We start from the raw sequence: 57,671 nt of genomic DNA on the forward strand, positions 1-57,671 counted from the left end.
AATATTAATGATTTTTTATGACCTATAAAAACAACAACAATATATGTTTTCTTATTATTTTACAAATAGTTTAAATCATTTATAAAACAATAAGTTTTTAAATATAACTTTTTGATAGTGAAAATTGATTTAATATAACCTAGATATGATGTGTTTCTAAGTCCAACTATAACTTATTTATGGTACTTATGATCTAAGTATAACTTATTGATAGTCTGTTGTTGTTTTATATAGTTTTATATATATTGTTTTAATATGTTTTCGGCATAGTTGAAAGCCTTGATATATCTATGTTTCAATAGCTCAAATATAACCTTTTGATAGTCAAGTATAACTTATTGATAGTGAAAATTACTTAAATATAACCTTTCGATAGTGAACTGAACTACAGTATCTAAATCAAGTGATATCAATATTTTGCCTAGATTTTTTATAAAATATTTTAACTTATTGATACCCAATTACAAATAAGTTATATTTATAATGCGAGGTGATAATAAATGCTTAATGAGCTAAAAAGCATGATCAATAATTGGATATATCAAAGCAATAGACTGATTGAAGCATCTTATACATTAACTGTTATGGAACAGAAATTAATCAGACTGCTAGCAAGTATGATTAAAAAAGATGATGATGATTTTAAAGAGTATAAATTTAAAACCAAAGAACTAATAAAAATATTAAATACAAGCGATAGCAGATTTTATAGGGATATTGATAATATTACAGATTCCATTATGCAAAGAGTTATTAAAATAAAAGACATAAATACTGGAGAGTTTGAAAAATATCATTGGGTAGATATATGTAAATATAAAGATGGCATTTTAACATTAAAGGTAAACAAAGAATTAAAGCCATTTTATTTAAATTTAGATTGGTACACCAAATATCAATTAAAAAACATAATGCAGTTTAAAAGCACCTACTCATTTAGATTATATGAACTCCTAAAGCAATATGAAAAGATAGGAATCAGATCAATTACCATTGATGATTTTAGATGTGTATTAGATATTGATGATAAACAATACCCTAAATATGCAAATTTAAAGCAGAAAGTAATAAGTGTTGCAGTCAATGAAATAAATTCAAAGACTGATTTATATATTGAATACGAAGAAGAGAAAGCATAGATGATGATATTAACATTGTAAAAAATATTATTGGAGATATAAGCTATAGTGAAGCTTATAAAATACTTAATGCTGCTGACTATGATATTGAAAAGGTTAAGGAAAAATATAATATCATAAGTAAACTTAAAAATTTAAATAATTTAGTAGGCGCCATGATGCAGGCAATAAAAGATGATTGGACAGTAACTGAGGTTATTAATAATAAATTCAATAATTTTGAAGCAAGAACTTATGATTATAACGAATTAGAAGTAAATCTACTCGGTTGGAATAAGGAATAATGGATACATTAAATAACAAATTATGTTATAAAATAAGTTAAAAATGTTGTTACAAATTTCATAACAACATTTTTAACTTATTTTATAATGTATTTGTGATTTTAGATAGTTTTATATATAGCTAGATATCTTATTAATATAGATATCTAGTTATATATTTATCTTTTAAGCGTATAAAGAGAATAATAAATATGGAAGTTTTAATTATAGTAGAGATTAAATTGGAAATAGAAAAATAAATATTAATTATTTTCTCCATGTTCTAAAGATTCCATATACTCAATCAAATCACTAACATTTGTATAAGGATTACTTTTTACAATGTTTTCAGCAGTAATTTTTAAGTAATCACTTTCAGCATTTGGAAGTGTTTTACCTAAGCTTTCATGATATTGTTTAAGTTTTTTTAATCTAGCTATAGCCTCGTTAAGATAAGGCTTTAGTTGATCATAAACATTTTTGTTTTTATCATAGTTTGCAATATGCTTATCTAATCTTTGTTTCACATCATCATAATCCTTTAAATTAGCTGTAGTGTACTCAAAGTGCATAAGGTACCATAGCTCAAAACAAGGGTTTGATATTCCAAGTCTTATGTGATTTTTATTAGATAATATTTTAGCCTTTTGTATTTCATCTATTTTACTTTGCACTGCGTTATTATTGTTATAATTTATATCAACATCAAATACACACCAAACTCGATCTCCATCTTTTTCATTTATATCGTAATCTTTATTTTGAATTTCAATAGCTTTTTTTACTAAGTTTTCTGGATCAGTAGCTCTTCCTTTATTTTTACCTTTTGAATTTCTGTCTGCAATTCTAACATCAACTTTAGTATATTTAGAATTAAAATTTTCTAAATAAATTGTTTCAGTATCTTTACCTTCACATATAATAAGGATCGTAGGATTCTGTTTTCGCTTTTTTCTAAGCTGTTCCCTGGATTTTTCAGCAGTTCTTTTTAATCCTCCCATTTCCAATCACCCTTTAACACTGGAATTGCACCATATTTCCCTTGAAGGTAACCTTTTTCTATACTTATATTTTTTCGTAATCCTTTAAAGTCATATAAGGAATAAAGATCAGTACTTTTATCTTCCTTCTTTTCGGTAAACCAAATTTGATCACGTCTTAAAAGATCTGAATTAAGTAGGTTTGTATCATGTGTTGAAAATATTAATTGAGCGTTTTTCTTATTCACATCAGGATCTAAAAACATTTCCATGAGTTTTTTTACTAAAAGTGTATGAAGTCTGATATCAAGTTCATCGATTACAATAGTATATCCTTTTACGAGTGCATCAATCCATGGACCTAAAAGACCAAAGAATTTTTGAGTTCCATCTGATTCTTGATTAAATTCAAAAGGACAATTAATAATATTTCCATCTTTATCTTTATAATTATGAATCATCTTAATATCTATAAAATTTGAATCTTTAGCTTCACTTAATATTTTATCTTTGATTTCGGCAGGTAAGAAGCTAAGTTTTTCTGAACTTAATGCATCCTCAGTTTTCTGTATATCTATAGATACATCATCTATCCCAACATCTGCAAGTTTTATATACTTCTTAACAAGTGAATCAAATTTTTTATCCTTATGCATATTTGATCCAGTGTATGCCTCCAAACGATCATGATTAATTAAAACCTTTAAATGATTATTAAGCCATTCAAAAGGAGCTTTTGCTTTTTCATATTCCCATAAACTTTCTATAGCAATAAATAATTTATTTTTTGAGTTAAATTTATTTTTTAATTCAGATTGACGTTCTACATCAATTGTAAATGTATACTCATCTTTATTTCTAGTAAAAATTGTACTTTGTCTACCATTTGGATAGTAATATAAATATTCTTCAAAAACTTCGTCCTCGGTTACAGAAAAGCCATAAAGGTATTTTATCTCTTTATGAATGAAAATAATTTGAAATTCACTAGGTTTATTATGAAAATCTTCGTCAAGCTTGAAAGTATCAATTGGTATTTTACGACCTTGCTGCATTTCATGAGAATGACTTATAAACCATCTGAAAAACCGTAATGCTTTTAATACATTTGTCTTTCCAGAAGCATTAGCACCATATATAACAACTGATTTTAAAGCATTTTTAATTTTCTTTCCGTCTTCATATGGTAAAAGATTATCTTCAAATGAAGAGTCTTTAGATGCTACCATACTTAAAGTTACTTCATCCTTTATAGATAAGAAATTTTTTACCGTAAATTCTAATATCATTTCAATCCTCCATATAACATTTTTATAAATATATTGTGCATATACGTATATTATAACCATGTTTTTGCAAAAAAGATACAAAAATAATAAATAAAGTTCATTTTACTCGCGATTTATTTTAAAAATAATTTGACAATTCTTAATTCTTGGGTTAATATAACAGTAGAGGTAAAACAGCACTAAAAAGTTCTTTACCTTAACTATTTGCAAAATATATTAAAAAATCGATTGTAAATATCGATGTAAATTATATTGAGCAAATAAAAAAAGGTAGCGCCAACTACCTTTTAAGAGAAAACACTGATAGGCTTTCTCACACTATATTTAATAAAATCTAAGCAAATTGTAACACAAATATAGTGAAACTTCAACTTTCTATCAGAGATTTGGAGGTTTATATATGATATCAATTAGAAAATATTGTAAAAAAATTGTTCCTTCTTAGATATTTGAAATTTTCAGCTAATTAAAAACAATAAAAATTTTAAAACAAGGAAGGAGTAGACTGCTTAAGATCAGTCACACAAAGAATATGATACAATCAATAAAAAACTTAGAAATATTAACTCAATCAGTAACTATAGATATTACTGCATTATCAAGATATGAGAATGCAAAAGGTGATATCGCAAGAATAACATCAAATATTAGACTAGCAAATCCTTTAACAGAAGAAATAAAGTTTGTTTTACCTGATTGTAGTGAAGTTGGACAAGTTAAGTTTTACTTGCCTAATGGTGAACAAGCACAACAACAAGACTTTGATCCAACAAGTATAGAAAATGTTGCTCAGCTTGAATCTTTAATGAGGCAGTCATTAGATAATTTTATAGCAGCACCAACTGTTGAAGGTGTAAATTCTTCTGTTAAGACTATGGAAGAATATATGGAATTAAAGAATTCTAAACAAATAATAACAATTCCAGCAGGTCAGCAGTACTTTACATTTACTTTTAGTAAATATATAAACAAAAATCAAAACGAAGAATTTATTTTAGAAACGGCTGTTCCTTTTAATGGATTTACTATAAATCCAAGTTTACCATCATCACAAGCCAACATTATAATACTTATGCCATTCGAAATAGGTCAAGATATAACTAAAGTAATAGATGCAAACTGGACTGCACCTAATTCTCAAGTTCAACAATTAGACAGAAAAATTGAATCTGGACGAGTAATGTTATCAAAATATTGGCATGGCGATCCAGCTGTATATGTAAGATATAAGTATTAGTTTATTCTAAAAGTGATTTGCAAAATTATTATATAAAATTTTGCAAATCATATATAAAATTTAATTAGTTTTATATATTAATTATAATTTGGAGGTACTAAAAAATGAATAGATTGCGTAATTACATTAAATCGTTTGATAATATATCAAGTTCAAGTAAGCATGAGGAATATATTAACGTTAAAAGTGAAATCAAAGATAGATGTAAAAATGATAGTAGATATGAAAATGTTGATTTTATAGATTTAGAAATTGAAAGAATAGAAGAAAATATAGAAACTAAAAAGTCACCATACTTATCTATATTATATGCTTTTTTTGCGACGACTCTTTCATTACTAATTCCTAATCTTATTAATTTAAATACTTTTAACAAAGGTCAAACGGCTACTAAATCAGATCAGCTTTTTAATGTATTATTTATATTAGTAATGATAGTTTATATAGTAGTTGTTTTTATAGTGTTTATTAACAAATTAAGAAAACAAGAAGGAGAATTTCAATGTTATATTGTATATAAAAAGGTTCTAAATGAATTAAGGCAAGAGATTGAAAATAGTAATGACTAAAAAAGTCACATTAAATGTAACAAATTCCGTTACATTTAATGTGACTTTAATTAAAATGTAATATACAAACTTTCGTCATATATTAACTCCACAAATGTTTGATTATATATATTTAGGTAATTATTTTCAACTAAAATTATTTGATTTAAAGGTTATAAATTATAGCTGTTTTAGCGTTAGGATTATTAATTAAAAAATCTTTTAAATTATTATCCATGGTAGTCTACTCCTTATTAATAAGCTTTTGAATTTCATCACCCAATTGCTTTAAATAATATAAATTTGACTCATGAGCTGAAACATCAGACTCATCTTCCATGGCTTTCTTAATCTTTTTTTCTAAATTTCCTATGCTAACTACATATGATGGTTTTACTAATTCATCATCTAGTTCTAATTCTTGAAATTTTTTAACTAAATCTATAGGTTTATTATCAAAATTATATAATATTAATTTTCTTAATTCATCATTTTTATTGTTTATAGCTGATTCATATAGATTTATTAAAATAACCTTATATGGAGCTTTATATAAATCCATGCAATATATAATCTTATTTATAAATTTCTCTTCTTTTAAGCTGTTATAATAATTATAAACATTTCCAAGCATTATCATAGCAGCAAAATAGTCTGCTTTTCTTTCATTTAAATCTGGATCTATTAAGACATTATGAGAACTTTCTGTTAAGCTCTCATCGTATAATAAATGATAAACTTCATGCCAGGCTACAAAGTATTGATATACTCTTGGCTGTGCAGTATTGAGTACTGGAATTCTCTTATTTTCTTTTTTATAAATAGCCCCACCCCAAAATCTATCTTTTATTGGCAGTTGTATTAATCCTTTATCTTTTAAAATTTGAAATGCTAGTTTTTCTTCCGCTTTTACAGCATTATTTAAATTTAAATCATTGAGCAAGCGGTCTCTATAATAAATTATATCATCTTTAATTCTTAAATTTTTTTCTATTACTTGATCTAAATTTTTGCTGGTTATAAGCTCTGACATGAATTTCACCTACTTTTTAATAATATAATTCACATAAATGTAAAATATCATCTAATACATTAAACATTTCTTTGGCTTTAGGGTCATGCTCATGCTCAGTTGGAGCATTATCTGAAAAAACTGCTACATTTTGAGCGATTTTATTTTCATTGTAATTAATTATTTCTTCTAATGTGATATTAACAGTTTCTATAATTTTAGTTATATGAGTTGTAAATGTAGTCTTGTTATCAGTTTCGCCTTTAAATAGGTTATTTAAGGTTGGTCTGCTTATACCTGTTACTTTAGAAAATGATACCTTAGTATGACCTTTAGATTTCATTATTTCTAGCAATTTGGAACCTACAGCTTTTCTATTATCAAATAAATTATCTATAGTTATATTACTTGCAAAATTTTTCATGCAAACACCTCCTTAACCTTATTATATGTTAAAATGTAAAAAAAATATACAGATTGTAAAATTTTTTTTTACATTATGCTAAAAGTGGATAGATATTAGCATGTTGTAAGATTGATTAGTGTTGCAAAAAGAAAAACTTAAATTCATATTTTCAAACAAAAAAACAACAGTTGTTTTAATGTATTTAATGTATTTAATGTATTTAATGTATTTAGGCACCATTTGAGCCCAGTAAACAAGCCATTTTTTTGATGTTAAAACTACTTTTTAAGGATTTAAAACTACCTTTTAAGGACGTAAAACTACTTTTTAAGGACGTAAAACTACTTTTTAAGGATTTAAAACTACTTTTTAAGGAAAAATTTACGATAGAAATTCATTAAAAACTACCTTTTAAGGGCGTAAAACTACTTTTTAAGGAAAAAGATTTATCTATAATAAAGATTAGTAGATTCAATCATATATTTTCTATTCCTTAGGAATTTATATTCCAGTAAAATCTGTGGAGATCTTAAAAAAGGCTGATTGGATAGTTTGGGTATTTTAAAATGAATAAAAATAAAATATATGTATACAATATAATTACATTGTATTTACAAAAAACATATATTATCATATAATGTATATATAGAACTAAAAGGAGTGATATTATGGCTCAAACAACAGTTAATGTTCGTATGGATGAAGAATTAAAAAAACAAGCAGAAGCTCTTTTTGCCGATTTTGGCATGAATATGACAACTGCATTCACTATTTTTGCCAAAGCAGTTGTAAGGGAGCGTAAAATACCTTTTGAAATCACTGCAAGTGATCCATTTTATAGTGAAAGTAATATGGCAAATTTGAAAAAATCCATAACTCAGCTTAATGAAGGAAAGGGTTTAGTAGAAGACATTCTTGAGGTAGATAATAAATAAAGTATGGTCTGATGAAGCTTTGGATGATTATATTTATTGGCAGTCACAGGATAGAAAGACATTAAAGAGAATTAGTCAACTAATTAAAGATATTGAACGTAATGCGTCTAAAGCTGGTGGATATAAAATTAGATTTGTAACCATCAGCTTTTTTTTTATGAAACTTTAAACCAAAGTTTCAGTTGAAGAATATCTAAAATTTTTATATTAAAACTACTTTTTAAGGATTTAAAACTACCTGTTTGAAGATTAGTAGTTTTAATGATATTATTTATTTAATAAGACTTAGGCAAAAGCAAAAAAATAATAGACCAATATGATTATCTATTATTTCCTTTCATGTGCCTAAACTGGAGGCTCATATGAATTCTGATATTAGTATAGTTGATGAAGAGAAAGCGGAAGATATTAGTGAGGTACTTTTTAAGAGTAATACGCTTATTAAAAGTAATATTAACATCACTAGCGTGGAATATAAGATTTTTAATAAGATTTTATATAAATGCCAAATTGAGAAAGAAAATGACAGCCAGTTAAGAGCTGTTTTAACAATTGATGAGCTAAGCAGCATTGTTAAGAATAAAAAAGAAAATACAGTGAAAGCACTAACTGAAAGCTTAGAAAAGTTTATAAAAATTCCTATCAGATTTGAAAAACAAAAAAGTTATGTGATTACAACACTTATTAACAAAGTTGTGGTAGATAAAGATACTCTTAAATTTAATTGTTACTTGGATAAAGATCTTTATGAGGTTTTAATGGGGTATAAGGAGCTTGGATATTCACCAATTAATTTAAAGATGATAAGACAGGCAAATGGTTATTATACTCAAAGGTTTTATGAGTTATTTAGAGTCTGGAGCGGGCATAATAAGGAAGTTACGCATACAATAGATCAGCTTAAAGAGTGGCTTATGATTGAGGAAGGCACATCTTATGACAGGTATTTTAACTTCAAAACTAAAGTTGTAGAGCCGGCATTAAAGGAAATAAACCAAAAGTTAAATATGAAAGTGTCTTATAAAGAAAATAAAGCAGGAAGATCAGTAAAAAGCTTAACTTTTATTGTTGAAGATTTAGAGCCTAGAATATATGATTTCAGTAAAGACAAGGCTATAAATAAGCAAATTTCAATTGACGAGTTGGCTTTAGAATTAGATGATAGCTCTTATGAAGAATCTTTGTTAAAAGATAAAAAGGAAACTTTAGATGCTACTGAATACTTAAAAAAATCAGGATTTACCATAGCAGATTCAACAATACATAGACTTAAGTTAAAATATGGTGAGGTTCTGGTTTATGATGGGGTATCTATAATGTGTAACAAATCAAAACAAGGAAAGATAACAGCACCAGTTAAGTATTTGACAGGAATACTTGAAAATTTAAATAATAAATCTTTAAATGACGAAGCAGATGATTCTAAAAAGCTACGGTTTAATAATTTTGAACCAAGGCAGTATGATTATGATGATCTGGAGAGAAAGCTGCTTGGATGGGATAAGTAAAGATTAAATCCATAAGGAAATCTATTAAATTAGGTTTCCTTTTTTGGTGTTTAAGATTAAATACTATCATTCATAAAGTTTTTTGAAATTTAAGCATATTTCCCAAGCAGAATATAATAAGGGAACTAACAGAACAGATAAGTTAAACCTTTTAGATTCAATAAATTCAATCGTTAATGAAATAAAAAATAAATTTAATTAAATTTAGGTTTACAAAATTCATAGAAATATTCTTTTAGTAAGTGTAAAGCAAATGAGTTAGCTAACCTCAAACAGCTTAATAAAATTTAATTAATTAAGGAGACGATATTATGTCAAATACAAAAACTGTATATACTTTTATACCAAAATCAGAATTTGAAGCAAGATTTGGAACTGTAGCTGAAATTGATGCGGTTGTAAATTCTCATAACGCTACTAAAATAAACGCAGTTGTGTCCCTATTTGCTGCTCTTGTAAAAAAGAGTGTTCCTGGAGCTTTAGCTGTTAGTACTATACAAGGTGCTGTAGCAGCCGTATATGATGATTTACAGGCAACTATAGCAAAGTATAATTCTAAGTACCCTGATTGGTGCGTAGTAATAGAAACAACTCTAGGCTGTTCAGGTTGGGGTACTGGTAGTCCAAATTCTTCTGGTGGATATCTTACTTATGATAGAATAGTTTCTTCTAGTGGTTATGTTGAAGTTGGAGAATATTAAAATTATTTTAAAAGTTTATTTTCAACATAATTAATATATATAAAAAACAAGATTATAGTATTTATGACTATTCTCTTGTTTTTTTATATTTTTATTGTATTTAACTTGAATATTACTTAAGCCAACTTTCCTATTATAAGCCTATAAACCATTGAAATTACTAGGTTTTATTCTTTTCTGATCACTATAAGATAAATTAAGGATTAGAAGAGTTTCGCAGAAAAGTTTGGCTAATGTACGTAACAATCTCAATAATAAAAAAGGATTTTCATATACTATGTTTAATTAATATATTTATAATAATAATCAGTAATATTAAGAGAAAGGACCATTGTATGTTTGAATATATTGATTTCTTATTAAAATATTTATTTGGAGTATTATTCCTTATATTTGCTATAATGGGTATTAGCTGTTACTTTAATATATTTACAAACATTATTAATTTTAAAGTTAATAATGTGAAAAAAAAATATGTTATCCTTAATGAAAAAGAATATTTACGAATTGAGGGTATATATAACATAATGGTAAGCATATTAAGTTTAATTGATTTTTTAACAATTAGTTTTAAAGAAAATTGGATTTTTCCTGTTTTATTAACAACTACAGTTATGATAAATATTTTAATTTACTTCTCAAAAAAATTTGAAAAAGAACTTTTGGAAAATAAGGGGTAATCTATTGTGTACCTCTTTAGCCAATTTATCTTCATTTCTTATATAAAGACCATTCTAGTATGCAAAACAATGTATATAAATTTTATTTTCATATTGCTAATTGGAATTATAGACCTTTGATTGTCTGTTGAAATATAATAGCAATTTATCATTAAAATTTATATAAAATCATATTTCTATATTCAAGCCCACAAACCATTTCCTAACTTTTAAAGAAATTAAGTATAAATTTTAAAAAAGCTTTATCATGAATATTCTCTTATCTGATCAACCTTTATTCTATGTGTTTTGAGTAAATCCTACAGATAAAATGCATGTACAAAATAGGAAAAGATTTTCTTGTCACATTTTATAAAGAATACGGTATATGATGATTATGACGGATTAATACAATTGTGAGATGCAATATCATTGCCCAATGGTGCTTGCATAATGGATTGAACGAATTTGAAACAATACTGCATCTATTTCTGGTGAGAATGTGGTAAGTATTAAATTATTCAAAAGAATGGACTATATGTTAAATTTCTATTTATTTAGAAAAAGTAATGGCTATTTCCCCCTTACCAACTATTGCTATAAGATCAGCATTATTAATAAAACCTAAATTTATAGATTCATTTTCAGTATCGAATCTGTTATAAAATTTTTGATTACCAGTTGAGTCAACTATACTTAAACTTGTAATGCCACCATTTGCTTTAACAAGTTTAGCTGTAGCACGAAATGGGTTTGCTTCAGAAATGTCATAAATACCTTGTTTATAAACATCTGATTTAACAAGAGCTTTTGGGGTTTCTGTAAATGCAATTATTGATATTAAAAAAATTGCTAAAAATTTATTGATTTTCATACTAACACCTCACTTCAGTCTATTTTTTGTGTTTTTGATTAAAATATACATTCCATATAATATCCAGGTTAGCATTATTTTTTACAAAATTCTAAAGGATCAATACCCAAATAAGTTCAGTTTTACACTGTCAAGAACTGAGTGTTACATTTTTTTGTGTTGAACCATTCTAAAAGGCAAAAATTTTAGTTTCGTATCGTCACTATGAGTACTTTGAATTTATTAAAAGTCGTATGGGAGAGATTCATGTGTATGAGTTTATGAGAAAAAGGAACTAGGAAAAATATTTTTGAGGGTTACATACTTAATTGTTTCACTAGATAGTTGTCAGCATAGTATGTTTATATATATTAATTTAGAGCGTGGTTGTTATGGCTGAGATACAAAGAGAAGTTTCTTCTAAAGCTGACGCATTAATAGGATTATTAACTAATGTACCAAAAGAAATATTGGATGAGCTTGGATATAAATATCAAAGTCAAGATAATAATCTAGAACTTACTATCTTATATAGGGGTACTCCAGAACAAACAAAAGCATTCATTGAAGGATTAGGTGGAAAATTTCAAGATCTAGGATTTAATTTTGCTGTAGTTAATATACCTAGAGAAAAGTTAGAGCAATTATCATTAAGTAATGCAATTCAGTATATAGAACTGCCAAAGAGTCTGTATGAACAAGATCAGGAAAGTAATAGAGTCTCTTGTATTGCCCAATTAGCTCCTAACTTTGATGTTTCAGGTGAAGGAGTATTAGTTGGGTTTGTAGATTCAGGAATAGATTATACACATCCAGCATTTATGAATACTGCTGGTACGACAAGGATAGAATATATCTATGATTTAAGTACTGGTGGAAATATTTATAATAAGCAAATGATAGAGGAAGCAATAAAGTCTTCTAATCCATATTCGATAGTTCCGTCTATTGATAATACGGGACATGGAACACATGTTGCAGGAATTGCATGTGCTGGTGGTAACATAAACCCTATGTATAGAGGTGCAGCGCCTAATGCATCAATAGCGATGGTTAAAGCAGCAAGAGGAACTGCAGTTTTAAGTTCACAGATTATGCAGGGAATTAAGTTTCTACTAGATAGAAGCAAAGAACTAAATATGCCTTTAGTTATTAATATTAGCTTAAGTACAAATGATGGAGCTCACGATGGGAGTAGTCTATTAGAGCAATATATTAGAACGGTTCAAAGCCTAGAGAGAGTAGCTATTGTTATTGCAGCTGGTAATGAAGGAGATGCTGGACACCATGTTGGAGGCGAACTAACAAAAACTCAAAGGAAAATTTTTAATATTGCAAGTGAAGAGAAGTCAATTGTTATGAATTTATATAAGCCGATTTTACCTGATATATCAATTAATGTAATAAACCCAATGAGTCAAAGTAGTGGAAATATTACTATACGGGAAGGATACATTCAAGGAACTATAGGAAGTAATAGATATGATATATATGTATCAGGTCCAAAACCTTTTGAACTAAATAGTGAAATAAAAATAATACTTTCTGCTAGAACTGGATTTCTTGCTGAAGGTGTATGGGCATTGGAAATAAATGTTTTGAATGAATATTTAGGCGAATATTCAATATGGCTCCCAGTACTTGAAGGGCTTAATCCAGCGACAAAATTTTTAGAACCAAACCAATATAATACTTTAGGGATACCAGCAACAGTAGACAATATTATTGCAGTTGGGAGCTATAATTATAGAACTAACAATCTATCGTCGTTTAGCGGACGGGGAGCACAAAATAAAGGAGATTTAGTAAAACCTGATTTAGTCGCACCGGGAGAAGAGATAGTTGGACCAGTACCAAATGGAGGATATGATAGTAAAACAGGTACGTCAATGGCAGCACCGCAAGTTGCAGGAATATGTGCATTAATGATGCAGTGGGGGATAATCAAGGGAAATGATTTATACCTATTTGGGCTAAGATTGAAATATTATTTATTAAAAGGTGCTCAGAGAAGACGTACAGATGTAACGTATCCCAATCCATTATGGGGCTATGGAGAAGTATGTGCACTTAATAGTTTCAATTTACTTCAAGCTGACTTAAATTCTATTTTATCTAGGCGATATGTAAAACATAAAGAAGTGATAGTAACAAATAATACTCTTAGAAAATATAATATTATGAAAAAAAATAAAAAGAGGAAATCTATGAACAATAGAAGTAATGGAAATGGTAAATCAAACACTGGCGGATTAAAAGTTCAGTGCTTTTGGGGCAATGACTATATTCCAATTAATGGAGTTAAGATAACTGTTAGAGGAACAACAGGTTCTGAAAATGCTAATAATATTGAATTACTTACAAATGTAGCTGGATTAACTCAAGTAATAGAATTACAAGCACCACCTATAGAATATTCTTTAAATCCAAATAGTAATCAAACACCGTATAGCTCATACGATATAACTGTTGAAAAAGCTGGATTTAATCCAGTAGTAATAAGGGGATGTCAGGTATTTCCTACACGAGTTGCTTACCAAATAGTTAATTTAGAAAGCAATTTAGGAAGAGGAAGTATGAGACAGGAAGTTATAAATATACAACCACCTGTATTAAATGGAAATTATCCACCGAAAATACCAGAAGATCCTGAGAAGCCACTACCACCACCAACATCAGGAGTTGTATTACCCGAGCCTGTAGTTCCAGAATATGTTATTGTCCATCAAGGAGTTCCAGATGATCCATCAGCACCAAACTATAAAGTACAGTTTAAAGATTATATTAAAAATGTTGCTTCATGTGAAATATATTCAACTTGGGCAGAGTCAGCATTAAGAGCAAATATTTTTTGTATAATATCTTTTACATTAAATAGAATTTTTACTGAGTGGTATAGAGGGAAGGGTAAGAACTTTGATATTACAAGCTCTACAGCTTATGACCAGGCATTTAATTATGGCAGAAATATCTATGATAATATAAGTCAGATTGTAGATGAGGTTTTCTCCACCTATGTGAAAAGAACTGGAAAGAAGCAGCCTCTTTTCACCCAATACTGTGATGGAAAGAGTGTTACTTGTCCGCAATGGTTAAGCCAATGGGGAAGTCAAGAATTAGCACAACAAGGTAAAGCACCATTTGAAATATTAAAATATTATTATGGAAATGATATTGAATTAGTTACAGCTGAAAAGGTTGCTGGACGCCCAATGTCATATCCAGGATATAATTTAGTCATTGGAGAATCTGGTCCAGAAGTAAAGGCAATACAAGGTCAATTAAATAGAATAGCTAGAGATTACCCACTAATTCCCAAAGTTGCAGAAGATGGGCTCTATGGACCGAAAACTGCAAAAGCAGTAAAAACATTTCAACAAATATTTGGATTGCCACAAACAGGAATAGTTGATTATGCAACGTGGTATAAGATATCGGATGTTTATGTTGGAGTAACAAGACTTTCAGAACTTACTACTACTGAATCAAGTCGAATAGTGAGACAAAATATGTTTATACCTCCAATTATACCTGGCTTGGATAATAAAAGAGGAATTCCAAAATTTTATTATTAAATAAATTAAGATAAAAAAATATTTTTTTACGCAATTCTAAAATTGAACAAATTGTAGATAGTATAAGTTAATCATGTAAAAAATTTGAAAGGATAATCTTAATGTAATGTGTGGAGTGATTACAATCGCTACATTAAGTAGTTATTTAAAGGGAGAAACAACTACTTCTCCAGTGCCGAGCACTATCCCAATATCTCCCTCATGAAGAGTGCCTAGTTTTACAATTTCATCCGTTTCATCTAAGTGTATAAATTGCATAAGCTTACCGATACTATCAGCTGTTATTAAGGCTGCAGTGGCATTTTGAGTTATAATTTCGCAGGAACCTCATATCAATTGAACAAAGAAAGTGAATAGATACCTTGTTTATAAGTGGTTGAAATAGGGAATATTTGTTGTTCTGGAACTTCAGCAATTGGAGATGGTTGTATTTCTGCAATTATAGTAAAGGTGAATATATATTAAAAATTTCTTTATTTTCATAATATATACTCCCGTTTATTATTATTTTGTTTTTTTATTGAATATATATTCCATGTATAGCTAAATTATTCAAACTATAATTAGTTATATTGTTTTTGAAGTATTGCTTTATGCAGAGTAAATTCGTGGTATTTTTTATACGTAATACTATACTACAGCACTGTGCAGATAAATAAGAAGTTCAAAATACGATAGCGAAGCTAAATACGGCAAGGGTACACGCCCTGGATACTATAAAGGTTATAAACTACACTGTATTGCAGCAGTTAGTGATATTATAATTCCTTTATATTTTCATTTAACAACAGCCAATGTTTATGACAATCAAGTCTCAGATTTACTATATGAAGCTAAAATTTATAATCCATTTTTAGTGCTTGCAGATGCAGTATATAATTCAGTAGAATGGTTTGAAATTGCTTCTAGCTTAGAATTTAATTTATTAACTGATATAAATATACGTAAGGCTAAAAGTATTGAGTTGTTTACTGATAAACGATATGAAAATGCTTTGTTTATTCAATCTCATATCGGATCCAAATTATATAAAAATAGATTAAAAATAGAGCAATTATTCTCTGTATCAAAGGGATTATATAACTTAGAAAACCCAAGACTTTATGGGTAAGCCTGATACGGACGTCATATAAAGTGGGTATTATTAGCATACTTAATAGATGAATTTAATAAAAAGCAGCAAGGGATAAAAACTAGAAAATATCCTTGAAATCTATAATTTCTTAGATAATTATTTGTAAAAATTAGTTATTCAACAACCTAGAATACTATATCATAAATGTATAAGATAGTTATACATTATTTACCCCTTATTAAATAAATAATAACCACTATTTAGAATGATCTATTATCCACTAGTATATCATTCTTTTTATTTATAGAAATTCATAGATTTAAGAGATAACTAATGCCAATAAGGAAGTAATAGGCAAGCTTATTATTGCTGCAGTATTTATATAAAAGTGTGTTGATATTGCATAGTCCCAGCTGCAGGTTATTTTATTAAAGCTAGCCTATTACCTTGATTTTAACTCGCTTACGCTCAAGCAAATGAAAAGAAGTACAAGCTGTAACAAGACATTTAAGCATTTTTTATAAGCTCTATTCATCTAGTATAAATTACCTGAAAGTATCGTCTTATAGCTTGTACTTCTTAATGTTTTTATGGCCTGCGGCAGCAATGAATAAATTTATTAAGGAGCACTGCGTGCTCCTTTGTGGCTGAGCCACTCCATAGTTTTTGCTTATTTTTCTACGTAAGTAATTATTAATATATTCATATACATCTGATTAATCATATATGCTTATTCCTATAGATACATTAGTTACTACTATATACGTATTTTTTAAAGGATAAGTTATTTTATTCAGTAATTCTCTGGGCGCTTAATCCATCACCCAAAAAGGGACAGGTCATACAGCATATATCTCTAAGCATATAGGAGTTTTCCGGCAAGCTCCAACCTCCTATATACTAAGAGCTATTATGCATTAGACTAGTCCCTTGTTTGGGTACCTGATGGGCGCAGAAGGCAAGTACACTTCGCTAAATAAGTCGTTGTCCCGATAATGTCCAAGCTAAAATAATTAAAGATTATGATATTATTTTTGTTATTAGATTTTACTTAAGAAAATGTAAAAATGATATTGTATTCTTTATATTTCAGCTAGAACACTTCGGGAAACGTTATTTAGCTAAATGTACAGGCTATCTTGACATACATTAAATTATTTTGTGCCACAAGGGCAAAATCAGGCTTATAGAGAAGATTTAAGGTGAATTAAAGAAAGAACATTAGAGAGAGTAGGTCAGGCAAGCTGACAAGGAAATTGGGGACTTGGACCTGCCCTCACAAGTATAGGGGAAAATTTTCCTGAAGTGCGAGGGCAGGCCCATCTTATACAGGCCTGCATGCGAGTCCCATTATGGGCTCGCTTTTGTCTTTCCGCTCGTTGTGTCCTATAGCAAAAAATATATTTGAAATTTAAAGAATGTAGATATTTTTAGCTAAAAGACACAACTTCGCTTCAATCCAATCGCAAACTCCATAAAGGAACAAGCCGCAGGCTAGTACAAGACCGCCCCAATTGTGAATAGAATTGTAACTATTATAGAGAAAGGGTGAGATAGTTTTAGTAGAAACTTGGATGATGTATATTTTGACAGTAATGGAGCACAAGCTAGTTTATGTGAATTGCTTTGCAAGCAAGGATTAAGAGAGCATAAATCGTACCAATAAGGTAAAGGTATAGGTGTTTTTGGAACACAAGTCTATCATAATAAGTGTTATATATAAAGACACGCTGCGCTTTTGCTCTTTACATATAACACTTATTATGAGGTATAGTCTTTGTCAAAAACATGCCAATGGCTTGTCCAGTTATGCAGGTTCTCAAGGTTGTCCACTTTGGACAATAAAAAGGGGCAGGGACTAGAATTAATCCCATTCATTTTGCAGACATTTTTGCCAATGTGAGCATTTTTCATGATAATATAAATCAGTTTTTTGTGCTTCATCTTTGGATAAAAAAGAAAGCCATTGTTTGTAGTGAGTAAGTGAATTGAAGCTTTCTTTAGTAGTAAGCCATTTGGTAAATGTAAAATATCTCATGTTAAGACCTCCAAATCTTTATATTATAATTATTCCCTAAAATGGGAACATATATTCTGTATTGCTTGCACCAAAATGTATTATTTTTGATACCAATTATTGTATATAATCTGGTTATATGGGCACAATATAGCAAAGTGTAATAATTATCAAAGGTTCTTCCAAACATACAATAAACGTGTACTTATGGGGGCACCAAAGGAGGGGAAAAACATGCCAAATGAATATAGGCCTAAGAAAGTAAAACCGCCAACTAAGCAAGCTCATTTTGAATGTGAAGTGCTATTATATACGGACTTTGAAAAATATTGTTATGGAAATGGAAAAAGCGTTGCCGAGTCCCTAAGGGCATATATGAAAATGTGTTTAGGTAGATAAAATTTCAACATAAGGTATTCCAAAATGGATACCTTTTTTTGTACCAAAAATTGTATAAGATTTTTTAAAATGGGTACAATATAAATAAGGGGTGAGGTACTCGAAAGGTGGTAGTCAGAAATGGATAAAAGAAAATATTTAACTAAAACACTAATCGCAGAGTATCAATCCTTAAGCAACTTAGAAGATTGTAACTTTTCAGAGGTTGCTTACAGGCTTAAAACTGGTGAAAAACTTATAGAATTTAATGGAGCACGTTTAAGTATTTATGGTTTAACTATAGCGTTTAATAAGCATATAGGCAGAAAAGGCATTTACAGCATTACTGATAAAGAGTATAAAACGTGGAAATCTATAAGATCAAGAGAAAAGGAAGGATATTTTATTGACAGGGAAGAGATTCGGGAAGAGCAACTTTTAAAGGACTATGAGAGCGTATTAAAATGTGTAGGTTCAGATGAATTGCCGTTTTAAGTACATAAGGGGTGAGAAATCCCCTATGAATAAATTTAAAAATTTGGAAAGACTTAACCGCATCTTTAAAAAACGGAAAATCTTTTAGGGCTATCAAATCCCACCCACCACTCATAAACATGGACAAGCAAAGCTTGTCTCTTCGAGCACCATACGACCACATAGATTTTTCATATTGACTACGCATATTTATTTAAAATTATAGTCAAGACCAAAAGCATAGCGTGTCTTTACTATAATTTTGAATAAATATACCCTGGTGGTTGAAAAAACTTGTTAAAGGCGTTCTCCAGCATCACACAGGGGGCGGTCTTGGATAGGCTTTTTGATACTTTTTCTTATCTAACAGTAAGTAACAGCGAGGATAAATCGTATCCCTAAAAATAATTTCCAGATAATATTATTCATTATTTTTAGAGATTGGATTTACCGAGGGGATTTAATTCCTATACTATAAAGGTTTATAGCTATGCCTGTACAAGATGGACTTGCACTTACACTTCAATATATCTCTGTTACATTTGTGAGTGCATGTCCAAGCCCACCAAAAGCCTTGTCAGCTTGTCTGACCTACATACTAAAGTTTTAGTATTTTCCTAGGGTGGGACTAGTTACCTTGTCCTAAATTGATAGGGAATACTATTTTTATCCCTATTAGTTTAGGAAATGCAACCTGTCCCACCCGCCACCACACTTGGAGTCAACCACGCATAGACCAACGGGATAAGTTGTTGTTTGTCTAGCTCTATACATAGAGGAAAGAACAATTTATGAATAAGGTTACATTATGAGTACAAACTAGACTATTCCATGAATAAGAGAAAAGAAAAAAGCCTGGCCTTTAAAAAATGTGTATATAGGTGTAATGCTATTAAAAATATATATAGTAATATAGAAATCTACTTATCTAGTTATTACGTACGTAATATATTAAGAAATTGAGTGGCCATGCCACAAAGACCACGAAGTGGGCTTTATATATTTATTCCTTGCTGCCGCAGGCCATCTCATCAATGAAAAGTACAAGCCATAAATCTATATAATAAGTTTTCATATGCTAAGTGAACAAAGCTTATCTAAACATAAGAAATATTAACTATGGCTTTTACTTTTCTTACTTTTGTGTGAGCGTAGCGAGTTAATTTAAGGTAATAGGCAAGCTTTAAAGAAATAATCTTAAGGTAGATTAATGCTTTATCAACATACTTTTTTATCAATTATGGAATAAAAATAAGCTTGTTTATTACTACCTTTGACTTGAAGGTGAAGCCTTTAAGGCACTAGCTTTATTTGGAGAATCCACTAAGGAAAGTAACAATGTTAGAGCTTGGAGCATAGCGGAAAGGTTTAACGGGTTGTTTCTTTCCGCACCTGGAATTAAAGATAAAATTATGAGTGAAGATGGTAGAGGGAAATATTCACCTCTTATTTAAATATTTTTAATAAATTATACTATGTTTTGCTACACAAAAATAAAGGGTACATGTTTAAAATTTATAGTTATAAATAATTCCAAAAAGAATATTAAGCTGAAAAAAATGCCTTGAGAAAACTTAAACATTATACACTTGTTTAAAAAAATAGTTTATAATAATACTGTACTATATTCTGTACAGAAAAAAGGAGATGATTAAATGATAGCAGTTAATTATACGAATATCCGCGAAAATTTAAAAGCATATTGCGACAAGGTAAATGATGAGGATGAGACTGTAATTATAACTAGAAAAGATAATAAAAATGTTGTTTTAATATCTCAAAATGAATATAATAATATGCTTGAAAATATAAAGATTTTAAAAGATCCTAAGTATTTGATTAAGCTCTATAAATCATTAAGTGAACTGGAAAATAGTGATTTAAAAGAGATTGATTCATAGATATAAATTGTTATAAAGTATGTAATATAATTAGTTATAAATTATATTACGTTTTTAGTGTATTATTTAGTAACAAAAAATGTACTAATCTATGTTATATATTTGTAAATAAATTTGTAACATAATTAGTAAAAAATTTGGTTAAAAAAATAGTAACCCAAATAGTAAAGTGGCATTAACTATTTGAGTTACTAAAGTAGTTATAGAATATGTTACAAAATTGGATTAATTTAATTGTAACAGAATCTGTAACTAAATCAAAGAAAATGATATACAGAGGAGTGACAAAAATGGGCATTGTAATTAGTATTTTAAATAATAAGGGTGGAGTAGGAAAATCAACATCAACATATAACTTAGGATATGAATTAAGTAAAATGGGTAAAAAAACACTAATAATAGATCTGGATCCACAGAGTAGTTTGAGTGTATATGTTGGACTTGACCCACTAGAACATTATGCAAGTATAGAAAATGTATTTAGGGGAGAGATGAAATTAGAGGAGGTAATAGTTCCAACTGGAAATGAAAATTTATTTATGGTTCCTAGCTGCATAGAATTTTCTACTATAGAAATGTATTTAATGGGAGTAATGGGAAGGGAAACAGTATTTGATAAAGCTCTAGAAAATGCTAAGAAAAATTTTGATTATATTCTTATAGATAATAGTCCATCACTTGGAAATACTACAATAAATTCTTTATTTGCCTCAGATTATGCAATAGCTCCAACGGATGCATCGTATCTTTCTTTTAGAGCTCTTGGAATATTAAATGAAACTGTTAAACAAGTTCAAGAATTTAATAAGAAATTAAAAGATGTAAAAGTACTTATAACTATGTATGACGGCAGAGCTAATCACAGCAGAGAAGTTGCTGAGATGCTAAAAGAAAAATATTATGTTTTCACAGATTACATTAAAACCAGCACTAAATTTAAAGATGCAGTAATGAGGTTTGAAAGTATAACTCAATATGCTGGTGAAAAGTTTGATGGTTCTATAGCTTATAACAATGTAGCAAAGGAGATAATATCATGGTAAGAAAAAAGAAAGATGTAATAAAACCGGTTGTGGCTAAACCGTTAAATGATACTGAAAAGAGAAATTTGGTGACAAGTTTTGTTACGAATAATATAAATGAATCTGTATCAGATAATATTACTAATAATAGTTCAGAAAATATAACTAATGCTGATACTGATAACGTAGCAGAAAATGTTAATATAAATGATATAAATATTGTAAATAATAAAGATACTAAAAATGTTATTGATAATAATACAATTAGTGTAACTGATAATGTTATTAATAGCGATACAGATAAATTAACTGTTAATGATACAAATAAAGTTAATAAAAATAGTACTAAAAATGTAACAAAGAAAGTTACAATAGTTAAAACAATTTCCATTGGAAAAAAGGATATAATAGCTAAGTTTACCAGTGATAAGAGAGTAAGACCTAATTACAATTTATCACAAGATACAGTAGAAAAAATAGAAAAAATATCAGAAATTTTAGGATATAAAAAAGCTGAATTTGTTGATATATATTTAAATGGAACATTGGAGAAAGTATTAAAAGATTTAGAGAAAAAATTATAAAAAATAATATATAAAATGATTTAAATGTCAATTTTATATACTCTCTTATATGTAAAATATAGTAGTATCATTAAGAATATTTAATGATACTACTATTAACTAAATTGTTATTTAATATATTGAATTAACTCGGAAACTAAGTCTTGAACCTTAGTTCCTGGATTCATTTTAGTTGGACTAATTATATTAGAACTTTTGTAATCTGCTATCAATGCATTGCTCCTTTTTATAGCAATATTTACATATGGAGATATCACATCAAAAATATCATAAATATTTTTTTCGTACTTACCTTTATTTAAATTCTTCTTTTTAAAATGAGTATTTAATTTATCAGTATAATCATCTCTATCAATAGCTGCTGTTAGATCTTGAAAATGAAGTAATATCCATAACTCAAAACATTCATTTGACCATGCAGTATTTAATCCATTTTCTTTAGCAAAAATTATAGCTTCATTAAAATCTTTATTATCATCTTTATCAAATACTACCCAAACATCACTATAGGAAGGATTTAAACTACGTTTTTTCATAGCTTCATTAACTAAAACTGTAGTGGAACGCCCAAGACCTTTAACATCTAAATCAACTTTTTCAACGATAATATTATTTCTAAACCGCTCTTTAATAATTCGGCTTATATTTTCAAAATAATTAACTTCAGTTTCTGTGCCTTCAGTCACAATTAAATAATTGCCTGGTTGAACTTCTTTGGTTCCTTCATTTCTTTTATGCTTACGGCCAGCTCTATTTAATTTCGGCATCTTGATTCCTCCACATATCATAACCCCTTAAGATAGGGACAGAACCGTATTTCCCAAGAAGGTAATCTTTGTTGTAAGAAGCATCTTTTCTAACCTTTTTATCATCATCTGACTTATATTCAGCTAAGGAATATAAATGAGATACTGCATCAGAATCCTTTTCGACAAACCAGATTTGATCACGTCTAAAAATATCTTTAGTTAATGTATAGTTGTCATGGGTCACATATATAAGTTGAGCTCCATTTCTATTTATATTTTCATCATGAAACATGGTTAAAATGTATCTTAAAAGTAGTGGATGAAGTTTGGCATCAAGTTCATCAATAAATAGTCGACCTCCCAATGTAAGTGCAATTTGTAAGTACGTAAATAGTGTAAACATTTTTTGAGTTCCACTTGATTCTTCAGAAAGTGGCATCTGGTAGTAATTTATTTTATCTTTCATTAGATGTTTTGTATAAATTTTAAATTCATCATTTTCATTTTTTAACTTTTCCACGATAATACCATCTATATTTATGTCTATAGAAGTTAAAAAATTAACTAGCTCTTTCTGATAATCTTTATTTTCTATATTGGGTGAATGTATTTTGGTTAACCCACTTTCAAAATTAATATTTCCATAGTCTATAATAAATACTCTAAAAAACCAATCAAAAACATCCTTTGTATAAGGAATTTTAGCATTTGAAATTATTGATAGAAATAAAGTTTTATCTTCTATAATAGAAATAAAGTTTTCAGCACCTTTTAATAATTTAGAATTACAATCTATGCCTTGCTCAGATCTTTCAAATAAAGTAATATATTTATCTTTGCTATTTTCCTTTTTAACATAAAGCCATTCTTCAAGAATTTTTTTGTTATCTAATGAAAATCCATATTGATATTCGTGATTATTATATTTAAAAAATACTTCAAATTCAGCAGGTTCTTTTAATGCTTCACTATCAAATGCAAAGCGTTTAATTGGTATATCTTCAGTAGTTGATGCCTGTTTAAAAGAATCTCGAATCCAATTTCTCATAAATGTATAAGCTTCAATAACAGAACTTTTACCACTTGCATTTGCTCCATAAATTGCAGCGGTTTTAATATATTTTTCATCACCGGAATTTATTAAATTATATGGGTGCTCTGTAATTGAAGTTGCAGTCATATCTAAACTTGTATCATCTCTAAATGATTTGAAATTTTTAAAATTAAATTGTATAAGCATTTTTCTCACATCCTTAAAATTATAATACTACATTTACGTGCAAATGTGAATAAATATGAGATTTTTTCTCACTAATTATGATAACCATATTTTTACTATATATTCATATTAGATTCAATTTAATTATGATAGAGGAAACATTTGATAATTCAAAGTCCTAATCGTGAATTAAAATAATGATTAATGATTTAGATTAGGAATTTAAAACAAAGTAATTTGAATTGATGAAAATATACTTTAATAAATATTTACTTGATAAAATAATTGTTATATACAAAAACAGATGATATAATTTATGTATTAAAAGTGTATATGAGGTGGGTAGTATGGAGATTAATGAGAAAATAGATAAATTAATAAAAAAAGAAGAAAGGGATAGTATCTATTATATATTGTACATTGGAGTATCGGCATATAAAAGACTCTTAGAAGATAATCCAGAATTAGAAAAATCTAAGTCATTTTCAGAAATTAGAACTAGAATCTTAAGCTTTGTTATAAAAAGACAATTTGAAGAAGATGTTTTATCTATGGAGTTTCCTTTTAAAGTTGAGATAAAGGACGTTAATAAATTTAAGAGTAAAGCCTTATTTTTAAATAATAAATTGATACGGCTTAAGATAAATAAAACAACCAAAAGAAATACACTTCATAACAGCAATAAGGTTTCAGATTATATGTTAAAAGAGGCAGAAGTTAATTCCAAAGATAAGAAACAGATTGAAATGTTGTTTTTTGACAATAATGAAGCTGAAGTTGGAGAGAAAAAACATACTTTTATGATTTTAGGATATGGAGTCAGGGGAAAAGAAATAGATCATCTAGATTTTATGATTCCTAGCTGTAATATGAAAAAGGTAGAAGAAGCATTTAATGCATTAGATGAATATAATCAAACAATATTAATGGATGTTAACAAGGAACAAACTGAAAAAAGAATTATGTTACTTAAAGATGAGGCAAAAGCGTTAGTAAAGTAGAATTAGGAAGGTGAAATTATAGTTATGAAGGTGATAGAGTTTGGTTCTATGAAAAATAATAAAATAGTTCCAGCAAAACTAAAAGAGGCTAGAGTTGCGAGGGGGCTATCTTTAGCACAACTTTCAAAACTAATAGGCATATCAAGTCAAGCAATATCTCAATTTGAAAAAGGAGAAACAAAACCAAGTCCAGCAACATTAGTTAAATTAATAGAAACTTTAGATTTCCCAATAAATTTTTTCTGCTCAAGTTATAATGGAGCCTTAGAAAATGAGGTAATATATTTTAGGAGCAATAAAAACATAACTAATAAATTAAGGGATGCGTGTAAGTCCAGAATTTCATGGATTGAAAAAGTATATTTACTAATAGAATCATATTTTCAATTACCTAAATTAGAAATACCTAAGTTAGAAGACTTGGATGTAGATAGTATTGATCATATCCAAATAGAAGAGATTACTTTAAAATTAAGAGACTATTGGGGACTAGATCAATCACCAATAGAAAATTTAATAGATATACTACAATCAAAAGGTTTTGTTATTACTAAATTAAAAATAGGAACAAAAAAAATAGATGCATTTTCTGTTTGGAAAAATGGTGTACCATATATTTTTATAGGTGATGATAAGGAGTCAGCTGTAAGATTAAGATTTGATCTTGCACATGAATTGGCACATTTACTTATTCATAAATATATAGATAAAGAAGAATTAGAGGAAGATAAAGAGTTATATAACAAAATTGAGGAGCAGGCAAATTATTTTGCAGCAGCATTTCTATTGCCAATAGAAGCATTTAACAAAGAAGTTATATCATCCTCAATAGATAGCTTTATTCTGCTAAAAAAAAGATGGAAGGTCTCAATATCAGCAATGATAAAAAGATGTCAAAATGCAAATATTTTAACTGATAATCAAATAAGATATTTAAATTCACAGATGATAAAATATGGCTATTATAGAAAAGAACCATTAGATGAAGAAATAAAAAAGGAAACACCTTATTTATTTAAGCAAGCGTTTGAAATATTAGTAGAGAATAATATTTATACAAAGGAAGCTATATTAGAAAAGTTAGAATTAAATAAAAATGAAGCTATAGAACTTTATTCTCTAGATAAGTCATTTTTTGAAAAGAGTAATAATATATTGAAGTTGATAAAGTGAAACTTTTCAGGTGGAGTTTTATACTCCACCTGAATTTAGTTGAACTAATCCAGGAGCGTGCAGCCGTTATCTTCGACTTAAGCATATAAGGAAGAGGTGTTTCAACTACGAAGGAGTGTTACGGATGCTAGCTATCGGATAAAATAGGCCATTAAGTAATAGTAACGCTTTTATTTAATATAAATGCATGCTGAATAAAAAAAGGGGCTGTTGCAAAACTAACATAGTTAGTAAAATGGTTCCTATGTCAAGGACATTTTGAAAAAGGCTAGGCAGCTATGAGCTGGTTTCTGTATTGTACAGGAGCCAGCTTTTTAAGTCCCCACTGATATCTATAATTATTATAATACTCCATATAGTTATCAATTGAAGCTTCTAATTCTTCAAATGTTGAACAACTTTTTAAGTCAATTTCATCTTTCATATGACCAAAAAATGATTCCTGCGGGGCATTATCCCAACAATTTCCGCGCCTAGACATAGACTGACCAATTTTATATTTTTTAAGAAGTTTTTGAAATCTAGGACTAGTATAATGAACTCCTTGATCCGAATGAATAAAGGCATCTTTATTTAGTAAATTTTTGTGATTTTTCATCAACTTTTTAATAGTTTCGGTAGCTATATCTAATGTAAGGCTATTGGAAAGCTGATATGAAAGAATTTCATTTGTTGAAGCATCTTTAATAGTTGACAAATAAGCCCTATTGGATGCTCCATATGTTAAATAAGTTATATCTGTTAATAAAACTTTTCCGACCAAATCTTGCTTGAATTCTCTATTTAAAATATTAGGTACAACAGTATGCTCATGAGTAGCTTTCATCATTCTACGATAAGGGTTAGCTTTTCTAATTGGGCACTCAATATTATATTTTCTCATGATTCGTTGTATACATTTTCGATTTATTATAAGATTAAATTCATTCTCTAACACCATTTTTATAGAACGAGAACCTTTCTTGTAGCCCCTATGATTAAATGCTTTAAGAATGATATCCTTCAATTCTAAATCCTTTTCTTCTCTACGATTACGTTTGCCTGTTGATTTTAAATAATTATAATAGCCTGATCTAGATACTAAAGCTACTTCGCATAAATGTGAAACCATATTTTTATAGTTATATGTCAAAATTATATGTTGTATTATTACAAAGATTGATGATGCACTTAGTTTACTATTTTTCACCTGCCTTTCTTGCAGCTCGATTTTTTTTAATAGTTCTGCCTCAGCTTTCCAATAAGCAATTTCTGCATCCTTTTTGGCTATTATTTCTTCAACGGTTAGTTCACGTTTAAGTGGACGACCACTGTTTAATTTTCTAGAATCTCTTAGACCAAGCTCTCCTGATTCATTATAAGCATTACGCCATCTTTTACTTGCACACCAAATTCTATTATTTCCAATAACATCTATATCAAATTCAGCATCTTGAAAAATATGAATAGGTAGTTTTCCCTTGCTACGCTCAGCGATAAACAATATTTTAAATTCATCTGTATATGTAATTCCACGTTTACTTACAGATTTAACATATCTATTTTTTGATAAACTTTTAATTTCTTCATCTGAAAATAATTTTTTACTCATTCTTTTCACAACCTTACTATATTTCTTCTTATCTTTTATTGTACAAAAAAAGAACCTATTGAAATAGTCTTTTTTTAGTGTCTATTTCATAGGTTCCATTTTATAGTTTTGTAGCGGCTCATTTTTTTAGATATAAAAAATGTGAATTCCGAAGAACTCACATTCATTGTATAATTTACTTATGCTAAAAACCAAATTACACAATAAAGATTATACTGAGATTAATGATAATTTTCAACTTATATTACCATTAAATCTAGAAAATTTAATACCATCAGATGATTCAGTCCGCTTGCTAAGCCATGTATTGGAGGGATTAGATTACACGAAGTTGTATAAGGCGTACTCTTCCGTTGGAAGAAAACCGGCAGTGGAACCTAAAATTATGTTCAAAATAATATCATATGCTTATTCTCAAAATATTTATTCAAGCAGGAAAATCGAAAAAGCATGCAAAAGAGATATAAATTTTAAGTGGTTACTTCAATGTTATAAGGCACCGGATCATGCTACAATCAGTAGATTTCGTAAAGACTATATTTCAAATGAGGTAATTGAAGATTTATTTTATCAACAAGTTAATTATTTAGCAAATCAAAATGAAATACTATTTGAAAATGCATTTATTGATGGTACTAAAATCGAAGCGAATGCTAATCGTTATACATTTGTTTGGAAAAAAACTATTTTAAAAAATGAAGAAAAAATGTTTGATAAAATTCTTGTTCTTTTAGAAAATATTAACCTTGGAGAATTAAAAAAATTTACTGTTCAGAAAGAAACATTAATAGATGATATTGATAAAATTCTTCAATGGCTTGAATATGAAAAAAAGAAAAGAAACATAGAGTTTGTTCATGGAATTGGTAAAAGAAAAACCAAAATTCAAAAGTGGACAGAGCAACTATCTGAATATAAAGAGAGAGAAGAAAAATATAATTTGAGTAAAAAAATATTTTCAAAAAGAAATAGTTATTCTAAAACTGATCCAGACGCAACTTTCATGCATATGAAAGATGATCATATGAGAAATAGTCAATTAAAACCTGCATATAATGTGCAAATCGCAGTTGAAAGTGAATACGTAACCGGCGTCGGAATATTTGATGATAGAAATGATATAGCAACATTAATACCTATGCTTAATAATATGAAAGAAAAAATCGGTCGTAAATATCTTAATATAATTGCAGACTCAGGTTATGAAAGCGAAGAAAACTATTTATTCTTAGAATCAAATAAGCAAACTCCTTATATAAAACCACAAACTTATGAGAAGTGGAAAAAAAGAAGTTTTAAAAATGATATAAGTAAGCGCGAAAATATGAAATATGATGCTGAATCGGATTTTTATATTTGTCATAACAATAGAAAATTAATACCTACCTCTATTATTTATAGAAAATCCGCAAGTGGATACAAATCAGAAGTAACTGTGTATGAATGCGAAAACTGTGATAATTGCGATTACAAAGTAAAATGCACAAAAGCAAAAGGAAATAGAAAAATGCAGGTTTCAAAAACTTTTGTGGAAAAGCGTGAAATATCCTATAAAAATATTACAACTGAATTTGGAACTAAATTAAGAATGAATAGATCTATTCAGGTCGAAGGAGCATTTGGAGTTCTAAAAAGTGATTATGAATTCAATAGATTTTTAACACGTGGAAAAAATAGCGTTCAAACTGAATTTATTTTGCTTTGTTTTGGTTATAATATTAACAAATTACATTCAAAAATACAAAATGAAAAAACTCAGAATCATCTTCATGAATTGAAACCTACTGCCTAGTTATGGAATAAATTAACTAGGCTTATTTTAGTGTGCTTAAAAATCAGAATTCTTTAAATAATTAATATTGTATTTCAAATATTTGGAGATTTGCTGGCTTAAACCGAAAAGGAGCATCGCTCCTGATTAAAATTTAATCATTTTGCGACACTCCCTTTTTTAGTGATATTTGATTCTATGTCCGACAAAATAGACAAAAGAAACTTAGTAACGAATTTTGTTACTAATAATACAAATAAAATAGTAACATATAATGTTACAAATATTATTTCATAAAATATAACTAATATTAATACTAAATATGTAACATAAAATAAAACAATAAAAGTAACTAAATATGTATACAAAAATTGTAACAAAAAGAGTTACTAAAAATGCAAAAATAATAAAACTAATTATGCTTAATAATATAGTGATATTAGCTAAATTTGCTAGCAATAACAAGAAAATATTAAATTAAAATTTATCATATATATACAATAAAAAAAGTATCATAAATTTAGAATATAAAAAGATTTATTTATTCACATATATTTAAATTTTAAATTAATTAATATATTAATTTACTTAGAAAAAGTAAATATAAAATAATAAAATAGAACCCTTATAAATGTCAGTTTTATTTATGAATAATATATATTATAGATTATCTTAATTGAATGATTATAGTTAATTATTCTTGTTGGATAATTCTTTTTTTATTTAAAAAAGTTTTACTTTATAACTTACCATATATTTTTACAAATGATAATCTTATCATCATTACTGATAAAAACAATTAAAAATCAAAGGGAATAGAAGAAAATATAACTTATAGCTATATAATCATTTATTTTATCGGCATTTATGATTATATAGATATTTGTTTTTAACGGTTAAACTGATAATATGTAAATATGTCATGACATAGAATTTGATTTTGATAAGTAAAACATTAACTGAATCTTTTAATAGAGCTCAGGGGGAGGTTATAAATGGATACTAATTTGTTAGAAGAAATTACAATATTTCAAGATAATGAAGAAAACTTTATAAATATTTTTGCTTATTTTAATTCAAAAATCAGGTATTTAGCCTATAAACTGAGATATCCTGAAGCAGAAACAGATTTAATTATTTACTTATATGAACTTTTAAAATCATTAAATCCAAATAAGTTTGAAAAAGAACAGGATATAGTAGCCTATATTAATAGGTGCCTCAAAAATAGATCTATATTATTGTATTATAAGGACTTTAAAGATAAAGAATTAATGAGCTTTACATCGGAAACAGAAATATTAGATGTAATTGACATTAATGATAGAAGTGATGAATACTCAGATATTAGATTTAATGATTTGATTTCAGTATTGAAGCCTAAACAAAGAGAGATAACATTTTATAAATTTTACATGCAATTTTCAGATGTAGAGATTGCTAAAATGCTGAAAATATCAAGACAAGCTGTAAATAAAACTCAAAGATTAGCTTTAAGAAATCTAAAAACGCAATTATCAATTTAGATAAGGAGGAAACTGCTTTGGATGAGTTAATAAAAAATGCTGCTACTCAAGGAATATGGGCTGTGCTTAGTTGTGTGCTGATAGTATACATATTAAAAGCACAGGAAACTAGAGATTCAAAACAGGAAGAAAGAGAAGAGAATTATCAGGAGATAATAAGAGAACTTACGGATAAATTAAACCTTTTGGATTCAATAAATTTAACTATCAATGAAATAAAAAATAAAATTAATTAAATTTAAGGTTTACAAATTTAATTAAAAACCTATTTAAGTATATGTAAAGCAAATGAGTTAGCTAACCTCAAAGGCTTAATAAAATTATTATTAATATTTAGGAGGAAAAAATTATGGGTTATTTAGGAATTAACATGTCAGGATCAAGTATACCAGTATATTCTACAAATATTGAGGATAACACAAGGATAGGAAGCTTGGGTTATAAGGAAAGATTTGCAGTTACAAGCAGTGGACCAATTGCAATAGTTATAAAGTTTGTAAATTCTTCAGGAAATTGGGTTGATGGTAGACTGGATGTAGATGCTGATATTAGCGATTGGTGTGAATATTTATTTGTACCAGGTGCTATAGCAGCAAGAGTATTTCGTACAGATAGAACAATAGATATGTACAATTCTGGTGGAAGCTATGTAGGATCATTCCCAGCAGGTACGCTAGTAGAACCTTATGATTATAGTAGATCACAAAATGGAACCAGGCATCCAGATTTTCTTAGAATAAGAGGATTATATGATTCAGGACAAAATCCGATTAATGCAGATACCTATGGAATGTTCATAGATTGCAAAATAAGATATAATTCTGGCAATACTCCTGTTTATGGAGATTGGAATTAATAAGATATTGTATTAATCTAGAATAGAGGAATGTAGTAGATTTGTTATTATGCAAATCTTGCTACAGTCCTTCTTTATTGTTCTGTTATTTCTTTCATATAATTTATTCCAACGATAGTATTATTCTTGGAATTTGGGGTGAAACCAGAATTATGCGATTCGTCATAATCGTATGCTAGACCTAATACAAAATTACCTTGATTAGAGGAATAAACTATATAAGTTTTTCCAGTAGAATTATCATATTTATTTCTTATTTCTTTTATATCATTAGGCAATACACTTTTAGCAAGTTTTATTGCATCTTCATAAGTTACTTTTGTTGGATTTACTTCAGATGCATAGGTATAGTCAAATAATATATCTTTGTATTTTTTATTATCTACACTAGGTATTCCAGCTTCACTGCCAACAAAGCTATTTTCAGTTTCATAGTAAGTAAGAGAAGAATCAGCTTTATTATAATTCAGTTTAGATTTATCCACTTCTTTATATCTTTTATCTATTTCAGTATTATCTCTTTCTTCGTTTTCTTCAAAAATTGCCTGATCTCTTGGAGAGTTCCCACGAGTTTCATAATTATCATTGTCAGTAGCATCTTTACTTGTTTTCGGAGATTCGTCTCCAGTTGTCGTTTGATTTTCTGTAGCACTTCCATTTTGAACTGTTGATTTGCAACCAGTAGCTGTAAAAGATAATAGTAGTAATGCTGTCAGTATTATGTAATTAAATTTTTTCAATATATGTCCTCCTTTTATAGATTCAAAAAACAATATTAATGCTATTAAAAATATGAATAGTAAAGCATATATTATAAGATTAAATCTTTCTTATGTTGAATTTGTTTGTAAAAATATGTATAATGAAATATTATCATATAATAATAATTAAAACAAGGATAGAAAGAGGTATTTATGGAGGTAGATTTCAAGATTTCAAAGGATGATCTGCTAGATTTTCATATCAAACATATTCATGAAACGAAAGTTTACAAACAACAAATGCGTTTTTACAATATATATGTTTTTGTATTATTGTTTGGAATGATACTTTTACTTAGAAGTGCTTTATATACCATAACCGGAATAATTATTTATGGTATATTTTTAATCTTTAGAAAAAGAATATTTAACTGGAGATTAAGGAAAAAGATTTTTAAAATATATGATTCTGATAAATATACAAATATGTTTCAGGAAACGCATTTACGCTTTATAGATGATGGAATAAAAATTAGTACAAAGTTTTCTGAAACAATTTATAAGTGGAGTGCTATTAAAGGTCTGTATTTAGTGGAACAGTATATTTTTATAACAACATTAAATAGGGAAAACTTATTGATTCCTATATTTTCTTTTAATCCTCTAGAAAATAAAGAATTATTTGTGAGTACTATTACTAGAAATACAAATTTAAGATTAAAAAATAAATATCCTGATGATGTTTAGTATGTTAAATTTGAAGGGAAGTAAACAAAAATCACCTCGAAATTCTGAGGTGATTTTTGTTTGTATTTAATGGAAACTAGAATGTGGTATATAGAATAGAATTATGCAAATGCTGCTATAGATGCAATTCCTTTTATAAGAGCAGCTCCTAAGGCTGTCTCAGCACCTACAATTATAATAGCAGCAGCAAGCGCAATGAATATTAAAACTCCTATAGCGTGGGTTTCCTTAACAAAGTCTATTATGCCATTTACAGCAAGCTCAAATTCCTCAAGTAATTTATCTTTATCTATTCTAAATTCAATAGATAAAGTTTCTGAAAGAGAAAAGATATCATACTCAGGTACTTTAAATGAATTTTCGAGTTCAATTTTTAAGCTAGCGCCGTTAGTGGATACTTTAATTGATAATTCCATATCATTTGCTTTTGCTAAAATTGATGATAATTCAATGTTATCTTTATTTAGAGATGCTTTAAGATTATCAAGTGGAGTTTGTATATCAGTACCTTCAAATTCACCGCCTTTAAATTTTATGACTGAGGAATCACCATCTGAAGCAGCTTTTATTGCTGCACTTATGCTAATTTTAACAAGTGCGTTATTAAGTAATTCTATTTCTGCTTCAGGCGATGAAAATTCAACACCAAACCTTTTGGCAAAGCTATTATTATTAAGAATATCTAAAATATTAATTGGAGAGATGCTACTAATACCGTTATCTCTGCCAGACGCAATATTATTATCAATTTCAATATCAGCAGCTCCATGTAAAGTAACTGTTGAGATTTGATCGAATGCCCAATCCTTTGGAAGTGGGTATCCAAGATTTCCACTAAAGCCAGTAGACATATCACACACAAAGCTGCTGCAAGAATATCCTGCATTTCGAGTACGTATGCATACATTTCTAGGTGCATAAATACCTACTTTAAACTTAGAACCTAAATTGGCAAATAGCTCATTTATTGCACTAAAATATGGTAATATGCTAGAAGTTACATCGTAATCTAATGCATCAAAGTCAACAGCAAAGTATATTATTGTATTTTCAGGAAAGCCAAATTGGGTTGCAGCCAACATCGCTGAATTTGCATCTAATAATCCTTGATCATATGAAAAATACTCTAATTTATATCCTCCAACTTCAAATATTGGAATAACATTTAAGCCATTATCAAATATAACTTTTAGTTCATCTGAAGTCATTCTAAACTTTCCAGTAAGATATCTTCCAACTATTTTATAACCATTAGATTTAATAGTAGCTGCAATAGAAGGTGTAACTGTTGTAGAACAATCGCATGCAGTTCCTTTTCTAGTATTATCTCCAGTGCTTACAAGCAATGATGCAAAGGTTTGACTGCCAGCAATCCCATCAGCTTTTAAACCGCAAAAACTTTGGAAATTTGTAACGGCACTTTTGGCACCATTTCCATAATATCCATCAAATCCATTAGGGTTAAATCCATTGCAGTATAAAGCATATTGAAGTAGTAATATAAATTTCTTTTGTGTACTTCCTACACTTAATACTGGACACTTTGATGCTGTATTGCTGCCCCAAATGCCATCAGGACTAGTTTGCCCTTCCTCAATTTGTAATCCATAAATTAATGCCTTGTTAGTTGAACGAGAATATAAACCATCACAAGGTATTAAACCAATTACCCTATTATAGTCTCTATTAAGGCTTTGTTGGATGATACGAATATTTGGATCACCTTTTAAATTATCATTGTTTATCAATACAAATGCAACCATGTTTAATAGTGCTTTGAATATCATAGGAGTTACTATACCATCTGGATTTGATAAACCTGCATCAGCTTGAAATTTCATTACAGCGGCTTTGGTGTTTTCACCAAATGTTCCTGTCAAACCAGTAGGATTATAGCCTTTGCAAAATAGTGCTCCCTGTAAAATATAAATCTCATGCTGAATCTTAGGATCAGTAGCATCAGAATTTATTGATAGAGTTGGACATTTCTCCATTGTAGCAGGTCCGAAATTTCCATTTGGCTCTGGAATACCTATTTCAATTTGTAGTGCTGTAATCAATGCTTTTATAGTAGTCCATCCTGTTATTCCGTCTTCAGGGATATGAGTATAAGGATAAATACCTACATAAGTGTGATTTAACCAATTCTGTGTTTTGTTGACCATTTCATCCATTTTAAATTCTCCTTTATCTATTAAATTTAAATAAGATTTTAAACTAGCTAGTTAATCAATCTATAAATACTAAAAGTGAAAATAAGTGTAATTTGTAAACCTTAGTATTTAATTTAATATTTAGATTTATAAATTTAATGGATAGATGGTATATAATAATGTGGCAAAGTAGGCAGTGTCATGGTAATAAAGAATAAAGATGTAATAAAAAAATTGTAGCAAAACCATTAAATGATAATCAGAAAAGAAAATTAGTAACAATTTTTATTACTAATAGTGTAAATTAAATTATAACATATAACGAAACAAATATTAGTACTAAGTATATAACACAAAATATTATAAATAATGGTACAAATAATGTAACAAAAAAGTTTTCAAAATTGCCACTATAATAAAATCAATTACTTTTGCTAAAAAGAGATAATAGCTAAGTTTACCACCGATAAGAGAGTAAGACCTAATTACAATTTATCACAAGATACAGTAGAAAAAATAGAAAGAATATCAGAAATTTTAGGATATAAAAAAGCTGAATTTGTTGATATATATTTAAATGGAACATTGGATAAAGTATTGAAGGATTTAGAAAAGAAATTATAAAATAAAGTTATTATATTAGATATAAGTTAATGTATAAAGATAAAGTAGTTGTAGAATATATAATCCAATGGTGTCATTATAATAATGGTAAGTTATAGGATAGATAATAATATATGAAAAAATTGTATAATAATCTAAAATATTGTATTATATAATATAGAATAAAATGAAACAATATAATAAAAAAAACAAGCCCCAAATACGATCAGCCTAGGAAACTCATTCGTATTTGGGTATCATTGATGTATTTTTTCTTATTTGATTATACAATATATGTATAAAGATAATCAATGTTAATAGAAAAAATTTTAGTATAAAAAGCTTGTAAGTATTTTATAAAAAGTATTTGCAAGCTTTATTTTTAAGGGGGAGTATATGAAACAAGAAAAATAAAAAAACTATTATTTTAAGCTGATTTATGATTGTAATAAACTATAAAGAAGAGATATACCCAGAAGTGGTATACAAAGGGGAGATGAAAATTTTGTTTTCGGTTATTATAGTAGAAGATGATTTTATGCAAAGAGATATTTTAAAGAAAATGATTTTATCGATGTATGAATTTATAGAAATTTATGAAGCTGACAGCGAAAATACAGCTTTAGATATAATTTTTAAACATGATATTAATATGTTTTTAATAGACATAAGTTTAAAGGAATCTTCAGGATTGGATCTTGCAATGAAGATTAGAAACATAGATAAATATCAATTTAGTCAAATCATTTTTTTAACAACTCATATGGAATATATAACGCAAGCATTTAAGCAAACACATTGTTATGACTATATAATAAAACCATATAATCAAGAAGATGTACAAGATATGTTAAATAAACTTATACACTATGAAAGAAGCCGATTAAACAATAGTAATGATAATTTTAATGAATATAATAAGGACAATGATAAAAAGGTTTCTATAAATTTAAAAAATGGGATATATGCGGTGATAAAAACGGATGACATAGTATTTTTTGAGATTAAGGGGAGAGTTTGTGAAATAAATACTGTTAATGGAATATATGAGGCTAACAATACAAGTTTAAAAAAGATTATGAAATTAGTTGATTGTGAGTATATAGTACAAAGTCATAGAGCCTTTGCTATAAACAAAAATTATATTCGTAAGGTAGAAAAGATAAGTACTAAGCTAAGTATTATATATTTTAACAATTGCTTAAAAACAGCTCTTTTGGGGTATAAATTTAAAGATAATATAATGTCTGAAATTAAAGCTGGGGAAATGATATTATGTTAAATGATTTTATGCTAAGTATTATGGATACATTCAGTGTAATTTACCTGTGGATAATTTTAACTAAAAAAGAAAAGCATATATTTAGTTTATTAGCAAGTGTAATCATTATTTCGATTTTGGTTACGGTAACTGATCATTTAGGACTAAATTTCATATTTACATATATAATAGACATTATTGTAATTAAGGTTATATATAAGAAAAATTTTAAAAATATCATATTTGAATTGTTATTATCAGTACTTATAATTATACTTATACAATTAATATTATTTGTAGTTATTAATAAATTTGTTTATGATTCTACTATCCAAGATTTCGCGATAGAATCTATAATACTTGTGTGTTTAGTTATTTTCTCAAGATTTAATTTAGTTAATAAAAATTTCATTGCTGAAAAAATAACTAACGATATTTTATTTTATTTTGTATTAACATCAATTATATATGTCATGATCATTAAATTTATTTGGGAATATGATAGAAAAATAATAATGGATAATTTAATTATTATATCAGTTGTATTGAGTATATTAATTATATCTCAAGTTTTCACATACTTATATGTTGCTAAAGTAGTAAAAGAAAAAGAAACATTAAAAGTTTCTAATGAGTACAATTCTATCATTAATGAGATAGTTCAAGAAATAAAACAAAGACAACATGATTTTATTAATTATAAAAATACAATAAGAGGAATAGTACAAGTTGTAGAAGAAAAAGATATAAAATCAGTGATTACTAATTATATGAAAGATGAAGAGACGTATGATAATAAAATAAATGAACTAATATATATAGATAATGCAATTATTAGATCTATAATATATAGAGATATATGTAAAGCAGAAAAATATAATATAAATTTTAAATATCAGATAGAAAATAATGTTTTAGATAATATATTAGGTTACCATGAAATATCTAATTTATTAAATAATATGCTCAATAATGCCTTTGATGAAGTATTAAAAGAAGAATGTGATAAGAAAAATATTGAAGTAAGAATTTATAATTTGGAGGGAACACCTCATTTAATTGTTAAAAACCAAATAGTCAATCCAAATAACATTAACTTAAATGAGATGTTTACAAGAGGTTATACTACTAAAAATATAAAAGGTACTAGAGGATATGGCTTGTACAATGTACAAAAAATAGTTAACAGCCATAAAGGATGTATAAATTTTTATGTGGAGCATGAAACGATTATTTTTGATATTTATTTTAATAATTCTTCAGGAAAATCTGGTTCGCCTATAAGAGTATGACAACTCGATCTTGATAGTAAAACAAACAAACTAAGTAGTACGGTTGAAAAAAGTTTTATTATTTTTTGCATTGAAAATCACTCCTTTCGTATTAATAATAATAACTTGAATTATTTGTAAGAATATACTTATAAGTATACAGTTACGTGTTTGTAAAGGTGATAGGTAAAAAAGTATAATCCAAAAAGTAAGCGATATTAAAGATAATATTTTTAATGTCGCTTTATTTTTTACTGGTCTTTTTTCATTAGGGCAAGGAGCAAAAATAAAAGTAATTGCAAGAGATAGTATAAAGAAAACTATATAAAAATTAGTATTTAGTTCTGGAAATAATCTAGTAAATAATAATATTATCATGAAATATAGTATGCTGCAGGTTAGACACCCATAGTAAGTCTTGCAGTGAATTCCTCCTAACAAAGGCCTTGTTGAATTTAAAATTATAAAAGAGAACAGAAATAATGGAATTTCTTTTATAAACAAAAAAACTAAAAATATGATAATAAATTTACTTAAATCACTTAAAATTGCTTCTAAGGTATATTGAATTTTAAGTACATCTTTTTTGCTTAGACAAGAATTATTCTCTTGAAAATATAGTGATATATTAGTCGATAAATATTTAATCATCTTTAACCTCTTTATGCAATTAGTAGTCAATATTAAATATGTGTATATATATATTTATATATACAATATTTAATGGAAAATCAATACTAATCGCATTAAAAGCATAGATATTGTTATTAAAAGATTATATTTAATAAAGTGGAAATAAGTTATAAGTAAGTGAAAAATAAAAAAAGCATTTTCTTATCTTTAAAGAAAATACTTTTTATAAAGCTCTAGTAAATATATATTTATTTCATAGCTAATTCCACTAAAAGGTGAAGAGACTCTTTTTTTTATATATAAAAATTGCCATTAATACTGGGAGTATTAATGAGAAAATGATTGTCCATTGAAAACCAATACTAATAATTGAATAAAGTATATTAATTGTAACAACTGTAAAATAAGAATATATTCCTATAGATTTTTTAAGCAAAATGAGAATAATTGTTATAGCAAGTAATACTTGCAATATTAAAGTTATAGTAATTTGAGTATTAGATGCGATGTTTTGTTTGCTTGTCTGCATTTCATTTAGAATTTCACTTTTTGATGAGAATAACAATAATGATCCTAAAACACTAAATATAGCACCGATCAACTGAATAGCCGATATTGTAACTATTCCTGCTCCTAATTTTTTTAATTGAGTACTTTCCATAATAACCTCCTTGTATATGTAACTAATTGTAAATATTTAGTTTCTTAAAAACTCATGTTATCATAATATCTAAATGAAATGAACATTTTTAGCATTAAATGTTCATTTTGGTTCACAAAAAGAGTATTTTGATAAAGTATGTTAAAGAGGTTCCTTTTATGACTAAATTTTTACATTTAATGTTATAAGTATTTACTTTATTATGGTTATCATGTAAAAATGTAATTGCAAGTGATTAAATAGTTTCTTGCGATTATATTGATAACATATCAATATATCAGTTTTTCAAAAGGAGGTGATTAATTATGTTTTTAGTTGCAGGAGCACTAGGCGTGCAAACAGCTGCAGCTACTACAATTGTTAATGTTATTCTTAATGCAGGTACATTAGTTACTGTTTTAGGTATTATAGCTTCAATTGCAAGTGGTGGTGCAGGTACATTAATGACTATTGGATGGGCAACATTCAAAGCAACAGTTCAAAAATTAGCTAAGCAAAGTATGGCAAGAGCTATAGCTTACTAATCAAAATTTATGATTTTAATTAAATGGATAGCTTGCTACAGACAGGCTATCTATTTAATTAAATGAATAAAAAATCTTGTATTTATTGGAGAAAATAAAAATGAAAAATAGCTTTTTTTATTTAATAGATATGCTAAAAATTTTATTAAAGTTAAAAATTAGAACTCAATATAATTCAATTTTTAAAATTTTAAAAATTAAATCACCTACAAATGTATATTGGATCTTACTTATATTAAAAACTATTTTTAGCTCAATTATAATTTTTGCTATATATTCTCATTATTACGACTCAAACTATAACTCTTGGTGGTTTATTATAATATCACTTATTATAATATGCTTAAATTTAGAATATACGTTTGATAGTTATAAAAAAATAACTAAACCATCAAATATAGAGCTATATATAATAAGTGCACTATCTGAATCAGAAATATCTACTTTGTTTAATTTACTAGAATATTGCTGGTTTAAGCTTAGCATACTTGATAAGTTAATGCCAATAAAAATACTATTTATAGTTATATTTGGAATTAAATCTGTTCTTTGGTTAGTGTTTTTGGAAAGTATTTTTATTTTAACTACATTAGTTATTAATAATTTAATTAAGAGTTCGTATGATAAGTCAATCAGCTATTCAATTGTAGTAAAATTTATAAATTATATTTTTACTAACATATTTATTTTCTTCTTATTATATATTTTTTCCAGTTTCTTAGCAATAGGATTAAAAATTTTCCGAAGTAATATGGCAAATTCATCTAGCCTTAATCAAGATACATTGGCTTCTATAGAAATGCAGTTAAATGATTTATGGATTACTCCGGTAATTGAAAAATTAGATATTGCTATTAACTTATTTAATCAAATAAAATCAAATATTAATATACTATTAACAGGAAACGGATATATTATTCTAATGATGCTTTCAATAGTTAATCTCATTATACTATTTATAATAATAAAATTTAAATATATAAAATATTATTACAAACACAATAATATTATTCCCAATATATATTTAAAATATATAAATATTCATAAAAAAATAAACTTATTTTTTAATAGTAATAATAAATTAGTATTAAAAGATTTGAACATATTGATTAAAGGAGATAACGAATTAAAAACTAATTTTTTTACAGTTACATTATTCTCATATGAACTTATTATTGAAGTAGCTATTCTTATTTCAATAAATAGTTTTATAGAAAATATATATTTATATTCAATGCTTATAATATTTTTTAATAATATTTTAATATTAAATCAAGCTAATAACATAATAAATTCACTAACTAGAATCTTTAAGTATAAATATGACCTACCTAATATAGATATATATAAAATGTCTCAAACTTCTCTAAAAGATTTATATGAATCAAAAGTTAAATTGGGAAGATTATTTATGTTGATTCCAACATTTATTTTTGTAATTTTTAATAGCTACATGTTAGTATGTAAACTTAATATTAGCACTTATTATATTGTATCCCAAATACTACTATTAATACTATCTATTGCAAATTATTATTTGGCTCCAATATTCTCATTATATATGAGTCCGTATATAATAAGCTTTTCAAATAATGAATTTGAGGAAAGCGATAGTTTAAAAGATGAAGATAAATTATATTCTAAATTTTATAATATTCCTAAAATGATACTAATTATGCCTGTATCATACCTATTTTTTATAAATAGTGTAGTTAATATTTTTAAATATGATACTTGGATTTATATTAATATAGCTTATTGTTTTTTGACTTTAGCTTTAGTTTTAATATTTAACAGATATTTTAGAAATATAGTCCATAAAGGAGTTGAAAAATTTGAGTTTTAGTAATAAGTTGAAAGATATAATTTCCCCAAACAAAATTTTCACCTCATTAATATCAATAAAAAAGCAAATTTTAATTTCATTTTCATTTTATTTTATAGGTATTATTGTTGGAATGTTTCTTTCTAGGAATCAGGAATATACTACTAACCCACAAAACCTGAAGTTTGCATATATTTTCTTTAATAACTACAGGTTATCGATCTTAATTATAATTATAGGATTGATAACAGTTGGAATAGGGAGCTCAATAATGTTATTTACCAACGGAGTTATTCTAGGAGATATATTAATAGGGGTTTTTAATAAATATAGTGTTTGGCCAATTTTAACAGGAGTGGCTCCACATTTTATCTTTGAGATCTCAGCATTATGCATTGCTACATCTATTTCTTATGAAAGTATCCGATTTATTCGTCTTTTACTTGATAAGAATTATACTAATAAAGTGCACATAGGTAGGATTTTAAGTAATTTTGTCACAATGACAGTTTTATTCTTTGTTGCTGCTTTAATTGAAACTAATATAGCACATATTTAATGGTGAAAGGATGGAATTATATGAAGCCTATGCTAGAGATAACTAATTTAAGTTTTTCATATAGTGAAGAAACTGAAGTATTGAAAAACTTAGATTTCACTTTGAATGAAAAAGAAATTTTATGTATTAAAGGACCAAATGGTGCTGGAAAGACTACATTCCTTAAAATATTATGTGGCTTAATTCGGATTAATAGTTGTAACTTAAAATATATGGGGCAAAAAAATAAGCTTAGAAATATAAAAGATGATATCGCATATGTTCCTAGTGATCCATATTTATATACAAAGCTTACTGGAATGGAGAATTTGGAACTTATTTGCGATATATGGAAGGAAGATAAAAAAAAATTTATGCTAACATCCATGGAATTAGCAAATTTTTTTAATTTAGAAGAAGATCTAAATACATATGTAGAAGATTATTCTCTTGGGATGAAACACAAGTTATACCTAATAGGTATGTTATCTAGAAATACTAAAATTATTATTATGGATGAACCTTTAACAGCATTAGATATTCAAAGTCAAAATATTGCCATAAAAATGTTCCACGAGTATGTTCAATTAAATAAATCAATAATTTTTGTAAGTCATATAAATGATTTAATAACTAGATTAGCAACAAAAGAACTTAATCTAGTTAACGGAAGATTTTATGATTAAACTAATTTATTAGAAAGGTAGTAGAATATATGAATAAAAAAAAATTATTAATATACGCAATTCTTTTTTTGATATACATAATTCTATTTTTAACATATAACAATAGTATTTTTAGAATTATATTAGTTGTATCCTTAGGTTTTTTATCTAGTATAATATCTAAATTACAAATTAAATAGAATGATGTAATTAAAGGCTCTAATAAGTTTGAGCAATAACTAATGTTAAAGTGGGAGAGGTTTTAAAATGCCAAAGTTAGAGATTGAAAAGGATAAATTTGAGAGCCAAATAAAAGAAGGCACAAGATTAAAAAAGATACTAAGTAAAAAAGTAAAGATAATAATATGTATAGTTATTGTAGTAGCTGTCGCTTTTTTATTGACTAAATTACAAACGTCTGGAGTAAAAACAGATACTAAGTATACAGTTCTCTCAAAAGGAAATATAGTTAATAGTATTAATGTTTCTGGTGTAGTAAAAAGTGGTACATCATCTAATGTATATAGTACGTTAGATAATAAAATAAAAGAAGTTAGGGTGAAAGTTGGGGATAAAGTTAAAGCAGGAGATATTTTAGCAGTATTAGACTCAGGAGATTTAGAGAAGGATATTGAACAAGCGGAAGCAACTACAGCAGCCAATGAAGCTAATAATAAAATGGAACTTAATGCTGCAAAAAAAGAATATGAGAATACACTATATTTATATAATAATAATTTGAATTCAGAGATAAAAAATGCGGAAGAAGCTGTAAATTCAGCAAAACTTAGTTTGGAAGATAAAGAAAATATTTATGAATATAATAAAATGTTATTAGAATCTGGAGAAATCTCTAAGCAGGAATTAAAGCAAAAAAAGATAGATTTTGAAAATGCAAAGTCAGAATATGATAAGGCTGCAGTTGCACTTGAGAATGCGAAGGTTAAAGCTTTGCAAGAATTAGATACAGCAAAAAACAACTATGAAAAAGCCCAAAACGCTGCTAATAACAATAGCGAAAGGATTGCTCTTGAAAAACAACAAAGCAATCTTGAAAAGTGTCAAATTAAAGCACCTATTGATGGAACGGTTACATCAGTAAGCGCAGTTGCAGGAGATCCTGGATCTGGAAACTTATTCAGAGTTGAGGATTTGGATAATATTGAAATAAATGCATCCATAAAGGAGATTGACAGAGCAAGTATTAAAGTTGGGCAAAAAGCAGAGATAAGAACAGATTCAACAGGGGATGCTGTTATTTACGGAGAAGTTGTAAGTATTAGTCCAACAGCTAATACGTCAGAAATACCTATAAATACAGAAAAGTCTCAATTGACAAATACAAGTACAAATACAAGCACAGAGGAAGGTTTTGAAGCAAAAATTAAGATTAGTGAGCCAAATGAGAGTATTTATGTTGGAATGAGTACAAGAGCTAATATTATTTTAAGTGAAAAATCAGATATATATACTATTTCATATGACAGTATAGTTGAAAATGATGATGGTAAGAGTTTATATATAGCAGAGAAAAGTGATAATAATGATTATATAGTTAAGGACGTGCCAATAAGTACAGGACTTGAATCTGATTCAAGTGTAGAAATTTCAGGCGAAGGAATTTCAGATGGAACCATAATAATTGATGATCCTTCAACTTGCAAGGTTGGGGATAAAATTCAAATAAGTGGGTGATGAGTCTTTTGAATAAAAATATAATAGAGATGAAAAATATTGTCAAAAGCTTTTATATAGGAACTCCAAATCAATTAGATATTTTAAAAAACATTGATATAACAATAAAAGAAGGCGAATTTATATCTATAGTTGGAGCATCAGGATCTGGTAAAAGTACTTTGATGAACATCATTGGTGCACTTGATAGGCAGACATCAGGAAACTATATCTTAGATAATTTCAATATGAATGAAGTATCTGATGATGGATTATCACAAATACGCAATAAGAAGATAGGATTTGTATTTCAAACTTTTAATTTAATACCAAGAAGTACAGCATTAAAAAATGTAGAATTACCAATGCTTTATGCAGGAGTAGATAGAAAAGAACGCTTAGAGAGAGCCGAAAGTCTTTTGAACCTTGTTGGAATGGAAGATAGGATAACCCATGTTCCAAATGAGTTATCAGGCGGGCAAAAACAAAGAGTTGCAATTGCCCGTGCTCTTGCAAATGATCCAAGTATAATCTTAGCAGATGAACCTACAGGAGCTCTTGATTCTTCAACTGGAAGAGTGGTTATGGACCTATTTCACAAAGTACATGAATTGGAAGGTAAGACTATAATACTTATAACTCATAATCAGGAGCTTGCTGAAGAAACAGAACGAATTATTACAATGAAGGATGGGAAAATAGTATCAGAACAATTTAATAGAATGTATACTAAAAAATTCTCAAATGGTGAAAAGGCATGTTTATAAAAGAAAATATACTACTTGCAATATCATCAATAAAGGCAAATAAAATGCGCTCGATGTTGACTATGCTTGGAATTATAATCGGGATATCTTCTGTTATAGGGATTGTTTCAATCGGAAGTGCAATCACCGCTTCAGTATCAAATACATTAGGTAAAATGGGAGCTAGCAATATTGGAGTTAGTGTAATGCAAAAAAGTGATAATAGTTCTGGTGACGGAGTTAGTTTATCTAGTAAAGAGCCTGAAGATAGTGACCTTCTTTCTTTGGAACAAATAAATTCATTTAGAGAAGTATTTAAAGGTCAAATTAGCACTATAAGTATATCAGAAGAAATAAATCAAGGAAGAGTAAAGGATGGACATTTATATGCAAATGTAAGTATTACTGGAGTAAATGATGGATATAGAGATACTAATAACGTAAAGATGGTTAATGGAAAATTTATTTCCGATAGAGATGTTAAAGGAACGAAAAAAAGTGCTGTAGTTTCTGATAAACTTGTTAAGAATATTTTTAAAAAAAATATTAATCCAGTTGGTAAAGAAATTAAAGTTTATATAGATGATGAGGTCGAAACATATACTATTGTGGGAGTATATAAATATGAGAGTTCTTCATTGATTGGAGGAAGTGTAGTATCAGAAAAAGATATATCAACCAATTTATACATTCCTATAACAACATCTAAAATAATGAAAAAGAATAAAAATTATTCGAATTTTACTATCATGCCTAAGTCTAATGTTGATTCAGAAAAATTAGTGAAAGATATAGAAAAACATGGAGAAAAGTTGTATAAGAATAATAAACATTGGACACTTTATGTTTTAGATAACAAAAAAAGTATGGAGTCTATAGCCGCTGTATTTAAGAGTATATCAATTGGAATTGCTGTAATTGCATCTATAGCATTACTTGTTGGAGGTATAGGGGTAATGAACATAATGCTTGTATCTGTCACTGAAAGAACAAGAGAAATAGGAACAAGGAAAGCTCTCGGTGCAAGAAGTGGTCATATAAAAACACAATTTATAATTGAGTCAGTCATAATATGTACAATTGGAGGAACAATAGGAATGATACTTGGGGTTGGTATGGGGGTTATTGCTTGTTTAGTATTAAAATCACCAATATCAATATCTATACCATCAATCATAATAAGTTTCACATTCTCAACGGTAATAGGAGTATTCTTTGGATATTATCCGGCTAAAAAAGCAGCACAGCTTGACCCTATAGAAGCGTTAAGATATGAGTAATAAAATAAATAACATTAAGTAGTAAAGATAACACTGACTTATAATGATTTTAAGAGTGTTATCTTTAAATATATCCATTAAACGTTAGCATAGCTAATAATAAATTAATTAATATATAATAAGTGTAGTGTAAATAATCGCATTATATTATAAATTAAGGAGTAAGAAAATGAAAAAGGTATTTACGAATTTTTTTATTATGACGTTAATATTAACAAACTTGTCTTTTGCAGACATAAATAGTGTACAAGCAGCTACTACTAATAAAACAATCAAAGTTTCATTAGAAAATATTAAAGATATTATTATAGAGAATAGTTCAGAGATTAAAATTCAACATAATAACATACAAATAAAAAAAGAATATTATAATAACGCTAAAGATATTAAAGATAAAAATGAGAGTGCAAAAGACGAGGCAGAGAATAAATTAAAGAATCTAATGGGGGATTCTAATGCCACTAAGGAACAGATAAAGTATGCCGAAGATGCTTTAGAGGCTGCCAAAAAAGAAGTCAAAAATGATAATGATGCATTAGTGCAGGCTAGGAAAGCATATAAAGATGCAAAAACAGTTTATGACCAAAAGGTTGAAACCGAGGTCGATGAAGCGCAAAAAGCTTATATAGATTATTTATCTAATATATCAAATACAACACTAGAGGAAAATGCAGTAAAGTCATCAGAAGAAAAAGAAAAATTAGCTAAATTTAAATATGAAAGTGGCTTTTTATCAAACAAGGATTATATTTCAGTAACTCAAGATAATTCAGATTCAATTAATAAATTAAAAGAATTGAGAGATACAGAGGAGCTTTCTAAAATAAAATTATGTAATATGCTAGGAATTAGCTCAAAAGAAAACATCACATTCAGTACTGATATAAATTCAGATTTTCAAGCCATTTCACAAATTAATTATGAAGATGATTTAAAAAAAATGCTTAGCAATAACATTCAGATAGGGAATCAAAATGATGAAATTGATGATTTAAAGGATAAAGAAGATGATTATGAAGATAATGATCAGGACGATATTTATGATTACGAAGTAAAAAATGCTAATATTGAATTAAAAAAGTTAATTGGCGATTCAGAAATAAAGTTTAAGGAACAATACAGTACACTTATAAATTCTTATAATGCTATTAAAAATAGTTACAGTAAAATACTTCAAGAGCAAAAAGAATATAACATTATTGAAGCAAAATATGACTACGGCTTTGTGTCTAAGACTGAATTAGAAAATTCAAAATCTTCATTTGATAAAGATAATGCTAGCTTTACAAATGAAAAAAATAAGCTCTATATAGAGTATCTACATTATATTCAAATGAGAGAAGGTTACTAATCTAAAAATAGTTATTAAAATATATAAGAATGAATAATTTGTTAAGTTAAACAACATAAAATTAAAATTTATAAGATAAGGAGTATATTAAAATAATTTAAATATTGATTTTATATACTTCTTATTTTTTAATAAAGTAAAACATTGCATAAAATAATTGTTTCATGCAATGTTTTGTTATTTTACATAATATGGGGATTGTGCTTATAATTTAATGAAAAAAGTTAATCAAAATTGAAAGAAAAAATAAGAGCAATAGGAAAAAACTACTGCTCTTATTAATATTAAGCTACATCATATTTAGTAACAGTTTTCGCAACTAGCTGAGCAGATCCTTTGCCAACTAATGCACCAGATGAAACTACAAATATATTTTTTGAGATTATAGTATCCATTAAGGCATCAACTTCATCTTTAGTTATACTAGGTTTAACTCCATTAATCGATAGAGAAGTTTTTTCTCCGTACTCAGTTCTAAATACCATACTTAAAGTATATTCCATGAAAGTATACCCCCTTTATTTAAATTTTTCTGGTGTCTAGCTACTGTAACGCTCCCATCATCTATTTATGAGTGAGATAACAGTGACTAGACCCTAGATAAGTTCAACTAAGATTCAGACACCTGAATCAAGTTTCACTTGAAAGTAGCTGCTATGCATTTACTAGTGTAGATGCTGAATTTAAAAAATAAGATCTTGTTGGCTTATCTAGTACTGTTTTAATAGCTTCAGCTACATCGAAAGCTGCTTGGGGCTCAACATCATTTCTTACATTTGAAAAACTCTTTTTTGAATAAGTTGGCTGACCGCTTGTATCAGTACCACTTTGAATTTCAATAGATAGAGATTTTGAACTTGCAACCTTTGTAATTGCCATGGTATTCACTCCTTTTCATATAATTTATCCGATAGCTATGATTTGTAAATATGAAACTCCTCTTCCTAATGTCAGATGAGTATTCACAGAGTAAGCGACCATCATCAAATCATAGATTCGAGACGTCTGCTTAACCGATTCACACTAAATCAATTTTTTAATTAGGTTAACTCATAAATGAGTTAACTAAGTTCAAGAAACTAAATCATAGATGCCCACAAGGGGAAAGCTCGAGAACCCAAATGTAAAATTTGGACTCTCACTTTTAGATTTTCACTTATCTGCTTAAGACATAGCAACAGTAGTAACTGTTTTAGCTACAATAGCAGCAGACGCTTTTGAAACTAAATCTCCTGAAGATGTAGAGAATATATTTTCAGTTAAGATTGTGTTCATTAAGCTATTTACTTCAGGAGGAGTTAAGCTGCTTTTAACATCAGTTATAGAAAAAGTTGTTTTCTTCCCACCAGAAGTATTAAATACCATATTTAATGTGTATTCCATGAAAGTGTACCTCCTTTACTATAATTTTAGGTTTAGAGTTTTACTAAACATTAGAAACTGTTTCAACTTCATTAAGGTAAGTGTCTCTTGTGTTTACGTCTAAAACTGATTTAATAGCTTCAGCAACGTTATAAACACCTTGATCAGTTGCAGTTAATTTAACTCCTGAAAAACTCTTCTTTCCATAGATAGGATCGCCAGCTTTATCTGTATCAGTTTGAACCTCAATAGCTAGAGTTTTGCTTTTAAGTGTTGTAGTTACAGCCATGGATATTCCCTCCTTTACTATTTGGATATACATATGTATGCAATCAAAAATATTTTTTTCGAATCATTTGAAATTATATAGAATGGGTGCAATAATGTTACAATATAGATATTCCAGTTTAAGAAAGAGAGCAAAGCAAATGAATAAAGATTTACCAGAGATAATTAAAAGTTACGAGGATTATTTGAATATTATTCAGGAAAAAGCGTCCAGTACTGTATACTGTTATATAGTTGATATAATGTTACTTATAAATTATTTAAAAACCAAAGATAAGTATCAGAATTTAGAGATTGATAAGAGCTTTATAGAATTAATAGATCTGCAGGATTTGTATGGATTTTTAAGTTATGTAAAAAATGAAAGGAATAATAGTTCTTTTGCAAGGGCTAGAAAGATAGCGTCAATTAAATCTTTTTTTAAATATTGTGAAACCAAGCTTAAAATAATAAATAATAATCCATGCAGGGAGCTTGAGGTTCCCAAAAAGCCCAATAAACAAATTAACTATTTAAACTTAGATGAATCTAAAAAATTACTTAAAGACATAGTAGGAAGAAATAAAAAAAGGGATTTAGCAATTTTAACATTATTTTTAAACTGCGGTCTTAGACTTTCAGAACTTTGTAATATAAGATTTAAAGACATTAAGGATGATACACTTGTTGTAAGGGGGAAGGGGAATAAGGATAGGACTATTTATTTAAATGAAATGTGCCTACGAGCAATTAAAGATTATATGGAAGAAAGAAAACATATCAAACATAGTTATTTATTTGTATCTGAAAGAAAAAATCAGTTATGTAAGAGACAAGTTCAATACATAGTACAAAAGAATATTTCAAGCACAGGCCTTGATGTAAGTAAATATACAACACATAAATTAAGACATACGGCAGCCACACTGCTTTACAAACATAGTAATGTTGATATTAGAACTATTCAAACTATTTTAGGACATAAAAATATATCAACTACCACAATTTACACTCATGTAGATAATGAGCAGGTGAGAAGTGCAATAAGATCTAATCCATTAAATGAAATTTAACCTAGAAAGGGCAGATATAATGATTGAAAAGATATTAAATGTAGCCATAACAAAGTGCTATGGTAATGCAGACGAAAATTCAACTAGAGGTAAGTTTAATATACCAAAGAAGATTATTAAGGATATGGGTATTACGGAAGATGATAGAACGGTTATTCTTAGATATGATGAGGAAAAAAAGGAATTACTTATAAAGAAGGCATAGAAAAGGGGACGTTTATCCCAAAAGCGCTTAAAGAAATAAAGAGTCATGATGATTTGTAATTATTATGGCTCTTTATTTTTTTTTATTTGATTACATCAAATAAAACTTGATTCAGGTGGAGTTTAATCTCAATCTGAATCTTAGTGGAACTTGTCTAGGAGCGCGCAACCGTTAGCTCCCAATGAGTGTTACGGATCCTAGCTATCGGATAAAATCATATGTATACAATAATTACATTGTAATGTGTGCGTTACAATGTAATTTTAATTTAAAATAGTTATTGTATATCTAAAATCAAAACTGTATAATTAATTTGTAATCAATGTATACATTACATTACTATGTAACTTATGTATACAGAAAAATAGGAGGGTAACATATGGGTGATAATATAATAAAACCAGCAACTTTTAGGTTAAATGAGGATGATATCAATAGATTTAAGGAATTTGCTAGTCAAAATAACTTAAATCAGCAAGAAGCCTTTACGAGTTTACTTAATACATTAGAATTAAGTAATGCAAAGAATAACCTTGGAGATAGAGCAAAGAGCATTGAGGTATTCCAAACAACAGTTAATAGCTTAGTTAAATTTTATATAAACAGCCTTGAAGAAAACACAACAACTGAAGAAAGAATAAGGGAAGAATTGAGCCAACAGATAAATACAAAGGATAATGCTATAAGTGCTTTATATGAGCAGGTTCAAGATCTAAAAAATGAAAGAGGTTCATTAAAAAATCAAATTACTGAATTAGAAGATAAAAATAAATTATTATTTGATAAAAATAATAATTTAGAAGCAGAGATTGTTGATAAATCAAAGGCAATAGAAATAGCTAATAGAAATAATAATAATCTTCAAGATCAGGTTGCAGAATATAAAGAGTATAAGAATATAAATATAGAACTTGAAAAAAGTTTGGAGAGCATTAAGAAAGATAATAATCTGCTTGTATCAGATAAAACATCACTTGGAAATGTAGTCACAAAGCTACAAGGGGAAATTGATAATAAGGATAATATGATTAATTTCTATAAAGATCAAGTAGAGAAATTAGAGCAAGCTGAAAGAGATAGTAAGACTGAAATTAAGAATTTACAAGATAAATATGCAGGTGAAATTGATAAGCTTAAAGCAGATCATAAGGTTGAGATGGAAAATTCATTAAAAGCATTGGAAGAACATTTAATGGATAAGAATAATTTGGAATTTCAAAAGAAGGACTTGGAGATGCAGAAGTTGCAGAATGAGATTGATGGTTTGAATAGACAGCTTACAGGAAAAAATTAAATATTGTAATATGTGAAGAGTTGTTTTTATTACAGCTCTTTTGTTATAGGATAAGTTTTGGGAAAATTACTTAAAGTCAAGAAATAACACATATATAAATTATTATTATTAACAGAGTAGTGTGAAATGTATTGCTTTTTTTAAGAATATATATAAAATGCATAATGTTGACACTAAAAAATAAGAAGTGTATTATATATGTTAAGGAAAAGGTGGTGATTTTTTTGGGTTTCCAAAGACTATATTCTAGTAATGACGAAAATAATACTGTGATAATTAATAAAGATTTCTTTAAAGCACTCTTTATTAATCAATGTTTGAAGAATAACAGGACATTATCATCTGTTTCATTAAGGTTAGCAGCGTTGTTATTACAAGAGCTTGATGATGTTGAAGCAAAGGAACTTCCCCCTAGAAAACGGCTAGCAGAGTATTTACAAACTTCAAGGACATCTGTAATAAATGCATTGGTTCAGTTAGAGGAAAATAATGTGATTATACGTCAAGTTAGTATAATTCAAGCAATTGTAGGACCATCGGATGAAGAAAAAGATAGATATTATAAAATTGGACAGGAGAACTTAAAACAACGAAAGTTTAGTGATAAATTTTTAATAAATAGATTTTATAATCAAGAATACAAGCCTATCGACCAACAAGAATTTACAAAAGAAATTATTAATTATTCAAATGAAAACTTAAATAATTATATAACAACTGAATGTCTTGTTAATAAGATTCAGGATTTAGAAAAAAGAATTAAAAAATTAGAAGAAAAATCTATTTAAAAAAAAGAGATAATAAACATAAATATCTATAAATTCAAAATTACAAGGAGAAATTTGTATGGGATATGAAAAAGAAGAATGCACTTGGTGTAATGGTACGGGTAAGGAATATTGTGGATACTGTTTTGGAACTGGGAAAGTAAATTGTGCATGTGGTGGATTTGATGATGATTGTATATTCTGCAATGGAACTGGAAATATAAAATGTAATATGTGTTTGGGAGATGGAGAAGTAGATTGTAGTATGTGTTTTGGATTTGGAAGAAGATAATTATTTATACTAAAAAGAAAGATGTGATACATATGACGTGTTCAGAATTGGCATTTAAGCTAATAGATGAGTATTCTAAATATACGCAAAAAGGGTTATAAAAAAAAATATGGTATACCATTAGAGATAATAGCAAGACTTACTAAACAGTTTAACTATAATCATCGTATTTTAAGCCTAAGAAAATTTTCTATTCGTGATGAGGAGGTTTTATATTTAGCACCATATGTACCTTTAATAACAAATTAATATAATAATTAGAACATCTAAATTAATTAAGTATTTTATTTATATTGAAGACAAGCTTATGAAATTAGAAGAAAAATATAAGGAGTGATAAAAATGGACTTATTTGAAAAACAAGATAAAATTGTAGAAATGTATATTACACGAGAATATACTATACCTAAATTAGCAAATGAAACTGGTATGAGAGAAGAAGACGTTGCTACAATATTGCATTTGAACAACTTTTATTATGGGATAAAGCGAAATTCAGATAATATGCTAAATAATAAACTTTATAATTTCTGTATATCTGAAAGAAAGTTAGAATCAATTAGAACATTATAATTTTAAACACTAAAGTACATAATGAAACTAGCAATAGTTAATGATATAATCATATTAAAACTAAATTGCACAAAAAAAACTAGTAGTACCACAAGGCCAGTTGTGGATTCTACTAGTTTTTTATATTTTGTTTAAGCATTGATCCAAGCTTATCTAAAATAAAGTTCTTTTTTCTAACTATTTTTGAGTAAGAAATCTTTTTCTTAGATGCATAATCTGTAAGTGAAAAATTATTGTAGTATACAAAGAATATAAGTTCAAATTCATCAGGCTCAAGATCTGAAACTATTCTTTGAATATTCAATATTCGTTCATGCTCCAAATAATCAAGCTCTAAATTTTCATTACTTTGTAGAAACTCTGTAAAGTCATTAGGACAATTCCCATCAATAGATGCATTGATGCTTAGTGTATTTTGATGTTTTTTATTTTCTCTTGCTGTATATTTCATTACGTTTTTTATTGCACTATAAACATAGCTTGAAAATGAATGTTTTGAAGTATCATATTTATCTACAGCATTAATTAAAGCAATATAGCCTATTTGTACAAGATCATATTCATCATAATTTTTTATATTAAAATTTTTAGCAGTTTTAAATATGAAAGGTTTAAATTGGAGCAGCAGCTTGGTTAAGCTTTCAGAGTTGCCCGTTTTAGCTAGTTTGACTTGATCTTCTATTTGGTCATAATTCATTAAAATACCCCCTTAAATCAATTGACAGTGTTAATTATCAGCAGTCAATTTCTAATTGCTAATATATATGCAAAAGTTATAAAAATTTACAAAGGGGATTAACTTTAAATATATAAAGTGAAACTTTTCAGATGGAGTTTTGACTCTGGCTGAATTTAGTTGAACTAATACCACCAAGGGTACCCAGTCCAGGAGCGCACATCCATTAAAACTATTATATCACAATAGAAAATGATTAACATTAGATGAATCAAGAAAAAATATATAGATAAAAATGTAAAATATTTGTATAATTTGAAAGAATATTGTATGATATAAATAACAAAATCCAAACAATTCCATATAAAAAACAACCCCTATAATGTACTAGGCCTAGGAAACTTAAATACACTATAGGGAATCACTTACTTAATTATATTTTATTTATTATAGAATAATTATACAATATGTGACATATTAAGTCAATAAGTGAGTGGGTTAGTGATTGTAAATAAATATGTATGTTTATTTATACATTTATTTATAGTTTTTTTGTTTTTTTATAATTGTATAGAAAACAAAGGGGGAAAATAACGTGCTTAGCGCTATTAGAAAATTGACGGAAGACATAGAGTATAATATTGATCCTAAGTTTAAAGATGAAGCTGTAAAAAATATATCTATTCTCCATGAAGGTGATGATGGATTTATTGCTATAGCTGCAAAAAAAGATAAGGAGTATGTTCAATATCATTATAAAGTTGATGATTTAACTTATAACATAGGAAAGGCTATAAGCCTTGATGCAAATATATATATGACACCAAATTCTTTTTTTATGCCAAGAAGAAAGATTGAAAATATAAGAAAGTTAAACGCTTTATACATAGATATAGACTATTATAATATCGAAAATTTAAAGACATATGACCATGAAAGGATACTTGCGATACTCGAAAATGATTATTTTGGACAAGATGTTCCAGAGCCAAGTTTTGTTATATATACAGGTCGAGGACTCGCCGTATATTGGCTTATTGAACCAGTTCCAATAAAAGTACTTCCACTTTGGAATTCAATACAGAAATTTTTTGTAGACAAGCTTAAAGATATGGGAGCAGATTCCAAGAGTATTGACGGTGCCAGGATAATGAGACTTGCTGGAAGCATTAATGATAAAACTGGGCTAAGATCAAAGCTTTACATGTATGATGAAAACTTAGTTTATACATTAAGAGATATACAAAATGATTATCTGCCACAGCTTACACCGTACATTAATAATCCAGCACATAAAGGTAGGGGCAGGAAAGCAAAAGTAGTAAACTTTTATACATTGTATTCCCTGCATTATGCAAGACTTAATGATATATTGAAGCTTCAGGAGATAAGAGACGGATACTGCAGGAATAATGATGGAGTTCTTACTGAGGAAGGTCAAAGAGAGTTTATGTGCTTTCTGTATAGGTATTGGTATTGCTGCTACTGTAATGATCCAGTGCAAGCTTTAGAGAACGCATTAGAATTTAATCAAGGCTTTAGGAAACCATTAGTTAATAATGAAGTTGAGAAAATAACAATGCAAGCAGAAAAGGCCTATGAGAAGTGGCTCTTAGACAGCCCAAATGGCGTGTATAAACGTGGTGGATACAATTATAAAAATGAAACATTAATAGAGAAATTAAACATTACAGATGATGAAATGAAGCTAATGACAACAATTATAAATCCAAGTGAAAAATTGCGTAGAAAGCTTTTAAAAGAAAGAGAAGCAAGAAGAAATGAAGATGGATTAACTAAAAGAGAACAGCAAAAGCGAGATACAATTAAAGCTGTGCAGGAATTAAAAGAGCGAGGATTAAGCCAAAGTAGCGTTTCAAAAGAACTTGGAAAAGGAATCGCAACAGTAAAAAGATATTGGAATATATGATTTACTGGTATCACCAAATACGTACTTATAGATATTGACTTAAGTTTACTGGTATCATGAAATACGCCCTTATATTAATGGGGCGTAGCCTGCTTGCTTTTTTATTACAGAGTAGTTTAGCTAAATTTTAAATATTTAAGGAGAAGTTATAGTGAAT

General features: G+C 27.6%; 58 protein-coding genes and 1 pseudogene (1 of these 59 running past the window's edge). 41 read left to right on the plus strand and 18 right to left on the minus strand.

The annotated features are described in order from the left end of the window. Window positions 1-500 precede the first annotated feature (500 nt). On the plus strand, window positions 501-1,139 hold the full coding sequence (locus KEC93_RS26050; protein WP_241394874.1) for a replication initiation protein: 639 nt from the start codon (window positions 501-503) through the stop codon (window positions 1,137-1,139). A 158-nt stretch (window positions 1,140-1,297) separates the two neighbouring features. Beyond that, window positions 1,298-1,423 carry a hypothetical protein gene (locus tag KEC93_RS26810; RefSeq protein WP_274597765.1) on the plus strand — a complete coding sequence of 42 codons (126 nt, stop codon included), beginning with the start codon at window positions 1,298-1,300 and terminating at the stop codon, window positions 1,421-1,423. A 242-nt stretch (window positions 1,424-1,665) separates the two neighbouring features. Here KEC93_RS26810 and KEC93_RS26055 read toward each other — a convergent pair whose 3' ends face one another. After that, window positions 1,666-2,403 carry an RloB family protein gene (locus KEC93_RS26055; RefSeq protein ID WP_077869037.1) on the minus strand — a complete coding sequence of 246 codons (738 nt, stop codon included), beginning with the start codon at window positions 2,401-2,403 and terminating at the stop codon, window positions 1,666-1,668. Further along, complete coding sequence (locus KEC93_RS26060) at window positions 2,391-3,671, minus strand: AAA family ATPase (RefSeq protein ID WP_077869038.1); 1,281 nt, start codon at window positions 3,669-3,671, stop codon at window positions 2,391-2,393. The genes KEC93_RS26055 and KEC93_RS26060 overlap by 13 nt, the downstream gene beginning before the upstream one ends. 532 nt (window positions 3,672-4,203) lie before the next feature. Here KEC93_RS26060 and KEC93_RS26065 point away from each other — a divergent pair. Further along, a complete protein-coding gene (locus KEC93_RS26065) occupies window positions 4,204-4,908 on the plus strand; it encodes a hypothetical protein (protein WP_077869039.1) in 705 nt (234 codons plus the stop codon). A gap of 104 nt (window positions 4,909-5,012) precedes the next feature. Further along, a complete protein-coding gene (locus KEC93_RS26070) occupies window positions 5,013-5,477 on the plus strand; it encodes a hypothetical protein (RefSeq protein WP_077869040.1) in 465 nt (154 codons plus the stop codon). A gap of 223 nt (window positions 5,478-5,700) precedes the next feature. Here the strand turns inward: KEC93_RS26070 and KEC93_RS26075 are convergent, their stop codons facing one another. After that, window positions 5,701-6,489, minus strand: a complete 789-nt coding sequence (locus tag KEC93_RS26075; RefSeq protein ID WP_077869041.1) for an ImmA/IrrE family metallo-endopeptidase — start codon at window positions 6,487-6,489, stop codon at window positions 5,701-5,703. 16 nt (window positions 6,490-6,505) lie between these two features. After that, entirely contained in the window at window positions 6,506-6,892 is a 387-nt protein-coding gene (locus KEC93_RS26080; RefSeq protein WP_207715214.1) for a helix-turn-helix domain-containing protein, read from the minus strand. 650 nt (window positions 6,893-7,542) lie between these two features. Between KEC93_RS26080 and KEC93_RS26085 the strand changes: the two genes are divergently transcribed. From KEC93_RS26085 to KEC93_RS26105, 5 genes and pseudogenes are all read left to right on the plus strand, one after another. Beyond that, a complete protein-coding gene (locus KEC93_RS26085) occupies window positions 7,543-7,809 on the plus strand; it encodes a type II toxin-antitoxin system RelB/DinJ family antitoxin (protein WP_077869042.1) in 267 nt (88 codons plus the stop codon). Continuing rightward, window positions 7,802-7,927: pseudogene (locus KEC93_RS26635) on the plus strand (type II toxin-antitoxin system YoeB family toxin); the annotation flags it as partial. The gene KEC93_RS26085 and the pseudogene KEC93_RS26635, both read left to right, overlap by 8 nt. Window positions 7,928-8,171: 244 nt before the next feature. Beyond that, a complete protein-coding gene (locus tag KEC93_RS26095) occupies window positions 8,172-9,317 on the plus strand; it encodes a replication initiation protein (protein ID WP_077869044.1) in 1,146 nt (381 codons plus the stop codon). 311 nt (window positions 9,318-9,628) lie between these two features. Beyond that, window positions 9,629-10,018 carry a hypothetical protein gene (locus KEC93_RS26100; protein ID WP_077869045.1) on the plus strand — a complete coding sequence of 130 codons (390 nt, stop codon included), beginning with the start codon at window positions 9,629-9,631 and terminating at the stop codon, window positions 10,016-10,018. A gap of 461 nt (window positions 10,019-10,479) precedes the next feature. Continuing rightward, entirely contained in the window at window positions 10,480-10,698 is a 219-nt protein-coding gene (locus KEC93_RS26105; protein WP_139357403.1) for a hypothetical protein, read from the plus strand. A gap of 532 nt (window positions 10,699-11,230) precedes the next feature. On the opposite strand, the gene KEC93_RS26110 is transcribed toward KEC93_RS26105, so the two are convergent. Next, window positions 11,231-11,551, minus strand: a complete 321-nt coding sequence (locus KEC93_RS26110; protein WP_002582491.1) for a hypothetical protein — start codon at window positions 11,549-11,551, stop codon at window positions 11,231-11,233. A 371-nt stretch (window positions 11,552-11,922) separates the two neighbouring features. Between KEC93_RS26110 and KEC93_RS26115 the strand changes: the two genes are divergently transcribed. Then, on the plus strand, window positions 11,923-15,105 hold the full coding sequence (locus KEC93_RS26115) for a S8 family serine peptidase (RefSeq protein ID WP_077869047.1): 3,183 nt from the start codon (window positions 11,923-11,925) through the stop codon (window positions 15,103-15,105). Between the two features lie 655 nt (window positions 15,106-15,760). After that, window positions 15,761-16,216 (plus strand): transposase, encoded by a 456-nt coding sequence (locus KEC93_RS26120; protein ID WP_276517175.1) that lies wholly within the window; start codon window positions 15,761-15,763, stop codon window positions 16,214-16,216. Window positions 16,217-18,044: 1,828 nt separating this feature from the next. Here KEC93_RS26120 and KEC93_RS26125 read toward each other — a convergent pair. Beyond that, window positions 18,045-18,218 (minus strand): hypothetical protein, encoded by a 174-nt coding sequence (locus KEC93_RS26125; protein ID WP_172462720.1) that lies wholly within the window; start codon window positions 18,216-18,218, stop codon window positions 18,045-18,047. 213 nt (window positions 18,219-18,431) lie between these two features. Between KEC93_RS26125 and KEC93_RS26130 the strand changes: the two genes are divergently transcribed. The 5 genes from KEC93_RS26130 to KEC93_RS26640 all read left to right on the plus strand — a co-directional run bounded on the left by KEC93_RS26130 (window position 18,432) and on the right by KEC93_RS26640 (window position 22,556). Then, the gene (locus tag KEC93_RS26130; RefSeq protein WP_172462721.1) at window positions 18,432-18,596 is read left to right on the plus strand and encodes a hypothetical protein; all 165 of its coding nucleotides are present in this window, start codon (window positions 18,432-18,434) and stop codon (window positions 18,594-18,596) included. Between the two features lie 120 nt (window positions 18,597-18,716). Then, window positions 18,717-19,070, plus strand: coding sequence for a hypothetical protein (locus KEC93_RS26135; RefSeq protein ID WP_077869048.1), 354 nt, complete (start codon window positions 18,717-18,719; stop codon window positions 19,068-19,070). 1,634 nt (window positions 19,071-20,704) lie between these two features. After that, window positions 20,705-20,950, plus strand: coding sequence for a type II toxin-antitoxin system Phd/YefM family antitoxin (locus tag KEC93_RS26140; RefSeq protein ID WP_077869049.1), 246 nt, complete (start codon window positions 20,705-20,707; stop codon window positions 20,948-20,950). A gap of 290 nt (window positions 20,951-21,240) precedes the next feature. Then, window positions 21,241-21,993: a ParA family protein gene (locus KEC93_RS26145; protein ID WP_077869050.1), complete on the plus strand. Its 753-nt coding sequence runs from the start codon at window positions 21,241-21,243 to the stop codon at window positions 21,991-21,993. Continuing rightward, complete coding sequence (locus KEC93_RS26640) at window positions 21,987-22,556, plus strand: hypothetical protein (RefSeq protein ID WP_238892976.1); 570 nt, start codon at window positions 21,987-21,989, stop codon at window positions 22,554-22,556. The genes KEC93_RS26145 and KEC93_RS26640 overlap by 7 nt, the downstream gene beginning before the upstream one ends. Window positions 22,557-22,663: 107 nt before the next feature. On the opposite strand, the gene KEC93_RS26155 is transcribed toward KEC93_RS26640, so the two are convergent. Both KEC93_RS26155 and KEC93_RS26160 read right to left on the minus strand, forming a co-directional pair. Next, a complete protein-coding gene (locus KEC93_RS26155; RefSeq protein ID WP_077869051.1) occupies window positions 22,664-23,323 on the minus strand; it encodes an RloB family protein in 660 nt (219 codons plus the stop codon). Next, entirely contained in the window at window positions 23,307-24,545 is a 1,239-nt protein-coding gene (locus KEC93_RS26160) for an AAA family ATPase (protein WP_077869052.1), read from the minus strand. The genes KEC93_RS26155 and KEC93_RS26160 overlap by 17 nt, the downstream gene beginning before the upstream one ends. A gap of 326 nt (window positions 24,546-24,871) precedes the next feature. Here KEC93_RS26160 and KEC93_RS26165 point away from each other — a divergent pair, with 326 nt between their 5' ends. Then, window positions 24,872-25,525 (plus strand): hypothetical protein, encoded by a 654-nt coding sequence (locus tag KEC93_RS26165; protein ID WP_077869053.1) that lies wholly within the window; start codon window positions 24,872-24,874, stop codon window positions 25,523-25,525. A 24-nt stretch (window positions 25,526-25,549) separates the two neighbouring features. Further along, window positions 25,550-26,698, plus strand: a complete 1,149-nt coding sequence (locus KEC93_RS26170; protein WP_077869054.1) for a helix-turn-helix domain-containing protein — start codon at window positions 25,550-25,552, stop codon at window positions 26,696-26,698. A 268-nt stretch (window positions 26,699-26,966) separates the two neighbouring features. Here KEC93_RS26170 and KEC93_RS26175 read toward each other — a convergent pair whose 3' ends face one another. Beyond that, the gene (locus tag KEC93_RS26175; protein ID WP_077870076.1) at window positions 26,967-28,289 is read right to left on the minus strand and encodes an IS3 family transposase; all 1,323 of its coding nucleotides are present in this window, start codon (window positions 28,287-28,289) and stop codon (window positions 26,967-26,969) included. 181 nt (window positions 28,290-28,470) lie between these two features. Between KEC93_RS26175 and KEC93_RS26180 the strand changes: the two genes are divergently transcribed. From KEC93_RS26180 to KEC93_RS26195, 4 genes are all read left to right on the plus strand, one after another. Continuing rightward, the gene (locus KEC93_RS26180; RefSeq protein ID WP_031276413.1) at window positions 28,471-30,081 is read left to right on the plus strand and encodes an IS1182 family transposase; all 1,611 of its coding nucleotides are present in this window, start codon (window positions 28,471-28,473) and stop codon (window positions 30,079-30,081) included. Between the two features lie 974 nt (window positions 30,082-31,055). Further along, entirely contained in the window at window positions 31,056-31,586 is a 531-nt protein-coding gene (locus KEC93_RS26185; RefSeq protein ID WP_077869177.1) for a sigma-70 family RNA polymerase sigma factor, read from the plus strand. A gap of 17 nt (window positions 31,587-31,603) precedes the next feature. Further along, complete coding sequence (locus KEC93_RS26190) at window positions 31,604-31,822, plus strand: BhlA/UviB family holin-like peptide (protein ID WP_077869176.1); 219 nt, start codon at window positions 31,604-31,606, stop codon at window positions 31,820-31,822. Between the two features lie 113 nt (window positions 31,823-31,935). After that, window positions 31,936-32,442 (plus strand): hypothetical protein, encoded by a 507-nt coding sequence (locus tag KEC93_RS26195; protein WP_077869175.1) that lies wholly within the window; start codon window positions 31,936-31,938, stop codon window positions 32,440-32,442. A 74-nt stretch (window positions 32,443-32,516) separates the two neighbouring features. On the opposite strand, the gene KEC93_RS26200 is transcribed toward KEC93_RS26195, so the two are convergent. Further along, window positions 32,517-33,182, minus strand: a complete 666-nt coding sequence (locus tag KEC93_RS26200) for a hypothetical protein (protein WP_077869174.1) — start codon at window positions 33,180-33,182, stop codon at window positions 32,517-32,519. 174 nt (window positions 33,183-33,356) lie between these two features. Between KEC93_RS26200 and KEC93_RS26205 the strand changes: the two genes are divergently transcribed. Continuing rightward, window positions 33,357-33,890 (plus strand): YcxB family protein, encoded by a 534-nt coding sequence (locus KEC93_RS26205; RefSeq protein ID WP_077869173.1) that lies wholly within the window; start codon window positions 33,357-33,359, stop codon window positions 33,888-33,890. A 101-nt stretch (window positions 33,891-33,991) separates the two neighbouring features. Here KEC93_RS26205 and KEC93_RS26210 read toward each other — a convergent pair whose 3' ends face one another. After that, the gene (locus tag KEC93_RS26210) at window positions 33,992-36,064 is read right to left on the minus strand and encodes a glycoside hydrolase domain-containing protein (RefSeq protein WP_077869172.1); all 2,073 of its coding nucleotides are present in this window, start codon (window positions 36,062-36,064) and stop codon (window positions 33,992-33,994) included. A gap of 1,087 nt (window positions 36,065-37,151) precedes the next feature. Here KEC93_RS26210 and KEC93_RS26215 point away from each other — a divergent pair. Together KEC93_RS26215 and KEC93_RS26220 are read left to right on the plus strand one after the other, a co-directional pair. Next, complete coding sequence (locus KEC93_RS26215; protein WP_172462724.1) at window positions 37,152-37,928, plus strand: LytR/AlgR family response regulator transcription factor; 777 nt, start codon at window positions 37,152-37,154, stop codon at window positions 37,926-37,928. Continuing rightward, window positions 37,922-39,199: a GHKL domain-containing protein gene (locus KEC93_RS26220; protein ID WP_077869170.1), complete on the plus strand. Its 1,278-nt coding sequence runs from the start codon at window positions 37,922-37,924 to the stop codon at window positions 39,197-39,199. The genes KEC93_RS26215 and KEC93_RS26220 overlap by 7 nt, the downstream gene beginning before the upstream one ends. A gap of 30 nt (window positions 39,200-39,229) precedes the next feature. On the opposite strand, the gene KEC93_RS26225 is transcribed toward KEC93_RS26220, so the two are convergent. Next, window positions 39,230-39,829, minus strand: coding sequence for an accessory gene regulator AgrB (locus KEC93_RS26225; protein WP_077869169.1), 600 nt, complete (start codon window positions 39,827-39,829; stop codon window positions 39,230-39,232). Window positions 39,830-40,079: 250 nt separating this feature from the next. Further along, the gene (locus KEC93_RS26230; RefSeq protein WP_077869168.1) at window positions 40,080-40,472 is read right to left on the minus strand and encodes a hypothetical protein; all 393 of its coding nucleotides are present in this window, start codon (window positions 40,470-40,472) and stop codon (window positions 40,080-40,082) included. A gap of 305 nt (window positions 40,473-40,777) precedes the next feature. Here KEC93_RS26230 and KEC93_RS26235 point away from each other — a divergent pair, with 305 nt between their 5' ends. The 8 genes from KEC93_RS26235 to KEC93_RS26270 all read left to right on the plus strand — a co-directional run bounded on the left by KEC93_RS26235 (window position 40,778) and on the right by KEC93_RS26270 (window position 49,075). Then, window positions 40,778-40,996, plus strand: coding sequence for an uberolysin/carnocyclin family circular bacteriocin (locus KEC93_RS26235; protein ID WP_077869167.1), 219 nt, complete (start codon window positions 40,778-40,780; stop codon window positions 40,994-40,996). Between the two features lie 100 nt (window positions 40,997-41,096). Next, window positions 41,097-42,842 (plus strand): hypothetical protein, encoded by a 1,746-nt coding sequence (locus tag KEC93_RS26240; RefSeq protein ID WP_077869166.1) that lies wholly within the window; start codon window positions 41,097-41,099, stop codon window positions 42,840-42,842. 7 nt (window positions 42,843-42,849) lie between these two features. Beyond that, a complete protein-coding gene (locus tag KEC93_RS26245; protein ID WP_274597766.1) occupies window positions 42,850-43,380 on the plus strand; it encodes a stage II sporulation protein M in 531 nt (176 codons plus the stop codon). Between the two features lie 20 nt (window positions 43,381-43,400). Beyond that, the gene (locus tag KEC93_RS26250; RefSeq protein WP_172462722.1) at window positions 43,401-44,045 is read left to right on the plus strand and encodes an ATP-binding cassette domain-containing protein; all 645 of its coding nucleotides are present in this window, start codon (window positions 43,401-43,403) and stop codon (window positions 44,043-44,045) included. 246 nt (window positions 44,046-44,291) lie between these two features. Continuing rightward, window positions 44,292-45,719 carry an efflux RND transporter periplasmic adaptor subunit gene (locus KEC93_RS26255; protein WP_077869163.1) on the plus strand — a complete coding sequence of 476 codons (1,428 nt, stop codon included), beginning with the start codon at window positions 44,292-44,294 and terminating at the stop codon, window positions 45,717-45,719. Window positions 45,720-45,727: 8 nt separating this feature from the next. Then, window positions 45,728-46,465 (plus strand): ABC transporter ATP-binding protein, encoded by a 738-nt coding sequence (locus tag KEC93_RS26260; protein WP_077869162.1) that lies wholly within the window; start codon window positions 45,728-45,730, stop codon window positions 46,463-46,465. Further along, complete coding sequence (locus KEC93_RS26265) at window positions 46,456-47,724, plus strand: ABC transporter permease (protein WP_077869161.1); 1,269 nt, start codon at window positions 46,456-46,458, stop codon at window positions 47,722-47,724. Before KEC93_RS26260 ends, KEC93_RS26265 begins: the two co-directional genes overlap by 10 nt. Before the next feature lie 169 nt (window positions 47,725-47,893). Further along, entirely contained in the window at window positions 47,894-49,075 is a 1,182-nt protein-coding gene (locus KEC93_RS26270; RefSeq protein WP_077869160.1) for a TolC family protein, read from the plus strand. A gap of 284 nt (window positions 49,076-49,359) precedes the next feature. Here the strand turns inward: KEC93_RS26270 and KEC93_RS26275 are convergent, their stop codons facing one another. From KEC93_RS26275 to KEC93_RS26290, 4 genes are all read right to left on the minus strand, one after another. Continuing rightward, a complete protein-coding gene (locus KEC93_RS26275) occupies window positions 49,360-49,578 on the minus strand; it encodes a DUF2922 domain-containing protein (protein WP_077869159.1) in 219 nt (72 codons plus the stop codon). Window positions 49,579-49,729: 151 nt separating this feature from the next. After that, window positions 49,730-49,954, minus strand: coding sequence for a DUF1659 domain-containing protein (locus KEC93_RS26280; RefSeq protein ID WP_077869158.1), 225 nt, complete (start codon window positions 49,952-49,954; stop codon window positions 49,730-49,732). 285 nt (window positions 49,955-50,239) lie between these two features. Next, window positions 50,240-50,458, minus strand: a complete 219-nt coding sequence (locus KEC93_RS26285; protein WP_077869157.1) for a DUF2922 domain-containing protein — start codon at window positions 50,456-50,458, stop codon at window positions 50,240-50,242. A 43-nt stretch (window positions 50,459-50,501) separates the two neighbouring features. Next, entirely contained in the window at window positions 50,502-50,726 is a 225-nt protein-coding gene (locus tag KEC93_RS26290) for a DUF1659 domain-containing protein (RefSeq protein ID WP_077869156.1), read from the minus strand. A gap of 139 nt (window positions 50,727-50,865) precedes the next feature. Between KEC93_RS26290 and KEC93_RS26295 the strand changes: the two genes are divergently transcribed. From KEC93_RS26295 to KEC93_RS26320, 6 genes are all read left to right on the plus strand, one after another. After that, window positions 50,866-51,777 (plus strand): tyrosine-type recombinase/integrase, encoded by a 912-nt coding sequence (locus KEC93_RS26295; protein WP_077869178.1) that lies wholly within the window; start codon window positions 50,866-50,868, stop codon window positions 51,775-51,777. A 19-nt stretch (window positions 51,778-51,796) separates the two neighbouring features. Further along, window positions 51,797-51,982 (plus strand): hypothetical protein, encoded by a 186-nt coding sequence (locus tag KEC93_RS26300; protein ID WP_146752460.1) that lies wholly within the window; start codon window positions 51,797-51,799, stop codon window positions 51,980-51,982. Between the two features lie 379 nt (window positions 51,983-52,361). After that, a complete protein-coding gene (locus tag KEC93_RS26305) occupies window positions 52,362-53,276 on the plus strand; it encodes a hypothetical protein (protein WP_077869154.1) in 915 nt (304 codons plus the stop codon). 224 nt (window positions 53,277-53,500) lie between these two features. After that, the gene (locus tag KEC93_RS26310) at window positions 53,501-54,064 is read left to right on the plus strand and encodes a helix-turn-helix domain-containing protein (protein WP_077869153.1); all 564 of its coding nucleotides are present in this window, start codon (window positions 53,501-53,503) and stop codon (window positions 54,062-54,064) included. 58 nt (window positions 54,065-54,122) lie between these two features. After that, window positions 54,123-54,335 carry a DnaJ-like cysteine-rich domain-containing protein gene (locus KEC93_RS26315; protein WP_077869152.1) on the plus strand — a complete coding sequence of 71 codons (213 nt, stop codon included), beginning with the start codon at window positions 54,123-54,125 and terminating at the stop codon, window positions 54,333-54,335. Window positions 54,336-54,677: 342 nt separating this feature from the next. Then, complete coding sequence (locus KEC93_RS26320; protein ID WP_077869151.1) at window positions 54,678-54,908, plus strand: hypothetical protein; 231 nt, start codon at window positions 54,678-54,680, stop codon at window positions 54,906-54,908. A 112-nt stretch (window positions 54,909-55,020) separates the two neighbouring features. Here the strand turns inward: KEC93_RS26320 and KEC93_RS26325 are convergent, their stop codons facing one another. Then, complete coding sequence (locus tag KEC93_RS26325) at window positions 55,021-55,605, minus strand: sigma-70 family RNA polymerase sigma factor (RefSeq protein WP_077869150.1); 585 nt, start codon at window positions 55,603-55,605, stop codon at window positions 55,021-55,023. A 574-nt stretch (window positions 55,606-56,179) separates the two neighbouring features. On the opposite strand from KEC93_RS26325, the gene KEC93_RS26330 reads away from it, so the two are divergent. Beyond that, window positions 56,180-57,514, plus strand: coding sequence for a replication protein (locus KEC93_RS26330; protein ID WP_077869149.1), 1,335 nt, complete (start codon window positions 56,180-56,182; stop codon window positions 57,512-57,514). A gap of 151 nt (window positions 57,515-57,665) precedes the next feature. Beyond that, window positions 57,666-57,671, plus strand: partial view of a hypothetical protein gene (locus tag KEC93_RS26335; RefSeq protein WP_077869148.1) — the beginning only. It continues 1,008 nt past the right edge of the window; 6 of the gene's 1,014 nt are visible here — the first part of the coding sequence; it begins with the start codon at window positions 57,666-57,668; its stop codon lies off the right edge, out of view.

Origin of the sequence: Clostridium beijerinckii, from assembly GCF_018223745.1 — a bacterium.
Lineage (GTDB): Bacteria > Bacillota > Clostridia > Clostridiales > Clostridiaceae > Clostridium > Clostridium beijerinckii.

Bases quoted from the DNA above. Each gene is read 5' to 3' on its own strand.
- KEC93_RS26050 (WP_241394874.1), top strand. From the start codon at position 501: ATGCTTAATGAGCTAAAAAGCATGATCAATAATTGGATATATCAAAGC.
- KEC93_RS26810 (WP_274597765.1), top strand. From the start codon at position 1,298: ATGCAGGCAATAAAAGATGATTGGACAGTAACTGAGGTTATTAATAAT.
- KEC93_RS26055 (WP_077869037.1), bottom strand. From the start codon at position 2,403: ATGGGAGGATTAAAAAGAACTGCTGAAAAATCCAGGGAACAGCTTAGA.
- KEC93_RS26060 (WP_077869038.1), bottom strand. From the start codon at position 3,671: ATGATATTAGAATTTACGGTAAAAAATTTCTTATCTATAAAGGATGAA.
- KEC93_RS26065 (WP_077869039.1), top strand. From the start codon at position 4,204: ATGATACAATCAATAAAAAACTTAGAAATATTAACTCAATCAGTAACT.
- KEC93_RS26070 (WP_077869040.1), top strand. From the start codon at position 5,013: ATGAATAGATTGCGTAATTACATTAAATCGTTTGATAATATATCAAGT.
- KEC93_RS26075 (WP_077869041.1), bottom strand. From the start codon at position 6,489: ATGTCAGAGCTTATAACCAGCAAAAATTTAGATCAAGTAATAGAAAAA.
- KEC93_RS26080 (WP_207715214.1), bottom strand. From the start codon at position 6,892: ATGAAAAATTTTGCAAGTAATATAACTATAGATAATTTATTTGATAAT.
- KEC93_RS26085 (WP_077869042.1), top strand. From the start codon at position 7,543: ATGGCTCAAACAACAGTTAATGTTCGTATGGATGAAGAATTAAAAAAA.
- KEC93_RS26095 (WP_077869044.1), top strand. From the start codon at position 8,172: ATGAATTCTGATATTAGTATAGTTGATGAAGAGAAAGCGGAAGATATT.
- KEC93_RS26100 (WP_077869045.1), top strand. From the start codon at position 9,629: ATGTCAAATACAAAAACTGTATATACTTTTATACCAAAATCAGAATTT.
- KEC93_RS26110 (WP_002582491.1), bottom strand. From the start codon at position 11,551: ATGAAAATCAATAAATTTTTAGCAATTTTTTTAATATCAATAATTGCA.
- KEC93_RS26115 (WP_077869047.1), top strand. From the start codon at position 11,923: ATGGCTGAGATACAAAGAGAAGTTTCTTCTAAAGCTGACGCATTAATA.
- KEC93_RS26125 (WP_172462720.1), bottom strand. From the start codon at position 18,218: ATGAGATATTTTACATTTACCAAATGGCTTACTACTAAAGAAAGCTTC.
- KEC93_RS26130 (WP_172462721.1), top strand. From the start codon at position 18,432: ATGCCAAATGAATATAGGCCTAAGAAAGTAAAACCGCCAACTAAGCAA.
- KEC93_RS26135 (WP_077869048.1), top strand. From the start codon at position 18,717: ATGGATAAAAGAAAATATTTAACTAAAACACTAATCGCAGAGTATCAA.
- KEC93_RS26140 (WP_077869049.1), top strand. From the start codon at position 20,705: ATGATAGCAGTTAATTATACGAATATCCGCGAAAATTTAAAAGCATAT.
- KEC93_RS26145 (WP_077869050.1), top strand. From the start codon at position 21,241: ATGGGCATTGTAATTAGTATTTTAAATAATAAGGGTGGAGTAGGAAAA.
- KEC93_RS26640 (WP_238892976.1), top strand. From the start codon at position 21,987: ATGGTAAGAAAAAAGAAAGATGTAATAAAACCGGTTGTGGCTAAACCG.
- KEC93_RS26155 (WP_077869051.1), bottom strand. From the start codon at position 23,323: ATGCCGAAATTAAATAGAGCTGGCCGTAAGCATAAAAGAAATGAAGGA.
- KEC93_RS26160 (WP_077869052.1), bottom strand. From the start codon at position 24,545: ATGCTTATACAATTTAATTTTAAAAATTTCAAATCATTTAGAGATGAT.
- KEC93_RS26165 (WP_077869053.1), top strand. From the start codon at position 24,872: ATGGAGATTAATGAGAAAATAGATAAATTAATAAAAAAAGAAGAAAGG.
- KEC93_RS26170 (WP_077869054.1), top strand. From the start codon at position 25,550: ATGAAGGTGATAGAGTTTGGTTCTATGAAAAATAATAAAATAGTTCCA.
- KEC93_RS26175 (WP_077870076.1), bottom strand. From the start codon at position 28,289: ATGAGTAAAAAATTATTTTCAGATGAAGAAATTAAAAGTTTATCAAAA.
- KEC93_RS26180 (WP_031276413.1), top strand. From the start codon at position 28,471: ATGCTAAAAACCAAATTACACAATAAAGATTATACTGAGATTAATGAT.
- KEC93_RS26185 (WP_077869177.1), top strand. From the start codon at position 31,056: ATGGATACTAATTTGTTAGAAGAAATTACAATATTTCAAGATAATGAA.
- KEC93_RS26195 (WP_077869175.1), top strand. From the start codon at position 31,936: ATGGGTTATTTAGGAATTAACATGTCAGGATCAAGTATACCAGTATAT.
- KEC93_RS26205 (WP_077869173.1), top strand. From the start codon at position 33,357: ATGGAGGTAGATTTCAAGATTTCAAAGGATGATCTGCTAGATTTTCAT.
- KEC93_RS26210 (WP_077869172.1), bottom strand. From the start codon at position 36,064: ATGGATGAAATGGTCAACAAAACACAGAATTGGTTAAATCACACTTAT.
- KEC93_RS26220 (WP_077869170.1), top strand. From the start codon at position 37,922: ATGTTAAATGATTTTATGCTAAGTATTATGGATACATTCAGTGTAATT.
- KEC93_RS26225 (WP_077869169.1), bottom strand. From the start codon at position 39,829: ATGATTAAATATTTATCGACTAATATATCACTATATTTTCAAGAGAAT.
- KEC93_RS26230 (WP_077869168.1), bottom strand. From the start codon at position 40,472: ATGGAAAGTACTCAATTAAAAAAATTAGGAGCAGGAATAGTTACAATA.
- KEC93_RS26235 (WP_077869167.1), top strand. From the start codon at position 40,778: ATGTTTTTAGTTGCAGGAGCACTAGGCGTGCAAACAGCTGCAGCTACT.
- KEC93_RS26240 (WP_077869166.1), top strand. From the start codon at position 41,097: ATGAAAAATAGCTTTTTTTATTTAATAGATATGCTAAAAATTTTATTA.
- KEC93_RS26250 (WP_172462722.1), top strand. From the start codon at position 43,401: ATGAAGCCTATGCTAGAGATAACTAATTTAAGTTTTTCATATAGTGAA.
- KEC93_RS26255 (WP_077869163.1), top strand. From the start codon at position 44,292: ATGCCAAAGTTAGAGATTGAAAAGGATAAATTTGAGAGCCAAATAAAA.
- KEC93_RS26265 (WP_077869161.1), top strand. From the start codon at position 46,456: ATGTTTATAAAAGAAAATATACTACTTGCAATATCATCAATAAAGGCA.
- KEC93_RS26270 (WP_077869160.1), top strand. From the start codon at position 47,894: ATGAAAAAGGTATTTACGAATTTTTTTATTATGACGTTAATATTAACA.
- KEC93_RS26275 (WP_077869159.1), bottom strand. From the start codon at position 49,578: ATGGAATATACTTTAAGTATGGTATTTAGAACTGAGTACGGAGAAAAA.
- KEC93_RS26280 (WP_077869158.1), bottom strand. From the start codon at position 49,954: ATGGCAATTACAAAGGTTGCAAGTTCAAAATCTCTATCTATTGAAATT.
- KEC93_RS26285 (WP_077869157.1), bottom strand. From the start codon at position 50,458: ATGGAATACACATTAAATATGGTATTTAATACTTCTGGTGGGAAGAAA.
- KEC93_RS26290 (WP_077869156.1), bottom strand. From the start codon at position 50,726: ATGGCTGTAACTACAACACTTAAAAGCAAAACTCTAGCTATTGAGGTT.
- KEC93_RS26295 (WP_077869178.1), top strand. From the start codon at position 50,866: ATGAATAAAGATTTACCAGAGATAATTAAAAGTTACGAGGATTATTTG.
- KEC93_RS26300 (WP_146752460.1), top strand. From the start codon at position 51,797: ATGATTGAAAAGATATTAAATGTAGCCATAACAAAGTGCTATGGTAAT.
- KEC93_RS26305 (WP_077869154.1), top strand. From the start codon at position 52,362: ATGGGTGATAATATAATAAAACCAGCAACTTTTAGGTTAAATGAGGAT.
- KEC93_RS26315 (WP_077869152.1), top strand. From the start codon at position 54,123: ATGGGATATGAAAAAGAAGAATGCACTTGGTGTAATGGTACGGGTAAG.
- KEC93_RS26320 (WP_077869151.1), top strand. From the start codon at position 54,678: ATGGACTTATTTGAAAAACAAGATAAAATTGTAGAAATGTATATTACA.
- KEC93_RS26325 (WP_077869150.1), bottom strand. From the start codon at position 55,605: ATGAATTATGACCAAATAGAAGATCAAGTCAAACTAGCTAAAACGGGC.